The sequence below is a fragment of the Pseudomonas sp. CJQ_9 genome (genome assembly GCF_043106615.1).
Lineage (GTDB): Bacteria > Pseudomonadota > Gammaproteobacteria > Pseudomonadales > Pseudomonadaceae > Aquipseudomonas > Aquipseudomonas juntendi.
This window is the reverse complement of sequence record NZ_JBICMS010000077.1, coordinates 1-50982: the sequence shown is the minus strand read 5'-3', so window position 1 is coordinate 50982 and position 50982 is coordinate 1. Positions and strand designations below refer to the sequence as shown.

The 50982-nt window shown below is 63.5% G+C and carries 39 protein-coding genes and 2 pseudogenes; 30 read left to right on the top strand and 11 right to left on the bottom strand.

The window, feature by feature from the left end; translation table 11 throughout:
* The first annotated feature begins 812 nt into the window (after window positions 1–812).
* The 13 genes from ACF8SD_RS15450 (at window position 813) to nuoN (ending at window position 15775) form a co-directional block, all read left to right on the top strand.
* On the top strand, window positions 813–1226 hold the full coding sequence (locus tag ACF8SD_RS15450; protein ID WP_003251427.1) for an NADH-quinone oxidoreductase subunit A: 414 nt from the start codon (window positions 813–815) through the stop codon (window positions 1224–1226).
* 9 nt (window positions 1227–1235) lie between these two features.
* Entirely contained in the window at window positions 1236–1913 is a 678-nt protein-coding gene (locus tag ACF8SD_RS15445; RefSeq protein WP_003251429.1) for an NADH-quinone oxidoreductase subunit B family protein, read from the top strand.
* A gap of 79 nt (window positions 1914–1992) precedes the next feature.
* On the top strand, window positions 1993–3774 hold the full coding sequence (gene nuoC, locus ACF8SD_RS15440) for an NADH-quinone oxidoreductase subunit C/D (protein ID WP_009686425.1): 1782 nt from the start codon (window positions 1993–1995) through the stop codon (window positions 3772–3774).
* A gap of 2 nt (window positions 3775–3776) precedes the next feature.
* The gene (gene nuoE / locus ACF8SD_RS15435) at window positions 3777–4274 is read left to right on the top strand and encodes an NADH-quinone oxidoreductase subunit NuoE (RefSeq protein WP_003251433.1); all 498 of its coding nucleotides are present in this window, start codon (window positions 3777–3779) and stop codon (window positions 4272–4274) included.
* Window positions 4271–5632, top strand: coding sequence for an NADH-quinone oxidoreductase subunit NuoF (gene nuoF / locus ACF8SD_RS15430; RefSeq protein WP_009686424.1), 1362 nt, complete (start codon window positions 4271–4273; stop codon window positions 5630–5632). Before nuoE ends, nuoF begins: the two co-directional genes overlap by 4 nt.
* 132 nt (window positions 5633–5764) lie before the next feature.
* A complete protein-coding gene (gene nuoG, locus ACF8SD_RS15425) occupies window positions 5765–8479 on the top strand; it encodes an NADH-quinone oxidoreductase subunit NuoG (protein ID WP_392484676.1) in 2715 nt (904 codons plus the stop codon).
* Complete coding sequence (nuoH, locus tag ACF8SD_RS15420; protein ID WP_029886631.1) at window positions 8476–9483, top strand: NADH-quinone oxidoreductase subunit NuoH; 1008 nt, start codon at window positions 8476–8478, stop codon at window positions 9481–9483. Before nuoG ends, nuoH begins: the two co-directional genes overlap by 4 nt.
* Window positions 9484–9494: 11 nt before the next feature.
* Window positions 9495–10043, top strand: a complete 549-nt coding sequence (nuoI, locus tag ACF8SD_RS15415; RefSeq protein ID WP_016488223.1) for an NADH-quinone oxidoreductase subunit NuoI — start codon at window positions 9495–9497, stop codon at window positions 10041–10043.
* Between the two features lie 10 nt (window positions 10044–10053).
* Window positions 10054–10554: an NADH-quinone oxidoreductase subunit J gene (gene nuoJ / locus ACF8SD_RS15410; protein ID WP_054913411.1), complete on the top strand. Its 501-nt coding sequence runs from the start codon at window positions 10054–10056 to the stop codon at window positions 10552–10554.
* Window positions 10555–10557: 3 nt separating this feature from the next.
* Window positions 10558–10866, top strand: coding sequence for an NADH-quinone oxidoreductase subunit NuoK (gene nuoK / locus ACF8SD_RS15405; protein ID WP_003251446.1), 309 nt, complete (start codon window positions 10558–10560; stop codon window positions 10864–10866).
* Window positions 10863–12716, top strand: a complete 1854-nt coding sequence (gene nuoL, locus ACF8SD_RS15400) for an NADH-quinone oxidoreductase subunit L (protein WP_009686419.1) — start codon at window positions 10863–10865, stop codon at window positions 12714–12716. Before nuoK ends, nuoL begins: the two co-directional genes overlap by 4 nt.
* A gap of 49 nt (window positions 12717–12765) precedes the next feature.
* Window positions 12766–14298, top strand: coding sequence for an NADH-quinone oxidoreductase subunit M (nuoM, locus tag ACF8SD_RS15395; protein ID WP_029886633.1), 1533 nt, complete (start codon window positions 12766–12768; stop codon window positions 14296–14298).
* 7 nt (window positions 14299–14305) lie between these two features.
* Window positions 14306–15775, top strand: coding sequence for an NADH-quinone oxidoreductase subunit NuoN (nuoN, locus tag ACF8SD_RS15390; protein WP_009686417.1), 1470 nt, complete (start codon window positions 14306–14308; stop codon window positions 15773–15775).
* Between the two features lie 78 nt (window positions 15776–15853).
* On the opposite strand, the gene ACF8SD_RS15385 is transcribed toward nuoN, so the two are convergent.
* Window positions 15854–16117, bottom strand: coding sequence for an ogr/Delta-like zinc finger family protein (locus ACF8SD_RS15385; protein WP_110676793.1), 264 nt, complete (start codon window positions 16115–16117; stop codon window positions 15854–15856).
* A gap of 200 nt (window positions 16118–16317) precedes the next feature.
* On the opposite strand from ACF8SD_RS15385, the gene ACF8SD_RS15380 reads away from it, so the two are divergent.
* Window positions 16318–16686: a helix-turn-helix domain-containing protein gene (locus tag ACF8SD_RS15380; RefSeq protein WP_173890209.1), complete on the top strand. Its 369-nt coding sequence runs from the start codon at window positions 16318–16320 to the stop codon at window positions 16684–16686.
* Here ACF8SD_RS15380 and ACF8SD_RS15375 read toward each other — a convergent pair.
* Genes ACF8SD_RS15375 through ACF8SD_RS15365 form a run of 3 tightly spaced genes read right to left on the bottom strand, consistent with a single transcriptional unit; the run spans window position 16683 to window position 17642 of the window.
* Entirely contained in the window at window positions 16683–17045 is a 363-nt protein-coding gene (locus ACF8SD_RS15375; RefSeq protein ID WP_173890211.1) for a hypothetical protein, read from the bottom strand. The genes ACF8SD_RS15380 and ACF8SD_RS15375 overlap by 4 nt on opposite strands.
* Window positions 17038–17382, bottom strand: coding sequence for a head completion/stabilization protein (locus ACF8SD_RS15370; RefSeq protein ID WP_392484675.1), 345 nt, complete (start codon window positions 17380–17382; stop codon window positions 17038–17040). Before ACF8SD_RS15370 ends, ACF8SD_RS15375 begins: the two co-directional genes overlap by 8 nt.
* Window positions 17383–17393: 11 nt before the next feature.
* A complete protein-coding gene (locus ACF8SD_RS15365) occupies window positions 17394–17642 on the bottom strand; it encodes a LuxR C-terminal-related transcriptional regulator (protein ID WP_392484674.1) in 249 nt (82 codons plus the stop codon).
* A gap of 219 nt (window positions 17643–17861) precedes the next feature.
* On the opposite strand from ACF8SD_RS15365, the gene ACF8SD_RS15360 reads away from it, so the two are divergent.
* A complete protein-coding gene (locus ACF8SD_RS15360) occupies window positions 17862–19934 on the top strand; it encodes a TonB-dependent receptor family protein (RefSeq protein ID WP_392484673.1) in 2073 nt (690 codons plus the stop codon).
* Window positions 19935–20005: 71 nt separating this feature from the next.
* Here ACF8SD_RS15360 and ACF8SD_RS15355 read toward each other — a convergent pair whose 3' ends face one another.
* A complete protein-coding gene (locus ACF8SD_RS15355; protein ID WP_173890218.1) occupies window positions 20006–20566 on the bottom strand; it encodes an NADPH-dependent FMN reductase in 561 nt (186 codons plus the stop codon).
* Between the two features lie 156 nt (window positions 20567–20722).
* On the opposite strand from ACF8SD_RS15355, the gene ACF8SD_RS15350 reads away from it, so the two are divergent.
* Complete coding sequence (locus tag ACF8SD_RS15350) at window positions 20723–20941, top strand: hypothetical protein (RefSeq protein ID WP_009686408.1); 219 nt, start codon at window positions 20723–20725, stop codon at window positions 20939–20941.
* A 61-nt stretch (window positions 20942–21002) separates the two neighbouring features.
* Here the strand turns inward: ACF8SD_RS15350 and dnaQ are convergent, their stop codons facing one another.
* The 3 genes from dnaQ to ACF8SD_RS15335 are packed head-to-tail and all read right to left on the bottom strand — an operon-like array spanning window position 21003 to window position 23047.
* Window positions 21003–21761, bottom strand: coding sequence for a DNA polymerase III subunit epsilon (gene dnaQ / locus ACF8SD_RS15345; protein WP_173890220.1), 759 nt, complete (start codon window positions 21759–21761; stop codon window positions 21003–21005).
* Between the two features lie 50 nt (window positions 21762–21811).
* Window positions 21812–22258 carry a ribonuclease HI gene (gene rnhA / locus ACF8SD_RS15340; protein ID WP_029886642.1) on the bottom strand — a complete coding sequence of 149 codons (447 nt, stop codon included), beginning with the start codon at window positions 22256–22258 and terminating at the stop codon, window positions 21812–21814.
* Between the two features lie 15 nt (window positions 22259–22273).
* Complete coding sequence (locus ACF8SD_RS15335) at window positions 22274–23047, bottom strand: class I SAM-dependent methyltransferase (RefSeq protein ID WP_173890222.1); 774 nt, start codon at window positions 23045–23047, stop codon at window positions 22274–22276.
* A gap of 85 nt (window positions 23048–23132) precedes the next feature.
* On the opposite strand from ACF8SD_RS15335, the gene gloB reads away from it, so the two are divergent.
* From gloB to ACF8SD_RS15300, 7 genes are all read left to right on the top strand, one after another.
* The gene (gloB, locus tag ACF8SD_RS15330) at window positions 23133–23912 is read left to right on the top strand and encodes a hydroxyacylglutathione hydrolase (protein WP_392484672.1); all 780 of its coding nucleotides are present in this window, start codon (window positions 23133–23135) and stop codon (window positions 23910–23912) included.
* A gap of 100 nt (window positions 23913–24012) precedes the next feature.
* Window positions 24013–25443, top strand: a complete 1431-nt coding sequence (locus ACF8SD_RS15325; RefSeq protein WP_173890226.1) for a lytic transglycosylase domain-containing protein — start codon at window positions 24013–24015, stop codon at window positions 25441–25443.
* A gap of 279 nt (window positions 25444–25722) precedes the next feature.
* Entirely contained in the window at window positions 25723–27552 is a 1830-nt protein-coding gene (locus ACF8SD_RS15320) for an extracellular solute-binding protein (RefSeq protein ID WP_392484671.1), read from the top strand.
* Window positions 27549–29384, top strand: coding sequence for an extracellular solute-binding protein (locus ACF8SD_RS15315; RefSeq protein ID WP_173890228.1), 1836 nt, complete (start codon window positions 27549–27551; stop codon window positions 29382–29384). Before ACF8SD_RS15320 ends, ACF8SD_RS15315 begins: the two co-directional genes overlap by 4 nt.
* Before the next feature lies 1 nt (window position 29385).
* Window positions 29386–30459, top strand: a complete 1074-nt coding sequence (locus ACF8SD_RS15310; protein WP_009686399.1) for a microcin C ABC transporter permease YejB — start codon at window positions 29386–29388, stop codon at window positions 30457–30459.
* Between the two features lies 1 nt (window position 30460).
* Window positions 30461–31480, top strand: a complete 1020-nt coding sequence (locus ACF8SD_RS15305) for an ABC transporter permease (RefSeq protein WP_392484670.1) — start codon at window positions 30461–30463, stop codon at window positions 31478–31480.
* A gap of 1 nt (window position 31481) precedes the next feature.
* Complete coding sequence (locus tag ACF8SD_RS15300; protein WP_173890230.1) at window positions 31482–33089, top strand: ABC transporter ATP-binding protein; 1608 nt, start codon at window positions 31482–31484, stop codon at window positions 33087–33089.
* Between the two features lie 50 nt (window positions 33090–33139).
* On the opposite strand, the pseudogene ACF8SD_RS15295 reads toward ACF8SD_RS15300, so the two are convergent.
* The 3 genes and pseudogenes from ACF8SD_RS15295 to ACF8SD_RS15285 all read right to left on the bottom strand — a co-directional run.
* A pseudogene (locus ACF8SD_RS15295) lies at window positions 33140–33574 on the bottom strand (methyl-accepting chemotaxis protein); the annotation flags it as partial.
* A 99-nt stretch (window positions 33575–33673) separates the two neighbouring features.
* Window positions 33674–34066 (bottom strand): annotated as a pseudogene (locus ACF8SD_RS15290) (PAS domain-containing protein); the annotation flags it as partial.
* A 220-nt stretch (window positions 34067–34286) separates the two neighbouring features.
* Entirely contained in the window at window positions 34287–36068 is a 1782-nt protein-coding gene (locus tag ACF8SD_RS15285) for a sensor domain-containing phosphodiesterase (RefSeq protein ID WP_173890234.1), read from the bottom strand.
* Window positions 36069–36381: 313 nt separating this feature from the next.
* On the opposite strand from ACF8SD_RS15285, the gene ACF8SD_RS15280 reads away from it, so the two are divergent.
* The 7 genes from ACF8SD_RS15280 to glgX all read left to right on the top strand — a co-directional run bounded on the left by ACF8SD_RS15280 (window position 36382) and on the right by glgX (window position 50641).
* A complete protein-coding gene (locus ACF8SD_RS15280) occupies window positions 36382–39309 on the top strand; it encodes an aminotransferase (protein WP_392484669.1) in 2928 nt (975 codons plus the stop codon).
* 559 nt (window positions 39310–39868) lie between these two features.
* A complete protein-coding gene (glgA, locus tag ACF8SD_RS15275) occupies window positions 39869–41428 on the top strand; it encodes a glycogen synthase GlgA (protein WP_392484668.1) in 1560 nt (519 codons plus the stop codon).
* Between the two features lie 14 nt (window positions 41429–41442).
* Entirely contained in the window at window positions 41443–43185 is a 1743-nt protein-coding gene (treZ, locus tag ACF8SD_RS15270) for a malto-oligosyltrehalose trehalohydrolase (RefSeq protein WP_392484667.1), read from the top strand.
* Complete coding sequence (malQ, locus tag ACF8SD_RS15265) at window positions 43182–45263, top strand: 4-alpha-glucanotransferase (RefSeq protein ID WP_392484666.1); 2082 nt, start codon at window positions 43182–43184, stop codon at window positions 45261–45263. The genes treZ and malQ overlap by 4 nt, the downstream gene beginning before the upstream one ends.
* A complete protein-coding gene (locus tag ACF8SD_RS15260) occupies window positions 45260–48034 on the top strand; it encodes a malto-oligosyltrehalose synthase (protein ID WP_392484665.1) in 2775 nt (924 codons plus the stop codon). Before malQ ends, ACF8SD_RS15260 begins: the two co-directional genes overlap by 4 nt.
* Window positions 48035–48051: 17 nt before the next feature.
* A complete protein-coding gene (locus ACF8SD_RS15255) occupies window positions 48052–48333 on the top strand; it encodes a DUF2934 domain-containing protein (protein WP_173890246.1) in 282 nt (93 codons plus the stop codon).
* 154 nt (window positions 48334–48487) lie between these two features.
* Complete coding sequence (glgX, locus tag ACF8SD_RS15250; protein WP_173890248.1) at window positions 48488–50641, top strand: glycogen debranching protein GlgX; 2154 nt, start codon at window positions 48488–48490, stop codon at window positions 50639–50641.
* The last annotated feature ends 341 nt before the right edge of the window (window positions 50642–50982 follow it).

Sequence of the window (50982 nt, the reverse complement as noted above, 5' to 3'; positions counted from 1 at the left end):
TTGCGCAGATCGAGCGCCGCCCGCGCGGCGCTTCGCGGCTAAAGCCGCTCCTACGCTTGTTTCGGGCCAGTTATGCCTGTGGGATTTGCGCGCGAACGCTTTGGCGCACGCCTCGATATCGCGACGTACAAACAAGGCGGTCGCGCGCGCCTGGCACAGGATGGACTGGCCGGAAACAAACGTAGGAGCGGCTTTAGCCGCGAAGCGCCGCGCGGGCGGCGCTCGATCTCACAGGCGCTGCATTCCTTTCGCCATGCAAATGGCCGCCCTCACGCGACCCACGCCAGCCCAACAAACCCCACAATCACGTCTATGCTTGTGGCAGCACCGCACCCACGGCAGCGTTGGCCGGCCGCTTCATCAGCCAGTCATGACCCAACCACTAAAGTATTGACCCAGAGCGGTGCAACCGCTGCGCAAAGCTGCTAGAACACGGCCCTTTCGCATTTACAAGTGAGGCGACTCGCCAGATGAACTTTACAAGGCTCAGAGCAGCCGAATTAAATGGCATCAGGCCAAATGATATCAATTATCATTCCGAAACTAGTAATTCGTTACCACTCGCAAGAAACATAATTAACAAAAGCTCACCCAATGCCCGAATTTCAAGGCTTTCAGCCATTTACACGCTGCTGTTGTACTAAATCCTACGGATAAATTTGCTACAGAAATTTTACTTGCACCAGGTTTACCCATAAAATCAGCGCGATTGATTCAGCTGCGACATTTGGTCACTGCATGTGCGACACCAGGTCGCCGCTCTACACTTATTTCAGACTGCAGAGCTGGGTCTCTGTATAAGGATTTCTAGCATGTCCGATTCGGCAGGACTCATCGCCCACAACTGGGGCTTTGCCATCTTCCTCCTGGGTGTCGTCGGCCTGTGCGCCTTCATGCTCGGCCTGTCCAGCCTGCTCGGTAGCAAGGCATGGGGCCGCGCCAAGAACGAACCCTTCGAATCCGGCATGCTGCCCGTCGGCAGCGCCCGCCTGCGCCTGTCTGCCAAATTCTATCTGGTCGCGATGCTGTTCGTGATCTTCGATATCGAAGCCCTCTTTCTCTTTGCATGGTCTGTGTCCGTCCGCGAAAGCGGCTGGACCGGGTTCGTCGAAGCACTCGTTTTCATAGCAATTCTGTTGGCAGGTCTTGTCTACCTATGGCGCGTCGGGGCACTTGATTGGGCTCCCGAAGGTCGCCGCAAGCGGCAAGCGAAGCTGAAACAATGAGGCTTTGGCATGCAATACAATCTAACCAGAATCGATCCGGATGCGCCTAACGAGCAGTACCCGGTCGGTGAACGGGAAACCGTCACCGATCAACTGCTGGAGGACCAGGTCCACAAGAACATCTTCATGGGCAAGCTCGAAGATGTGCTGCGTGGCGCGGTCAACTGGGGTCGCAAGAACTCACTGTGGCCGTACAACTTCGGCCTGTCCTGCTGCTACGTGGAAATGACCACGGCCTTCACGGCCCCCCACGACATCGCCCGCTTCGGCGCCGAAGTCATTCGGGCCTCGCCGCGTCAGGCCGACTTCATGGTCATCGCCGGTACCTGCTTCGTGAAAATGGCGCCGATCATCCAGCGCCTGTACGAGCAGATGCTCGAGCCCAAGTGGGTGATCTCCATGGGGTCGTGCGCCAATTCCGGTGGCATGTACGACATCTACTCGGTCGTTCAGGGGGTCGACAAGTTCCTCCCCGTGGACGTCTATGTGCCTGGCTGCCCGCCACGCCCTGAGGCTTTCCTGCAAGGCTTGATGCTGCTGCAGGAGTCGATCGGCCAAGAACGACGCCCGCTTTCCTGGGTTGTTGGTGATCAAGGTATTTACCGTGCCGAGATGCCAGCCCAGAAAGACTTGCGTCGCGAGCAGCGCATTGCCGTAACCAACCTGCGCAGCCCCGACGAAGTCTGATCCAGCGACCTGCCGCCCGCTCCCCATGGAGCCGGCGGCCTGGCTTCATTCTTAACGTTGACCCAAAGCGACCGAGACCATGACAGCGGACAACGCTATTTTCATTCCGCCCTACAAGGCTGACGACCAGGATGTGGTCGTCGAACTGCACAACCGTTTTGGCGCCGAAGCATTCGTCGCCCAGGAAACCCGCACCGGCATGCCCGTGCTGTGGGTAAAGCGCGCCCAACTCAAGGAAGTGTTGAGCTTCCTGCGTGGCGTGGCCAAGCCGTACAGCATGCTGTACGACCTGCACGGCGTCGACGAACGCCTGCGTACCCAGCGCCGCGGCCTGCCAGCCGCCGACTTCAGCGTGTTCTACCACCTGCTGTCGATCGAGCGTAACAGCGACGTGATGATCAAGGTGTCGCTCAGCGAAGGCGACCTCAACCTGCCATCGGTGACCAGCATCTGGCCGAACGCCAACTGGTACGAGCGCGAAGTCTGGGACATGTTTGGCATCGACTTTGCCGGCCACCCGCACCTCAGCCGCATCATGATGCCCCCCACCTGGGAAGGCCACCCGCTGCGCAAGGACTACCCGGCCCGTGCCACCGAGTTCGACCCGTACAGCCTGACCCTGGCCAAGCAGCAGCTCGAAGAGGAATCGGCGCGCTTCAACCCCGAAGCCTGGGGCATGAAGCGTCAGGGCGCCAACGAGGACTACATGTTCCTCAACCTCGGCCCCAACCACCCTTCGGCGCACGGTGCATTCCGTATCGTGCTGCAGCTGGACGGTGAAGAGATCGTCGACTGCGTACCGGACATCGGCTACCACCACCGTGGCGCCGAGAAAATGGCCGAGCGCCAGTCCTGGCACAGCTTCATCCCCTACACCGACCGTATCGACTACCTCGGCGGGGTGATGAACAACCTGCCGTACGTGCTCGCGGTGGAGAAGCTGGCCGGCATCCAGGTGCCGCAGAAGGTCGACGTGATCCGCATCATGCTCGCCGAGTTCTTCCGCATCACCAGCCACCTGCTGTTCCTGGGCACCTATATTCAGGACGTGGGTGCCATGACCCCGGTGTTCTTCACCTTCACCGACCGCCAGCGGGCCTACACCGTGATCGAGGCGATCACCGGTTTCCGCCTGCACCCGGCCTGGTACCGCATCGGTGGCGTCGCCCACGACCTGCCGCGCGGCTGGGACAAACTGGTGAAAGACTTCGTCGAATGGCTGCCAAAGCGCCTCGACGAGTACACCAAAGCGGCCTTGCAGAACAGCATCCTCAAGGGCCGTACCATCGGCGTCGCTGCCTACAACACCAAGGAAGCACTGGCCTGGGGCACCACCGGTGCCGGCCTGCGCGCCACCGGTTGCGACTTCGACCTGCGCAAAGCCCGCCCTTACTCCGGCTACGAGAACTTCGAGTTCGAAGTACCGCTGGCCCACAACGGCGATGCCTACGATCGCTGCATGGTCCGTGTCGAGGAGATGCGCCAGAGTATCCGCATCATCGACCAGTGCCTGCGCAACATGCCGGAAGGTCCGTACAAGGCGGATCACCCGCTGACCACGCCCCCGCCGAAAGAGCGCACCCTGCAGCACATCGAAACCCTGATCACGCACTTCCTGCAAGTCTCGTGGGGCCCGGTGATGCCGGCCAACGAGTCGTTCCAGATGATCGAGGCGACCAAGGGCATCAACAGTTACTACCTGACGAGCGATGGCGGCACCATGAGCTACCGCACCCGGATCCGTACCCCGAGCTACCCGCACCTGCAGCAGATCCCTTCGGTGATCAAAGGCAGCATGGTCGCCGACCTCATTGCGTACCTGGGCAGTATCGACTTCGTTATGGCTGACGTGGACCGCTAAGCATGAACAGCACGCTTATCCAGACAGACCGTTTCGCCCTGAGCGAAACCGAGCGCTCGGCCATCGAGCACGAAATGCACCACTACGAGGACCCGCGCGCGGCGTCCATCGAAGCCCTGAAGATCGTTCAGAAGGAACGCGGCTGGGTGCCGGACGGCGCCATCCACGCCATCGGCGAAGTGCTGGGCATTCCGGCCAGCGACGTCGAAGGTGTAGCCACCTTCTACAGCCAGATTTTCCGCCAGCCAGTCGGCCGCCACATCATCCGCGTGTGCGACAGCATGGTCTGCTACATCGGCGGCCACGAATCGGTGGTCAGCCAGATCCAGAGCGAACTGGGCATCGGCCTTGGCCAGACTACCGCAGACGGCCGCTTCACCCTGCTGCCGGTATGCTGCCTGGGCAACTGCGACAAAGCCCCGGCGCTGATGATCGACGACGACACCTTCGGTGACGTGCAGCCGGCTGGCGTTTCCAAACTGCTGGAGGGTTACGTATGACCATTACTTCCTTCGGCCCGGCCAACCGCATCGCGCGCACGGCCGAAACCCACCCGCTGACCTGGCGCCTGCGTGATGACGGCGAACCGGTATGGCTGGCCGAGTATGAATCGAAGAACGGCTACGCCGCCGCGCGCAAGGCGCTGGCAGACATGTCCGCCGACGATATCGTGCAAAGCGTCAAGGACTCGGGCCTCAAGGGCCGTGGTGGCGCCGGCTTCCCCACCGGGGTGAAGTGGGGCCTGATGCCCAAAGACGAATCCATGAACATCCGCTACCTGCTGTGCAACGCGGACGAAATGGAGCCCAACACCTGGAAGGACCGCATGCTGATGGAGCAACAGCCCCATCTGCTGGTGGAGGGCATGCTGATCAGCGCCCGCGCCCTGAAGGCCTACCGCGGCTACATCTTCCTGCGCGGCGAATACACCACCGCCGCGAAAAACCTCAACCGCGCCATCGATGAAGCGAAGGCCGCAGGCCTTTTGGGCAAGAACATCTTGGGCAGCGGTTTCGATTTCGAGCTGTTCGTGCACACCGGTGCCGGGCGCTACATCTGCGGTGAAGAAACCGCGCTGATCAACTCGCTGGAAGGCCGCCGCGCCAACCCGCGCTCCAAGCCGCCCTTCCCTGCTGCGGTGGGTGTATGGGGCAAACCGACCTGCGTGAACAACGTCGAAACCCTGTGCAACGTGCCCGCCATCGTTGCCAACGGCAACGACTGGTACAAGTCGCTGGCCCGTGAAGGCAGTGAAGACCACGGCACCAAGCTGATGGGCTTCTCCGGCAAGGTCAAGAACCCGGGCCTGTGGGAACTGCCGTTCGGCGTTACCGCCCGCGAGCTGTTCGAGGACTACGCCGGTGGCATGCGTGACGGCTTCAAGCTCAAGTGCTGGCAGCCAGGCGGCGCCGGTACCGGCTTCCTGCTGCCCGAGCACCTCGATGCGCAGATGTACGCCGGTGGCATCGCCAAGGTCGGCACCCGCATGGGTACGGGCCTGGCCATGGCGGTCGACGACAGCGTCAACATGGTGTCGCTGCTGCGCAACATGGAAGAGTTCTTCGCCCGCGAGTCGTGCGGCTGGTGCACCCCTTGCCGTGACGGGCTGCCGTGGAGCGTGAAAATGCTGCGCGCACTGGAAAACGGCCAGGGCCGCGCCGAAGACATCGAGACGCTGCTGGGGCTGGTCAACTTCCTTGGCCCAGGCCGTACCTTCTGTGCTCACGCACCAGGTGCCGTCGAGCCATTGGGCAGTGCCATCAAATACTTCCGCTCGGAGTTCGAGGCCGGTGTGGCGCCTGAAAGCGCTGGCACCCTGCGCCCGAACCTGGCGAAGCCGATTGTGGTCGGCGCATAAAAAGATAGAACGCGGGTGGTCCGTGCCACCCGCCAGCCCGCCGGCAGGCCCGAATGACTCGTGGCGTGCCGCAGGCTCACCGATTTCCATTAGCCACGCCCGCTCACGCGGGCCAACGAAGAACTTTGAACAATGGCCACTATCCACGTAGACGGCAAAGCGCTCGAAGTCAACGGTGCTGACAACCTGTTACAGGCGTGTCTGTCACTCGGCCTCGACATCCCTTATTTCTGCTGGCACCCCGCGCTTGGTAGCGTGGGTGCCTGCCGGCAGTGCGCGGTCAAGCAGTACACCGACGAGAACGACACCCGTGGTCGTATCGTCATGTCCTGCATGACCCCTGCTTCCGACGGCACCTGGATCTCCATCGATGATGAAGAGTCCAAGGCGTTCCGCGCCAGCGTCGTCGAATGGCTGATGACCAACCACCCGCACGACTGCCCGGTGTGCGAGGAAGGCGGTCACTGCCACCTGCAGGACATGACGGTAATGACCGGCCACAATGAGCGCCGCTACCGTTTCACCAAGCGTACCCACCAGAACCAGGACCTCGGCCCGTTCATCGCCCATGAGATGAACCGCTGCATCGCCTGCTACCGTTGCGTGCGCTACTACAAGGACTATGCCGGCGGGACCGACTTGGGTGTCTACGGCGCCCACGACAACGTGTACTTTGGTCGCGTCGAAGACGGCGTGCTGGAAAGCGAGTTCTCCGGCAACCTGACCGAAGTCTGCCCAACGGGCGTGTTCACCGACAAGACCCACTCCGAGCGCTACAACCGCAAGTGGGACATGCAGTTTGCCCCGAGCATCTGCCATGGCTGCTCCAGCGGCTGCAACATCAGCCCGGGCGAGCGCTACGGCGAGCTGCGCCGTATCGAAAACCGCTTCAACGGTTCGGTGAACCAGTACTTCCTGTGCGACCGCGGCCGCTTTGGCTACGGTTACGTCAACCGCACGGACCGCCCGCGCCAGCCAAAACTGGCCGACGGCACCAAGCTGGGCCTGGACGCCGCCCTGGACAAGGCCGCCGACCTGCTGCGCGGCCGCACCATCGTCGGTATCGGGTCGCCACGCGCCAGCCTCGAAAGCAACTACGGCCTGCGTGAGCTGGTCGGTGCCGAGTACTTCTACTCGGGCATGGAAGCTGGCGAGCTGGCCCGGGTGCGCCTGGCCCTGGACGTGCTGAACAACAGCCCGCTGCCGGTGCCGACCCTGCGCGACATCGAAGACCACGACGCCGTGTTCGTGCTGGGTGAAGACCTGACCCAGACCGCTGCCCGCGTCGCGCTGGCTGTGCGCCAGGCGACCAAGGGCAAGGCCGAGGCCATGGCCGAAGCGATGAAGGTGCAGCCTTGGCTCGACGCTGCCGTGAAGAACATCGGCCAGCACGCGCTGTACCCGCTGTTCATCGCTTCGCTGGCTGAAACCAAGCTGGACGACGTGGCGCAAGAGTGTGTGCACGCAGCCCCCGCCGACCTGGCCCGCCTCGGCTTCGCCGTGGCCCACGCCATCGACCCGAGCGCCCCGGCCGTCGAAGGCCTGGACGCCGAAGCCAAAGCCCTGGCCCAGCGCATCGCCGACGCCCTGGTGGCCGCCAAGCGCCCCTTGGTGGTAGCGGGCACTTCGCTGGCCGACCCGGCCCTGATCGAAGCCGCCGCCAACATCGCCAAGGCCCTGAAGCTGCGCGAGAAAAGCGGCTCCCTGAGCCTGGTGGTGCCAGAGGCCAACAGCATCGGCCTGGCCATGCTCGGTGGCGAGTCGGTAGATGCTGCGCTGGACGCCGTCATCAGCGGCAAAGCCGATGCGATCGTGGTGCTGGAAAACGACCTGTACGCCCGGGTAGCGGCTGCCAAGGTCGACGCAGCACTGGCGGCCGCCAAAGTGGTGATCGTCGCCGACCACTCGAAAACCCCGACGGTCGACCGCGCCCACCTGGTGTTGCCGGCCGCCTCGTTCGCCGAAGGCGACGGTACCCTGGTCAGCCAGGAAGGCCGTGCCCAGCGCTTCTTCCAGGTGTTCGACCCGCAGTACCTGGACAGCAGCATCCAGATCCACGAAGGCTGGCGCTGGATGCACGCCCTGCGTGCCACCCTGCTGAACAAGCCGGTCGACTGGACGCAACTGGACCACGTGACCAGCGCCTGTGCTGCTGCCGCGCCGCAACTGGCCGGCATCGTCAATGCGGCGCCAAGCGCCGCGTTCCGCATCAAGGGCATGAAGCTGGCCCGCGAGCCGCTGCGCTACTCCGGCCGTACCGCCATGCGCGCCAACATCAGCGTGCACGAGCCACGTACCCCGCAAGACAAGGACACCGCGTTCGCCTTCTCCATGGAAGGCTACTCGGGTTCGGCCGAACCGCGCCAGCAGGTGCCGTTCGCCTGGTCCCCGGGCTGGAACTCGCCGCAAGCCTGGAACAAGTTCCAGGACGAGGTCGGTGGCCACCTGCGTGCTGGTGACCCGGGCGTGCGCCTGATCGAGTCGCAAGGCGACCGCCTGAACTGGTTCAGCGCCATTCCGGGCGCCTTCAACCCGGCCCGTGGCACCTGGATGGCGGTGCCGTTCTTCCACCTGTTCGGCAGTGAAGAAAGCTCCTCGCGCGCCGCCCCGGTGCAACAGCGTATTCCGGCGGCCTACGTGGCCCTGGCCAAGTCCGAGGCCGACCGCCTGGGCGTCAACGAAGGTGCCCTGCTGAGCCTGACCGTTGCCGGTGTGGCCCTGCGCCTGCCGCTGCGTATCAATGAAGAGCTGGGCGCTGGCCTGGTCGCGCTGCCGAAAGGCCTGGCCGGCATTCCGCCTGCCATCTTCGGTGCCCCCGTCGAAGGTCTGCAGGAGGCAGCACAATGAGCTGGTTCACCCCCGAAGTGATCGATGTGATCATCCAGGTCGTCAAGGCTATCGTGGTGCTGTTGGCCGTGGTGGTCTGCGGCGCCCTGCTCAGCTTCGTCGAACGCCGCTTGCTGGGCTGGTGGCAGGACCGCTACGGTCCGAACCGTGTCGGCCCGTTCGGCATGTTCCAGATCGCAGCCGACATGCTGAAGATGTTCTTCAAGGAAGACTGGAACCCGCCCTTCGTCGACAAGATGATCTTCACCCTGGCGCCAGTCGTGGCCATGAGCGCCCTGCTGATCGGCTTCTCGATCATCCCGATCACCCCGGGCTGGGGCGTCGCCGACCTGAACATCGGCCTGCTGTTCTTCTTCGCCATGGCCGGCCTGTCGGTCTACGCAGTGCTGTTTGCCGGCTGGTCGTCGAACAACAAGTACGCCCTGCTGGGCAGCTTGCGGGCGTCGGCGCAGACCGTGTCGTACGAAGTGTTCCTGGGCCTGGCGCTGATGGGCGTGGTGGTGCAGGTGGGCTCGTTCAACATGCGCGACATCGTCGAGTACCAGGCGCAGAACCTGTGGTTCATCATTCCGCAGTTCTTCGGCTTCTGCACCTTCTTCATCGCTGGCGTGGCCGTGACTCACCGTCACCCGTTCGACCAGCCGGAAGCGGAACAGGAACTGGCCGACGGCTACCACATCGAGTATGCCGGCATGAAGTGGGGCATGTTCTTCGTCGGTGAGTACATCGGCATCATCCTCATCTCGGCGCTGCTAGTAACCCTGTTCTTCGGCGGCTGGCACGGCCCGTTCGGCATCCTGCCGCAACTGCCGTTCCTGTGGTTCGCATTGAAGACCGCGTTCTTCATCATGCTGTTCATCCTGCTGCGCGCCTCGATCCCGCGCCCACGCTATGACCAGGTGATGGACTTCAGCTGGAAGTTCTGCCTGCCGCTGACCCTGATCAATTTGCTGGTGACCGCTGCGCTCGTGCTCTACAACACGCCAGCCGTCGCGGCCCAGTGAGGATTTGACCCATGTTCAAGTATATCGGCGACATCGTTAAAGGCACCGGCACCCAGCTGCGCAGCCTGGCCATGGTGTTCTCCCACGGGTTTCGCAAACGCGACACCCTGCAGTACCCCGAAGAGCCCGTGTACCTGCCGCCGCGCTACCGCGGCCGCATCGTGCTCACCCGCGACCCCGACGGCGAGGAGCGCTGCGTAGCGTGCAACCTCTGCGCGGTGGCCTGCCCGGTCGGCTGCATCTCGCTGCAGAAAGCCGAAACCGAGGACGGCCGCTGGTACCCGGAGTTCTTCCGCATCAACTTCTCGCGCTGCATCTTCTGCGGCCTGTGTGAAGAAGCGTGCCCGACCACCGCGATCCAGCTGACTCCGGATTTCGAAATGGCCGAGTTCAAGCGTCAGGACCTGGTGTACGAGAAAGAAGATCTGCTGATCTCCGGCCCCGGCAAGAACCCTGACTACAACTTCTACCGTGTTGCGGGCATGGCCATCGCTGGCAAGCCGAAAGGCGCTGCACAGAACGAAGCCGAGCCGATCAACGTGAAGAGCTTGCTCCCATAAGGACAGAAAGATGGAATTCGCTTTCTACTTCGCATCCGGGATCGCCGTGGTGTCCACCCTTCGGGTGGTGACCGGCACCAACCCCGTGCACGCCTTGCTTTACCTGATCATTTCGCTGATTTCCGTGGCCATGATCTTCTTCTCCCTGGGTGCACCGTTCGCCGGTGCCCTGGAAGTGATCGCCTACGCCGGCGCCATCATGGTGCTGTTCGTGTTCGTGGTGATGATGCTCAACCTAGGGCCGGCCTCGGTCGCCCAGGAGCGCGGCTGGCTCAAGCCAGGCATCTGGGCCGGGCCGGTCATCCTTGGCGCCCTGTTGCTGGCAGAGCTGCTGTATGTGCTGTTCGTCAGCCCGAGCGGCGCTGGCATCAGCGGTACCACCGTGGGCCCGAAAGCCGTGGGGGTCAGCCTGTTCGGCCCCTACCTGCTGGTGGTCGAACTGGCGTCGATGCTGCTGCTGGCGGCAGCTGTGACCGCCTTCCACCTGGGCCGCAACGAGGCGAAGGAGTAAATCATGGGTGCTATCCCTCTCGAACATGGCCTGGCAGTCGCCGGCATCCTGTTCTGCTTAGGTCTGGTTGGCCTGATGGTCCGCCGCAACATCCTCTTCGTGCTCATGAGCCTGGAAGTCATGATGAACGCCTCTGCCCTGGCGTTCGTCGTCGCCGGGGCCCGTTGGGTCCAGCCCGACGGCCAGGTGATGTTCATTCTGGTGATCAGCCTGGCAGCTGCCGAGGCCAGCATTGGCCTGGCCATCCTGCTGCAGCTGTACCGCCGGTTCCACACTCTCGACATCGATGCTGCCAGTGAGATGCGCGGATGAACCTTCTCTTCCTGACTTTCGTCTTTCCCCTCATCGGCTTCCTGCTGCTGTCGTTCTCGCGCGGACGGTTCTCGGAGAACCTGTCCGCGCTGATCGGCGTCGGCTCGGTAGGCCTGTCGGCGGCCACGGCCGCCTACGTCATCTGGCAATTCAACGTCGCCCCACCTGAAGGCGGCGCTTACAGCCAGTTGCTGTGGCAGTGGATGTCGGTGGACGGCTTCGCGCCGAACTTCACCCTGTACCTGGACGGCCTGTCGGTCACCATGCTCGGCGTGGTCACCGGTGTTGGCTTCCTGATCCACCTGTTCGCCTCCTGGTACATGCGTGGCGAAGCCGGCTACTCGCGCTTCTTCTCGTACACCAACCTGTTCATCGCCAGCATGCTGTTCCTGATCCTTGGCGATAACCTGCTGTTCATCTACTTCGGCTGGGAAGGCGTGGGCCTGTGCTCGTACCTGTTGATCGGCTTCTACTACAGCAACCGCAACAACGGTAATGCCGCGCTCAAGGCATTCATCGTCACCCGCATCGGCGACGTGTTCATGGCCATCGGCCTGTTCATCCTGTTCGCCCAGCTGGGTACCTTGAACGTGCAGGAGCTGCTGGTGCTGGCACCACAGAAATTCCAGGCGGGCGACACCTGGATGGTGCTGGCAACGCTGATGCTGCTGGGCGGTGCGGTGGGTAAATCGGCCCAGCTGCCACTGCAGACCTGGCTGGCGGACGCGATGGCCGGCCCGACCCCGGTTTCGGCGCTGATCCACGCCGCGACCATGGTGACTGCGGGCGTGTACCTGATCGCCCGTACCAACGGCCTGTTCCTGCTGGCACCCGACATCCTGCACCTGGTAGGCGTAGTCGGTGGCGTGACCCTGGTACTGGCCGGCTTCGCTGCGCTGGTGCAAACCGACATCAAGCGTATCCTCGCCTACTCGACCATGAGCCAGATCGGCTACATGTTCCTGGCCCTGGGCGTCGGTGCCTGGGACGCGGCGATCTTCCACCTGATGACCCACGCGTTCTTCAAGGCACTGCTGTTCCTGGCCTCCGGTGCGGTGATCGTTGCCTGCCACCACGAGCAGAACATCTTCAAGATGGGCGGCCTGTGGAAGAAACTGCCCCTGGCCTATGCCAGCTTCGTGGTCGGTGGCGCGGCCCTGGCCGCCCTGCCGATCGTGACGGTCGGCTTCTACTCCAAGGACGAGATCCTCTGGGAAGCCTTCGCCAGTGGCAACACCGGCCTGCTGTACGCCGGCCTGGTGGGCGCGTTCATGACCTCGCTGTACACCTTCCGCCTGATCTTCATCGCCTTCCACGGCGAAGCCAAGACCGAAGCGCATGCCGGCCACGGCATCAGCCACTGGCTGCCGCTGGGCGTACTGATCGTGCTGTCGACCTTCATCGGTGCCTGGATCACCCCACCGCTGGCCGGCGTGCTGCCTGAAAGCGCCGGCCATGCCGGTGGCGCAGCCAAGCACGCGCTGGAAATCACCTCGGGGTCGATCGCCATTGCCGGTATCCTGCTGGCAGCCCTGCTGTTCCTGGGCAAGCGCAGCTTCGTCAGTGCGGTGGCCAACAGCAGCATCGGCCGCGTGCTTTCGGCCTGGTGGTTCGCTGCCTGGGGCTTCGACTGGATCTACGACAAGCTGTTCGTCAAACCTTACCTGCTGATCAGCCACATGCTGCGCAAGGATCCGGTTGACCGCGGCATTGGCCTCATCCCTCGCCTGGCTCGCGGCGGCCACGTCGCCATGAGCAAGACCGAGACTGGCCAACTGCGCTGGTACACCGCCTCGATCGCCGTTGGCGCAGTGCTGGTACTCGGCGCTGTGGTAGTGGCTGCGGTATGACCATGAACTTTGCGAACCTTGCGACCCTGCAAAAGGAAACGAACCCGTCATGATTTTGCCTTGGCTGATCCTGATCCCCTTCATCGGCGGCTTCCTGTGCTGGCTGGGTGAGCGCTTCGGCGCCACCCTGCCGCGCTGGATCGCGCTGCTGACCATGTCCCTGCTGCTAGGCATCGGCCTGTGGCTGTGGGCTCACGGCGATTACACCCTCGCCCCCGCACCTGGCGCCGAACCGGCCTGGGCCCTGGAATACAAAGTCCAGTGGATCCAGCGCTTTGGCATCAGCATCCACCTGGCCCTCGATGGCCTGTCGCTGCTGATGATCCTGCTTACCGGCCTGCTTGGCGTACTGTCGGTCCTGTGCTCGTGGAAAGAAATCCAGCGTCACGTCGGCTTCTTCCACCTCAACCTGATGTGGATCCTGGGCGGCGTGGTCGGTGTGTTCCTGGCACTGGACCTGTTCCTGTTCTTCTTCTTCTGGGAAATGATGCTGGTGCCGATGTACTTCCTCATCGCGCTCTGGGGTCACAGCTCGGCAGATGGCAAGAAGACCCGGATCTACGCGGCGACCAAGTTCTTCATCTTCACCCAGGCCAGCGGCCTGATCATGCTGGTGGCGATCCTTGGCCTGGTCCTGGTCAACTACAACACCACCGGCGTGCTCACCTTCAACTACAGCGACCTGCTCAAGGCCCAGTTGCCTGCGGGCGTGGAATACCTGCTGATGCTGGGCTTCTTCATCGCCTTTGCGGTGAAGCTGCCGGTGGTGCCGTTCCACTCCTGGTTGCCTGACGCTCACGCCCAGGCGCCCACTGCAGGTTCCGTGGACCTGGCCGGTATCCTGCTGAAGACTGCGGCCTATGGCCTGCTGCGCTTCGCCCTGCCGCTGTTCCCGAACGCCTCGGCCGAGTTCGCGCCGATTGCCATGACCCTGGGCCTGATCGGCATCTTCTACGGTGCGTTCCTGGCTTTCGCGCAAACCGACATCAAGCGCCTGATCGCCTTCTCCAGCGTCTCGCACATGGGCTTCGTGCTGATCGGTATCTACTCCGGCAGCCAGCAGGCCCTGCAAGGCGCGGTAATCCAGATGCTGGCCCACGGCCTGTCGGCTGCCGCGCTGTTCATCCTGTCGGGCCAGCTGTACGAGCGCCTGCACACCCGTGACATGCGCCAGATGGGCGGCCTGTGGCACCGTATCGCCTACCTCCCCGCCATCAGCCTGTTCTTCGCCGCCGCCTCGCTGGGCCTGCCCGGCACCGGCAACTTCGTCGGCGAGTTCCTGATCCTGCTCGGCAGCTTCGTGCATGTACCGTGGATCACCGTGATCGCCACCACCGGCCTGGTATTTGGCTCGGTGTACTCGCTGATCATGATCCACCGCGCCTACTTCGGCCCGGCCAAGAGCGACACCGTACTGGCCGGCATGGACGGTCGCGAGCTGATCATGGTGCTGGGCCTGGCGGTCCTGCTGATCCTGCTGGGCGTGTATCCGCAGCCATTCCTCGACACCTCTGCCGCCACCATGAGTGGTGTGCAGCAGTGGCTCGGCTCCGCTTTCACTCAACTCGCTTCGGCCCGGTAAGAGCGCTATGGAATTCACCACTCAACACTTCATCGCATTGGCGCCGATGCTGATCACCACCATCACCACGGTGGTGGTGATGCTGGCGATCGCCTGGAAGCGCAACCACTCGCAAACCTTCCTGCTGTCCACCGTGGGCCTGAACCTGGCGCTGCTGTCGATCCTGCCGGTGCTGAAGGTGGCACCGTTGGCGGTCACCCCGCTGCTGACCATCGACAAGTTCGCCTGCCTGTACATGGCGATCATCCTGGTGGCCACGCTGGCTTGCGTCACCCTGGCCCACGCCTACCTGGGCGAAGGCTCCAAAGGCTTCCCGGGCAACCGTGAAGAGCTCTACCTGCTGCTGCTGATGTCGGCACTCGGTGGCCTGGTGTTGGTCAGCGCCAACCACCTGGCGGGGCTGTTCATCGGCCTGGAGCTGCTGTCGGTGCCGGTCTACGGCCTGGTGGCCTATGCGTTCTTCAACAAGCGCTCGCTGGAAGCCGGTATCAAGTACATGGTACTGTCGGCCGCCGGGTCAGCGTTCCTGCTGTTTGGCATGGCCCTGCTGTACGCCGACGCCGGCAGCCTGAGCTTCGACCAGATCGGCAAGGCCCTGGCGGCTACCAGCATGCCAAGCCTGGTGGCCCAACTGGGCCTGGGCATGATGCTGGTCGGCCTGGCCTTCAAGCTGTCGCTGGTACCTTTCCACCTGTGGACCCCGGACGTGTACGAAGGCGCCCCGGCGCCGGTTGCCGCGTTCCTGGCAACCGCCAGCAAGGTCGCGGTGTTCGCCGTGGTCGTGCGCCTGTTCATGCTCTCCCCTGCTGCCAGCAGCGGCGTGCTGAGCACCGTACTGGCGGTCATCGCCGTTGCCTCCATCCTGGTCGGTAACCTGCTGGCGCTGACCCAGAGCAACCTCAAGCGCCTGCTCGGTTATTCGTCCATCGCCCACTTCGGTTACCTGCTCATCGCCCTGATCGCAAGCAAGGGCCTGGCCCTGGAAGCCATGGGTGTGTACCTGGTTACCTACGTGATCACCAGCCTGGGCGCCTTCGGGGTCATCACCCTGATGTCCTCGCCCTATGGTGGCCGTGACGCCGATGCCCTGTACGAATACCGCGGCCTGTTCTGGCGCCGCCCGTACCTGACCGCAGTGCTGACCGTGATGATGCTGTCACTGGCGGGCATCCCGCTGACCGCCGGTTTCATCGGCAAGTTCTACATCATCGCCACTGGCGTCGAGTCGCACCTGTGGTGGCTGGTTGGGGCGCTGGTGATCGGCAGCGCCATCGGCGTGTACTACTACCTGCGTGTCATGGTCACCCTGTACCTGGTCGAGCCGAACCTGCGTCGCCACGACGCACCGCTGAAGTGGGAGCAGCGCACCGGTGGCGTCATGCTGCTGGCCATCGCCATTCTTGCTTTCGTACTGGGTGTGTACCCGCAACCCCTGCTGGAAATGGTCCAGCAAGCCGGCCTGCAATTGATCGGCTGATTGCCCTGGCAATGAAAACACCCCGCTGATGCGGGGTGTTTTTTTATGTGCGCGTTTTAGGTCGCTGAGCATGCCAGCTCATTCACCAGGGCTACCCAGCCCTGCGCCCGGCAGGGCCGCCTTGCGCAAATCACCATTGGCTGAAGGCAGGTAGACTTCCGGGTTGGGCATGCCGCTGGGCGACAGTTCATGGGTCATTTCGAATTCGGCACGCACCGACCAGCCACAGGCCTCGGTTGTGCATTGCAAATAAGCGATGCGCAGGAAAATATGGCGACCTTCACTGGTGCGTATGCGCATCCGGCTGTGGCAGTGCGGGCAGACAAGCTTGTAAGTACTCACGGCAAATACCTGCAAGCACTGTTCAGGTTCAACTTCAGTGAGAATGCTCGCCGGAGTGTGTCAGTATTGGCCACAAAATCGGGACTATTCTTCAGGTTGGTGTTTCTCATTGCAGAAATGCTCCTTAAAACGCAGGGCTGTATTCATAACGAGTAGTTTAAGCCCATGGAATATCATTAAACCAGTCATGGATATTTGTTATGAGTACTCACGTACTGGCTGCGGTGCTCACGCGGCTCAAGCTTCTAACTGGCGCGCAGTCCGACGCCGAGCTTTCGCGCGCACTGTCGGTGAGCCCGCAGACGCTCAGCAGTTGGAAGGTGCGCGATAGCATTCCCTATTCCCTTTGCATCGAGATCGCCAGGCAACACGCCTGCTCGCTGGACTGGCTTCTGCTAGGCCATGGCGAGCAGGCCCCGGCAAGCCGAGGGTTGGGAGGTTGGGAAGCCGATGTGCTTGAGCGCCTGCGCACCTTGTCGCCCAGCGACCGCCAAGCCATCTTGCTGTTCATCGAAGACAAGCAGCGTATCCGGCAACTGGAACAGCAGTTGAGCGAGCTGACGGGCTAACCCCGTTTTCGCCAGCGCTGGATCAGTTCACGCGGGTCGAGGGTGTCGACCAGCACCATGACCTTCAGGCTCACCGGAATGACGATTACCGCTGCCACAAAACCGGCCATGCCACGTGACAGCAAAGGCACCGACTCCGAAATCAGCGGCTCGAACAAATGGCCCACGCCTACGGTGACGAACACCAGCAACAGTTTCTTGGCCAGTGTCAGGCGCTTGGCGGTGTTGGTGATCAACCGGTCGCGCGCAGCGCTGACCAGCAACGCCCCCAGCAGCGCGGCGAACAACACGTTGCCTTCCACCCCCAGCATCTGTGCCAAGGTTGAACCCAAGGGGTCGCAGAACCATTGTTCAGGCATGTTCAAGCCCTCGTCGCGATTTAGCCCGGCAAGGCGTGCAACCGAAGGTGTGCAGGATCGCGGCTTCGACAAAACGGGTGTAACACACGCGCAAGGCGCGCCCATGGTCATGCCCGGCCACGTCCTCGAGGCGTTGGTAGCCCCGCTCACGCAGCGCCGCTCGCCAGCGGGCGAACTCGCTTGCCGCGGCAATCACGGCACAGCGCGCGGCGAGCTCCAGCGCCGCATCACTGACTGGCTGCTGCAGCTTCAGGCGTTCATGCAACCTGCCCAAGTCCACCCGTGGCCAGAACGGGTCGTGGCTATCGGCAATGCGCGGTAGGCGATCGGTACTCATGTGTCACCTCCTCATTGCTCGGCCAGCATGCCGTAACGAATAGCCTTGATCACTGCAGCTACCCGGGTGGGCACATCGAATTTGCGCAGGATGTTGGACACGTGGAAATTCACGGTCGACTCCTTGCACGCCAGAATCTGCCCGATTTCCCAGGAACTCTTGCCATAGGCGCACCACAGCAGCACCTGCTGTTCACGTGGTGTCAGGCGCACCGGGGCGTGCGCCGGAGGGTGCTGCGAATGTCGAGCGTTGTCGGTCATGTTTGAACTCCACGGGTGAATGAGCACGGCACGCTTGCCGATCTGCATTCACCTTACGAAGCCCGGGCGGCAGCCTCCATCGCCGCCGTTTGTAAAGAACTTTCGTACAACAGCGTCTGATGAAAGCAGCGGAAAAATGAGTGCTTTTCTTCGTGCTCCCGGCGGCATTTCGCTCGTCTCAACGCCGTTGTCCATTCGCCTTTCGCCTGGAGTCGTACAATGCGTCGCGTTTTGCCCCTGTCATCCTGCCTGGGCCTGCTGGCTGCCATAGGCGCCACCCAGCCCGCCGTGGCGGCACCCTCGGTCGAGCTCGACCAGGTCCTGATCACCGACGAGGAGCAGACCGAACTGACGTCGGCAACCCAGCGCCTGCGCGAAATACCGGGCGCCAGCAACCTGGTGGACATGCAACACGTCGGCCAAGGCCGGGTGGCCAGCAACCAGGACGTGCTGGCCTACCAGCCCGGTGTGTTCGCACAATCGGCAGGCAACGACGGGATCAAGTTGTCGATCCGCGGCTCAGGCCTCAATCGTGCCCCGGGGGCACATGGCTCTGGCGTCTACACGATGTTCGACGGGCTGCCATTGACCGGCCCGGGGGGCACCCCCTACGAGCTGTTCGAACCCTTGTGGCTAAGCCGCGCCGACGTGTTGCGCGGCGCCAACGGCTTCGATCTGGGCGCGCTGGCACTGGGTGGCGCGATCAACTACGTCACCCACACCGGCTATGACGCTGCACCGCTGCAGGTACGCTACGAGGTGGGCAGCCGCGGCTACCAGCATCGGCATATCAGCTCGGGCCAGGTGCTGGGCAACCTCGACTACTACGTCGCGTTGACCGATGCCGAATACGACGGTTACCAGGCTCACAGCAGCGGCAGTGCCAAGGGCGTGGCTGCCAATGTCGGCTACCGCTTCAACCCCAACCTCGAAACGCGCTTCTATTTGCGCTACCGGGAAACCGAGAACGAACTGGCCGGGCGCCTGACCAAGGACCAGATCAAACACCACCCCCGGGCGGCCAACCCGGCCTACCTGGCCCGTGACGATAGCCGCCCGCAACCGGGGAGCACCTGGGTAGGCAACAAGACTACCTTCTACCTCGACGATGACGCGCGGGTGGAAGCCGGCCTGGTTTACCACGACTACCCCATGGACCTGCGCGAAGGGCCGATGCGCTTGAAGGTGGCCTATACCGACGTCAGCGGCACGCTCAACTATTCGCGCCGCGCCAGCCTGTACGGCCACGAGAGCAAGACCACCCTCGGCTGGCGCACCACCAAACACCTGCCAAACAGCGGCGCGTCGCAGTTCGCCCGCACTGGCGACGTGTTCGGTGCAAGAACGCGGGACTTCACGTACCAGGGCTCCGATACCGTGCTGCATGCCGGCAATGACCTGGAACTGGTGCCCAACCTGTGGCTGACCACCGGCCTGGCGATGATCTACACCCGGCGTGAAAGCGACGTCACCTACCCTGCCGAGGGCGGCAAAGTGAGCATGCATGACTGGGATTACGCCCCCCGTGTGGGCTTGCGCTACGACCTCCGGCCGGACCTGCAGGTGTATGGCAACCTCAGCCGTTCGGTCGAGCCGCCACACCCCTGGTCGCTGATCTGGAGCGCACCGAGTACTGGCGGCAAACAGATCCAGCCGATCGAAATGCAGAACCAGACTGCAACTACCCTGGAGCTGGGCGCACGTGGCGATTCGGCCATCGGCCGCTGGGACCTGGCCTGGTACTATGCACAGGTGCGCCACGAACTGCTCGCCGTGGAAGTGGTGCCGAACTTCACCTCCGAGTTCAATGCCAGCGCCACGGTGCACCAAGGTGTGGAAGCCGGCCTTGTCAGTACGTTGTGGGAACGCTCAGGCACGGGCAAATTGAGCCTGCGCCAGGCCTATACATTCAGTGACTTCCACTACCGCGATGACGAGGCGTTCGGTGACAATCGCATGCCCGGCATCCCCATGCACTATTACCAGGCCGAGCTGCGCTACGACTGGCCAAGCGGTTTCCATGCCGGGGTGAATACCCAGCTGGCGTCCAAGGTGCAGGTGGACTATGCCAACAGCTACCACGCTGATGAATATGCCCTGCTCGGCGCGCGCATCGGTTGGGATTCACCCCGCCAGGACTGGCAGACCTGGCTGGACCTGCGCAACCTCACCAACCAGCGTTATGCAGCGACGGTGACGCCCGCCTACAACGATGCCGGTAATGACAATGCGCGCTCCACACCGGGCGAAGGCTTCAGCGTATACGCCGGGGTTTCCTACAGCTTCCGCTGACGCATGAGTGCCCCTTGCAGCAGCGGGCCAGGCCACTGCGGCAAGAGGCATCGCAATAGTGGGTTGGCGGTTCAGACCGACCGGTTCAGCTTCACCCATGAAGCAAACTTGTCGATGAAGGCCTGCAGGAATGGCCGGGTCTTGTCGTTGAGCTTGCCCGACTCTTCGAACAGGTTGGCGGCACCGCCAATGTAGGCTTCGGGCATCTGCATGCACGGCATGTCCAGGAATACCAGCGCCTGGCGCACGGCATGGTTGGCACCAAAGCCGCCGATAGCCCCTGGCGAAACGCTTACCACTGCGGTGGGCTTGCCGCTCCAGGCACTTTGCCCGTAAGGCCGCGAGCCAACGTCAATGGCGTTCTTCAGGCAGCCGGGGACCGAGCGGTTGTATTCAGGGGTGACGAACAGCACGGCATCGCTGCGGCGGATCTCCTCGCGAAACCGTGTCCAGGACTGAGGAGCGCCTTCGGCCTCGACATCCTCGTTGTACAGCGGCAGATCGCCAATTTCGACGATTTTCAGGGCTAGACTGGACGACGCCAGCTCCGCAAGCGCGCGGGCGACCTTACGGTTGTAGGACTCCTTGCGCAAGCTACCGACGACAACCGCAACCGAATACACCTGGCTCATGGCAATTTCCTACCTATACGGGTTAAAGGACGTTGTAGTTATAGATGACCGTTTCTCGCCGCTTTGGTTTTTTTTCATCGACGCGAAAACTTCCAGCCCTCCTGCACGGTCTATGACTACAGACATTTCCTACGTATTTCAGAGGTTTCCACCCAAATGGCAGCAGTAATGGTCGGCCAATTCCACGCCCGTGACGCCGAAGGCCGCATCTACCCCGTGCACGAGTTTCAGGAGTCGACCCTGCAACTTGACGGCAGCACACTGGGCGCCCCCATCACCACCTACCGCCTGGCCATCGGCGACAAGGTCAATTACCTGGGCGAAAACCGCTTCGAACTGGCCCGCAGCGGTGTCGAGCTCATCCGCATTCCGTGAAGCAAGCCGTGGCGCATGGCCGGTGATGGATAACCGGCAGCAGCAAGACAGATCGCCACAATCAGCCGGCAGCTGATTCGGTCAGCACCTGCCACATCGAAGGCCCGCCTGCCGATTTGGCTATGGCTGCCAACCGCTCGGCATGCGCTTCCAGCTCTTCGGCATTGGCCATGATCACGCGCCCCGGCGCTCGCCCGGTGATCCGGCGGATTTCGCTGCCGCCGCCAGCCTGCCCGTCACCCTCGGCATCCGCCCCATGGCCGGCCAGCGACAGGCTGGTCTGGCCACCGGTCATCGCCAGGTAGACGTCGGCCAGCAGTTCCGAGTCGAGCAGTGCGCCGTGCAGCTCACGGCCCGAGTTGTCGATATCGTAGCGTTTGCACAGGGCATCGAGGCTGTTGCGCTGCCCCGGGTGGCGCGAACGCGCCAGCAGCAAGGTATCGAGAATGGTGCAGTACTGCGAAACGTCCGCGCGATCCTGCTGGCCCAGCAAGGCGAATTCGTTGTTGATGAAGCCTACGTCGAACGCCGCGTTATGGATGACCAGGGTAGCGCCCTGGATGAACTCGAAGAATTCATCGGCCACATCGGCAAAGCGCGGCTTGCCGACCAGAAACGCATCAGTGATGCCGTGGACGTTGATCGCCCCCTCGTCACTCTCGCGGTCCGGCTGCAGGTAGACATGGAAATGCCGCCCGGTCAGCCGCCGGCCGATCACCTCGACACAGCCGATTTCGATGATCCGGTGACCTTCGCCAACCGGCATACCCGTGGTCTCGGTATCGAGAATCACGTACCGTTTATCTTGCTGCTGCTCCACGCCGGGCGCTCCAACTTGCATCAGTTACAAAGCGGCGATTGTACCCCAGCTCAACGCTGGGCGCGCACCTCATCGACCCCACGGTTGGCCAACTGGTCGGCCCGTTCGTTGCCGGGGTGGCCGATGTGCCCGCGCACCCACTTCCAGGTGACCTTGTGGCGGTTGACCTGCTCATCGAGCAGTTGCCACAGGTCGGCATTTTTAACCGGCTCCTTGGCCGCGGTTTTCCAGCCGCGCTTCTTCCAGTTGACCATCCACTCGTTGATGCCTTTCATCACATACTGCGAGTCGGTGGTCAGCACGACTTCGCATTCACGCTTGAGCGACATCAGCCCCTGGATCGCCGCCATCAGCTCCATGCGGTTGTTGGTGGTTTCACGTTCGCCGCCCCACAGTTCCTTCTCGACGCCCTTGTAGATCATCAGCACCCCCCAGCCACCCGGGCCAGGGTTGCCCTTGCAGGCACCATCGGTAAACATTTCGACGCTATCGCTCATGTACCACTCTTGAATTCAGTGCTTGTCAGTTTCAGGGTTGGCTGCCGTGCGATTGACCTTGGCCAGCGGCAGCGGCAGCAGCTTGCCCATGGGTTCGCGGCGCTGCTGACGCAATGGCCGCAGCCCGACCACCATCTTGCGCGCCACCAGCAGGTATACCCCACCACCGGAGCCTTGCCAGCCGCCGGCCAGCCGCTCCCAGCCTTGCAGGCGCTGCTGCCAGGCGGGTGAGGCAAGCGGCGGACGATAGCACCCGAAGCGGCGTTTCTCCAGCGCGAAGCCCAGCAGGTTGAGCCAGTCGCCAACCCGCGACGGCGAGATGCAGCGCGCCTTGCGCAAGGCGCCATGGCTGAAGAAATGACGCATGCCCCAACTGCTCCACGGGTTGATGCCCACGATCAGCAAGTGCCCACCCGGGCGCACGGCACTGGCTGCCTCGCGCAGCAGGCCATGCGGCGACAGGCAGAAGTCCAGGCCATGCTGCAGCACCACCACGTCGGCAGCATGCTCGCTGAGCGGCCAGGCCTGTTCCTCGCAGACAATTTCAACCCCCGGCAACGGCGCACCCAGGCGCACATTGCGCTGCACCTGGGGTGCCTTGGGCGGTGCTTCGGCGCAGGGCCCGTAATGCACCAGGTAACCGCCAAAAAAGCGCCCCAGCTCTTCTTCCAGCAGTTGGTCTTCTTCCTTGAGCATCAGTTGGCCGAGTGGGCCATTGAACCACTCACGGGCCAGGCTGATCAGCTCGACCCAGTCCGGATCGGCCTGGGCAAAGGCTTGGTCGGTCATTGCGCTCTCCCTCGAAGGTTCTCCCACCGCGCCATCGCGGCTAAGATGCCTTCATGTGCCACGCTAGGTGAATCGGATCCGCACCATGATACAGATCGATGCTCTTCCCGCTTTCTCCGACAACTACATCTGGTTGTTACAGGATACTGCCAAACGCCGTTGTGCGGTGGTCGACCCCGGCGACGCCGGCCCGGTGGAGCGTTGGCTGGCCGCCAACCCCGGCTGGGCGCTGAGCGACATCCTCATTACCCACCACCACAACGACCACGTCGGCGGCGTGGCACGGCTCAAGCAACTGACCGGCGCACGGGTCTGTGGCCCGGCCAACGAACAGATTCCCTGCCTCGACCTGGCGCTGGACGAGGGCGCCGAGGTTAAAGTGCTGGGCGTGGTGTTCCAGGTGCTGGCGGTGCCCGGCCACACCCTGGGCCATATCGCTTTCTTCAGTGAGCAGCCGGCAACCCCGCTCCTGTTCAGCGGCGATACCCTGTTCGCGGCCGGTTGCGGGCGCATGTTCGAGGGCACTCCCGAGCAGATGCAACCCGCCCTGGCCCGCCTGGCGGCTCTGCCCGCGCACACGCAGGTGTACTGCGCCCATGAATACACGCTTGCCAACCTGCGCTTCGCCAGGGCCGTCGAGCCTGACAACCCGCATGTGCAGCAGCGCTTCGATGAGGTGACCCGGTTGCGCGCCGAGAAGCGCATCACCTTGCCGTCAACGATTGGCCTGGAGCGCCTGACCAACCCTTTTTTGCGCACCTCTGAAACATTAGTTAAACAAAAAGCAGACGAATGGAAGGGACATTCAAACGCTACGCATGTCGCTGTTTTTGCTGCCTTGAGGTCTTGGAAAGACACCTTCTGATAACCGCAAGATATATCGCAATGTGTGTTCAACGGTTGACCCGGCCCGGAGCGGTTTCTAGAATCGCCGAAATTTTTTGCCCGGATACCTGTCTCAGCCGATGTCTTCCCGTAGCCGCAGAACCTCTCATTCAGTCGCCCTGACGCGCCTGGCCCAAATCAGTGCGCTGGCTCTGGCCGCCACTCTGGTGGGTTGCCAGAGCACCCGTCAGCTCGACGAATCCGATAGCGTTCGCGCGCACAACTACCAGGCGCGGATCAAGCACAAGCCCGCGCCGCTGCTGGTCAAGCCGGCCGAGCAGGCGCCACAGGACGTGTGGGAGCGCATGCGCCAGGGCTTTGCCCTGCAGGACAGCATCGACGTCAACCCGCGCATCGAGCAGCAGCGCCTGTGGTTCGCCAGCAACCCCACCTTCATCGAAAGCGCCGGCGAGCGCGGCAGCCTGTACCTGCACTACATCGTCGAGCGTCTCGAGGAGCGTGACATGCCCCTGGAGCTGGCGCTGCTGCCAGCCATCGAAAGCGCCTACAACCCGATGGCGTATTCGCGGGCCAGCGCCGCAGGCATGTGGCAGTTCATGCCGGCAACCGGTCGCCACTTCAACCTGCGGCAGACCAATTTCTATGACGGCCGCCGCGACATCACCGCCTCGACCAATGCTGCGCTGGACTACCTGACCCGCCTGCATGACATGTTCAACGGCGACTGGCTGCTGGCCCTGGCCGCCTACAACGCCGGCGAAGGCACGGTCAGCCGCGCCATCGAGCGCAACGAGAAGCTTGGCCTGCCGACCGACTACTGGAACCTGCCACTGCCGCAGGAAACCCGTGACTACGTACCCAAGTTGCTGGCGCTGTCGCAGGTGGTGTCCACGCCTGAAGCCTATGGCGTCAATCTCACCCCGATCGCCAACGAACCGTACTTCGAAGCAGTGGCGATCAACGAACGCTTGGACCTGACCCGGGTCGCCGCCTTCGCCAACATCGACGAGGACGAGCTGATCCAGCTCAACCCTGCGTTCAAGAAACGCATGACCGTCGATGGCCCGAAACAGCTGCTGGTGCCGACCGCCAAAGCACAGCTGCTCAGTGCCAGCCTGTCCAACCTCAACCCCGAGCAACTGGTCAGCCTGCAACCGCCAAAAGCCGCATTCGCCCGCGCCGTGGCAGAAGCCAAGGCACCGATGGCCACACGTAGCTACCGGGTCAAGCGGGGTGACAACCTCGGTGCCATCGCCAAGGCCAACCGCGTTTCGGTCAAGGACATCAAGCGCTGGAACCGTCTGTCTGGCAACAACCTGCGTGCCGGCCAGGTACTGGCGCTGCGCGGTGGCAATGCACCAAGCGCTGCTGGCAACCGGGTAGCCGCCTCTGCAAAGCGCTCCACCCAGTACAAGGTTCGCAAAGGTGATTCGCTGTACCTGGTGGCCAAGCGCTTCAACGTGGAAATGAAGCACCTCAAGCGCTGGAACCCGCGCAGTGGTCATGCCCTCAAGCCCGGGCAGACCCTGACCGTCTACGTCGGGCATTGAAAGTCGCAAGCTGCAAGCAGCAAGAAAAAAGCAATTCGCGTACACCGCCGCTTTTTCTTGCAGCTTGAAGCTTGAAGCTTGAAGCTTGCCGCTCTCTTTTCCCCGGGCATTGAAAGCCTCAAGCTGAAAGCTACAAGCAGCAAGAAAAAAAGCAATTCGCGTACACCGCCGCTTTTTCTTGCAGCTTGAAGCTTGAAGCTTGCCGCTCTCTTTTTCCCACCCCCCCAAGCTGTTACTGTACGCCGACAAAAGCCCAACGCCTCTGGATCGGATGCCGACTTGATACGTCCCCTCCTGCTGTCAATCAGCCTGGCCTTGAGCTTTCCCGCAGTCGCGATGGTGAGCGAAAGCCACGGATACGCGCAGTTCGGCACGCTCAAGTACCCAGCCACGTTCACCCACTTCGACTGGGTCAACCCGCAAGCGCCCAAAGGCGGTACATTGCGGGCGATGGCCTTTGGCACCTTCGACACCCTCAACCCCTATACCTTCAAGGGGTCGAGCCCGGTTACCACGCCCAACTTCCAGCAGTACGGCATCAGCGAGCTCAACGAGCCGCTGATGATCGGTACCGGCCAATACGACCCGTCCGGCGACGAGCCCACCTCCAGCTACGGCCTGATTGCCCGCTCGGTGGAATACAGCGAGGACCGTAGCTGGGTGGTGTTCAACCTGCGCCCGGAAGCCCGCTGGCATGACGGCAAGCCGATCACCTCGGCAGACGTGGCCTTCTCCTACCGCACGTTGCTCAAGGACGGCCACCCGATCTACCGCACCAACCTCCAGGAGGTGCAGCGGGTCGACATCCTCGGCCCGCTGCGCATCCGCTTCGTGTTCAAGCGCGCTGGCAACCCATTGCTAATCCTGCGCCTGGGCGAGATGCCAGTGCTGCCCAAGCACTACTGGCAGCACCGTGACTTCAAGGCCACTACCTTCGAGCCGCCATTGGGCAGTGGCCCGTACCGCATCACCGAGGTGCAGCCAGGGCGCCGGCTGGTGTTCGAGCGCGTCAAGCGTTACTGGGGCAAGGACCTGGCCGTCAACCGAGGCAAGTACAACTTCGATCGCGTGGAGTACGAATTCTACCGTGATGCCACGGTGGCCTTTGAAGCGTTCAAAGCCGGTGAATTCGACATCTATATCGAACACCAGGCGAAAAACTGGGCCAACGGCTACAACTTCCCGGCCGTGCGCCGTGGCGAGGTGATCAAGGCGCAGATCCCGCACCGCATCCCCACGCAAACCCAGGGCCTGTTCATGAACAGCCGCCGGGCGACCTTCAGCGACCCGCGGGTACGCCAGGCACTGGGGCTGATGCTCGACTTCGAGTGGACCAACCGCGCACTGTTCAGCAACGCCTACCGGCGCTCGACCAGCTACTACCCCAACAGTGAGTTCGCCGCCAGCGGTGTGCCCACCGGCAAGGAATGGCTGCTGCTGGCGCCATTGCGTGGCCAGTTACCCGCCAAACTGTTCAGCGAACCGTACCAGGTCAGCCACACCGCCGGCCGTGGCGTCAGCCGCGAAACCTTGCGCCAGGCACTGGCCCTGCTCGCCGAGGCGGGGTGGAAGCTGAACGGCCAGCGCCTGGTCGACAGCAAAGGCCAGCAGTTGCGCATGGAGCTGTTGCTGGTAAACCCCAACCTTGAACGCATCCTGCAACCTTATGTCGAAAATCTGTCCAGCATCGGTATCGATGCGCGCTTGCGCACCGTGGACCGTGCCCAGTACAAACAACGCCTGGACCAGTTCGATTTCGACATGATTCTGATGACCCTCAATCAGACCCTGAGCCCCGGCCTGGAACAGTGGTTGTACTTCCATTCGAGCCAGGCCGGCACCAAGGGCAGCAAGAACTATGCGGGGGTCAAGGACCCAGTGGTCGACCACCTGCTCGATACCCTGTTGGCCGCACGCACCCGCGACGACCAGGTGGCTGCCGCCCGCGCCCTGGACCGTGTCCTCTCATGGCAGTACTACATGATCCCCAATTGGTACCTGGACAACCATCGCCTGGCCTACCGCAACCGGTTCGCCTTCGTCACCACACCGCCCTATACCCTTGGGCTGAACAGCTGGTGGATAAAGACTTCGGAGAAAGCCCAATGATGCCAACGCACCGCCTGCGCCGGCTGGCTGGCAGCCTGTTGCTCGCCTGCCTGAGCCTTCCCGCCCTGGCCGCACCGCAACATGCGCTCACCCTGTACGACGAGCCGCCCAAATACCCTGCCGACTTCAAGCACTTCGACTACGTGAACCCCGAGGCGCCCAAGGGTGGCACCTTCCGCCAGTCCAGTTTCGGCGGGTTCGACAGCCTCAACCCGTTCATCAACAAGGGCGTGCCGGCCGAAAACATCAGCATCATCTACGACACCCTGATGCGCCAGAGCCAGGACGAACCCTTCACCGAATATGGTCTGGTCGCCGGCAAGATCGAGAAAGCCCCGGACAACAGCTGGGTGCGCTTCTACCTGCGCCCGGAGGCACGTTTCCACGATGGCCACCCCATGCGTGCCGACGACGTGGTGTTTACCTTCAACGCCCTGATCAAGGATGGTGCGCCGCTGTATCGCCAGTACTACGCCGACGTCGCCGAGGTGGTCGCCGAAGACCCGTTGAAAGTGCTGTTCAAGTTCAAGCACCAGAACAACCGTGAGCTGCCGCTGATCCTCGGCCAGTTGCCGGTGCTGCCCAAGCACTGGTACGAAAACCGCGACTTCAACCGCGGCAACCTGGAAATTCCACTGGGCAGCGGCCCGTACAAGGTGGCCGAGGTCAAGGCCGGGCGCTCGGTGCGCTACGAGCGGGTCAAGGACTACTGGGCCAAGGACCTGCCGATCAACCGCGGGTTCTACAACTTTGATGTCATGACCTTCGACTCCTACCGAGACACTACCGTAGCCCTGCAAGCGCTCAAGGCCGGGGCGTTCGACTATGGCCTGGAAGTCAGCGCGAAAAACTGGGCCACCGCCTACGACGTGCCCGCCGTGCGCGAGGGCCGGCTGATCAAGGAAGAGCTGCCCAACGGCAACCCCACTGGCATGCAGGGCTTCATTTTCAACATCCGCCGGCCGGTATTCCAGGATGTGCGCGTACGCCACGCCTTGAGCCTGCTGCTGGACTACGAATGGACCAACAAGCAACTGTTCAACGGTGCCTACACCCGTACCGGCAGTTACTTCGAAAACTCGGAAATGGCCGCCCGTGGCTTGCCCAGCGCCAGCGAACTGAAGATCCTTGAGCCGCTGCGCGGCAAAGTACCCGACCAAGTGTTCACCGAGGCCTTCCACAACCCGGTCAGCGACGGCAGCGGCATGATCCGCGAGCAGCAGCGTCAGGCCTACAAGCTGCTGCAGGAGGCCGGCTGGAAGATCGTCGACGACAAGATGGTCGATGCCCAGGGCAAGCCGGTAAGCATCGAGTTCCTGCTGGCGCAGACCGAGTTCGAACGCATCCTGCTGCCGTTCAAGCGCAACCTGGCTGACCTGGGTATCGAGCTGAACATCCGCCGGGTCGATGTTTCGCAGTACATCACCCGCCTGCGCTCGCGCGATTTCGACATGATCGTCGGCGGCTATCCGCAGTCCAACTCGCCCGGCAACGAGCAGCGCGAATTCTGGTCCAGTGCCGCCGCCGACAACCCCGGCAGCCGCAACTTCATTGGCCTGCGCGACCCGGCCATCGACCAACTGGTCGACCAGCTGATCAATGCCGACTCGCGTCAGAGCCTGATCGACCATTGCCGCGCCCTCGACCGGGTATTGCTGTGGGGCTACTACGTGATTCCCAACTGGCACATCAAGACCTGGCGGGTAGCCTACTGGAACCACATCGGGCACCCGAAAGTGTCGCCCAAGTACGACATCGGCATCGACACCTGGTGGATCAAGCCCGGGGTAAGCCCGGCCGTCAGCGCAACCCCTGCGGACGAGGCCAACTGAGATGCTGGCCTACATCCTGCGCCGCCTGCTGCTGATCATCCCGACCCTGTTCGGCATCCTCATCATCAACTTCATCATCGTCCAGGCTGCCCCCGGTGGCCCGGTCGAACAGATGATCGCCAAGCTCGAAGGCTTCGAGGGCGCCACCAGCCGCATCGCCGGCGGCGGCGCCGAGGTGTCCGTGGCGGGCTCCAACTACCGTGGAGCCCAAGGCCTGGACCCGGCGCTGATCGCCGAAATCGAGCGCATGTACGGGTTCGACAAATCGCCGCCCGAGCGCCTGTGGATCATGATCAAGAACTACGCCCGACTGGACTTCGGCGACAGCTTCTTCCGCGATGCCAAGGTCATCGACCTGATCATCGAAAAGATGCCGGTGTCGATCTCGCTGGGGCTGTGGAGCACCCTGATCATGTACCTGGTGTCGATCCCGCTGGGCATCGCCAAGGCGGTACGCCATGGTAGCCACTTCGACGTGTGGACCAGCTCGGCGATCATCGTCGGCTATGCGATCCCCGCCTTCCTGTTCGCCATCCTGCTGATCGTGCTGTTCGCCGGCGGCAGCTACTTCGACTGGTTCCCGCTGCGCGGCCTCACCTCCAACAACTTCGACGAGCTGAGCACCACCGGCAAGGTGCTGGACTACTTCTGGCACCTGGTGCTGCCGATCACCGCGCTGGTCATCGGCAACTTCGCCACCATGACCTTGTTGACCAAGAACAGCTTCCTCGACGAAATCAACAAACAATACGTGGTGACCGCCAAGGCCAAAGGCCTGAGCCGGCCACGGGTGCTGTATGGCCATGTGTTCCGCAACGCCATGCTGCTGGTGATTGCCGGCTTCCCTTCGGCGTTCATCGGTATCTTCTTCACCGGCTCCCTGCTGATCGAGGTGATCTTCAGCCTCGACGGCCTGGGCCTGATGAGCTTCGAGGCGGCCATCAACCGCGACTACCCGGTGGTCTTCGGCACCCTGTTCATCTTCACCCTGCTGGGGCTGGTGGTGAAACTGATCGGCGACCTGACCTACACCCTGGTCGATCCACGCATCGACTTTGCCAGCCGGGAGCACTGACATGGCCTTGTCCCCCCTCAACCGACGACGCTTCGAGCGCTTCAAGGCCAACCGCCGTGGCTGGTGGTCGCTGTGGCTGTTCCTGAGCCTGTTCGGCCTCAGCCTAGGTGCCGAACTGATCGCCAACGACAAACCGATTGCCGTGCGCTACGACGGCCAGTGGTACTTCCCCGCCTTCAAGCGCTACCCGGAAACCACGTTCGGCGGCGAATTCCCGCTGGAAGCCAACTACAAGAGCCCCTACATCCGCGAGCTACTGGCCAAGAAAGACAGCTTCGTGCTGTGGGCGCCGATCCCGTTCAGCTACCAGAGCATCAACTACGACCTGCGCGTTCCGGCCCCGGCACCGCCCTCGGCGGACAACTGGCTAGGCACCGACGACCAAGGCCGCGATGTGCTGGCGCGGGTGATCTACGGCTTCCGCATATCGGTGCTGTTCGCCCTGACCCTGACCGTGGCCAGCTCCATCATCGGCGTCCTCGCCGGCGCCTTGCAGGGCTTTTATGGCGGTTGGGTCGACCTGGCCGGGCAACGCTTTCTGGAAATCTGGTCGGGGCTGCCGGTGCTGTACCTGCTGATCATTCTTGCCAGCTTCGTGCAGCCGAACTTCTGGTGGCTGCTGGGCATCATGCTGTTGTTTTCCTGGATGAGCCTGGTCGACGTGGTACGCGCCGAGTTCCTGCGCGGCCGCAACCTGGAGTACGTGCGTGCCGCCCGAGCCCTGGGCATGCGCAATGGCGCAATCATGTACCGGCACATCCTGCCCAACGCCATGATCTCGACCATGACCTTCATGCCGTTCATTCTCACCGGCGCCATCGGTACCCTCACGGCCCTGGACTTCCTCGGCTTCGGCCTGCCCGCCGGTTCGCCCTCGCTGGGCGAGCTGGTGGCCCAGGGCAAGTCCAACCTGCAGGCACCCTGGCTGGGCATCAGCGCCTTTGCGGTGCTGGCGCTGATGCTGAGCCTGCTGGTATTCATCGGCGAATCCGCCCGCGACGCCTTCGACCCGAGGAAGTGACATGAGTGAACAGAACCTGATCGAAGTGCGCGACCTGGTCGTCGAGTTTGTAACCGGCGACCAAGTCAACCGGGTGGTCGATGGCATCAGTTTCGACATCCGCAAAGGCGAGACGCTGGCGCTGGTCGGTGAAAGCGGCTCGGGCAAGTCGGTGACAGCGCACTCGATCCTGCGCCTGCTGCCCTACCCCTTGGCCCAGCACCCCCGCGGCAGCATCCACCATGAAGGCAAGGACTTGCTGCAGCAGAACGAAAAAACCCTGCAGCGCATTCGCGGCAACCGCATTGCGATGATCTTCCAGGAGCCGATGACGTCGCTGAACCCGCTGCACTGCATCGAAAAGCAGATCAACGAAATCCTTCTGCTGCACAAGGGCCTGACCGGCAAGCAAGCCACTGCGCGCACCCTGGAGCTGCTGGAAATGGTCGGCATCCCGGAGCCACGCAAACGCCTCAAGGCCCTGCCCCACGAGCTGTCCGGCGGGCAACGCCAGCGGGTGATGATCGCCATGGCCTTGGCCAACGAGCCGGAACTGCTGATTGCCGACGAACCGACCACGGCGCTGGATGTGACCGTGCAGCTGAAAATTCTCGACCTGCTCAAGGAACTGCAGGCACGCCTGGGCATGGCGCTGCTGCTGATCAGCCATGACCTGAACCTGGTGCGGCGCATTGCCCACCGCGTGTGCGTGATGCAGCGCGGGCAGATTGTCGAGCAGGCTGACTGCGCGACCCTGTTCAGCGCGCCGCAACACCCCTACACGCAGATGCTGATCAATGCCGAGCCCAGCGGGCTGCCGGCGCATAACCCGGTAGGCGCGCCGCTGCTGCAAGTCGATGAGCTCAAGGTCTGGTTCCCGATCAAGAAGGGCCTGCTGCGGCGTACCGTCGACCATGTCAAGGCAGTGAACGGGGTCAACTTCAGTTTGCCGCAGGGGCAAACGCTGGGCATCGTCGGGGAGTCCGGGTCGGGCAAGTCGACATTGGGCCTGGCGATCCTGCGGCTGATTGCCAGCCAGGGGGGTATCCGCTTCCATGGGCAAGACCTGCAGGGGATGAACCAGAAAGCCGTGCGCCCGTTACGGCGCGAGATGCAGGTGGTCTTCCAGGACCCCTTCGGCAGCCTCAGCCCGCGCATGTGCGTGGCAGACATCGTTGGGGAAGGCTTGCGCATTCACGGTATCGGCAATGCCCAGGAGCAGGAAGCGGCCATCATTGCGGCGCTGGAGGAGGTTGGGCTCGACCCGGGTACCCGGCACCGCTATCCGCATGAGTTTTCGGGTGGGCAGCGCCAGCGCATTGCCATCGCCCGGGCACTGGTGCTCAAGCCGGCGCTGATTCTACTGGATGAGCCAACCTCGGCGCTGGACCGCACGGTGCAGCGCCAGGTGGTGGAGTTGCTGCGTAATCTGCAGCAAAAATACAACCTCACTTACCTGTTCATCAGCCATGACCTGGCGGTGGTCAGGGCACTGAGCCATCAGTTGATGGTGATCAAGCATGGGCAGGTGGTTGAACAAGGGGATGCCCAGGCAATCTTCCATGCACCGCAGCATCCGTATACCCGGCAGCTATTGGAGGCGGCGTTTCTGGAGGTGGAGCCTTCGTGAAGCCGCCCTGGGGTGATGCGAGCCTGGGCGGCGAGTTGCCCGCTGCCTGGCTACAGGTCTTCGCTCACCCGCCCAACGGCCGCCACCACTTGCCTGGCACCGGTCTGAATACCGCCTATGGCCGTACTCACCTGGGTAACAAAATCCACCGCGTTGGCCGCTTCCTGGCGGCTGCGCTCAACCTCGCTGACCGCCTGGTTAGCCAGCAGGTGATTGTGCGCGACCACCGCATCGATCTCGGCCGTGGCGGTGCTGGTGCGCCCGGCCAGCTTGCGCACTTCATCGGCCACCACGGCGAAGCCGCGCCCCTGGTCGCCGGCGCGCGCAGCTTCGATCGCGGCATTCAGGGCCAGCAGGTTGGTCTGCGACGCAATGGCCCCAATGGTCTGCACGATCGTACTGATGACCGTCGACTGTTGACCCAGGGCAGCGATGGTATCGCCGGCGCAGTGTAATTGGCTCGCCACGTTTTGCATGGCCTGCTGCATGCCCTGCATCACCGTGACACCATCGCTGGCGCTGGCGTCCGTGCGCCGGGAAATGTCCAGCGCCATGTTGGCCGCCTGCCTTACCGCCTGTTCACGCTCGACCTGGGCGGTCACGACCGTGGCGAACTTGACCACTTTCACCAGCTTGCCGCTGGCATCATGGACCGGGTTGTAGCTGGCCTCCAGCCAGATCTCGCGCCCTTGGCTGTCAATACGCCGGAATCGCCCGGTCACGTACCGGCCAGCATTGAGCGTGCGCCAAAACGCCGTATATTCGGCACTGGCGGTTTCCTTGGCATCACAGAAGATTCGATGATGTTGGCCGACCAGCTGCTCCAGGCGGTAGCCCATGGCGGCGAGAAACATCGGGTTGGCAGCCTGCACCCTGCCGTCCAGGCCGAACTGGATCATCGCCGTGGAACGCAGCAAGGCCTCGAGCAACGCCTGGCTTTCCAGCCCAGGCGCGGCCAGCCACTGTTGCAGGGGCATGCCCACGACATCGCCCGGCGCGGCGCCGAGTGCCTGGGCAAAACCCGCGGTGCACTCCGCGATACGGTTCTGCGCGTCCAGGCGCAGCATGGGACCCTGCTCGAGTTCGGCCAGGCGCTGACGCAGTTGCACGAGCTCGGCCTGTTGCGCTGCCAGTGCAGTTTTGAGGTGGCGATTAAACATCAATAAGACCTGCGATGTTATGCATCATGAATGGAAATCAGGCGACAGACACTTTCTGTTGAGTGTCGTGAAACCACGCCTTGAAAACGGCTACAGGCATCGGTCTGGCGATGAAATAGCCCTGCGCTTCAACGCAGCCCCAGGCACAGGCCTGGACCAGCTGTTCGGCGGTCTCGATCCCCTCGGCGGCCACCTGATAGCCCAGTTCGTTGGCCAGCCCTGCCACCGACTGGACCAACAATGCTTCACGCGTGCCCGAAGCGGCGCGGTGTACCAGCGACCTGTCGAGCTTGACGATGCTGGCGGGGATTTGCGTCAGGTAAACCCAGTTGCTGTAGCCCGTGCCGAAGTCATCGATGGCAATGACGATGCCTGCCTGGTGCGCGCGCAGCAGTTGCTGCAGCACTTCTTCGGGCTGTTCGATCAAGACACTCTCGGTGAACTCGAGCTGTACCCGCTGCGGCTCGATGGCCTGGGCCTGCAAGCTGTGCAGCAGTGCATCCATGAACCCTGCGCTTTCCAGGTCGCGCGCGGTGACGTTGAAGCTGAGACTGAAATCCAGGTCCCGGGTACAGGCCAGCACGCGCAAGGCTGCGCGCATCACCCAAAGGCTGAGGCTGGTCATGAGCGCGGTTTTTTCAGCCAAAGGAATGAACTCTGCCGGGGCCACCTCGCCCAGCAACGGGTGGCGCCAGCGCAGCAAGGCTTCGGCAGAACAGCATCGGCCCGAAGGCAGCTCGATCCGCGGTTGCAGGTGCAGGCTCAGTTCATCGTCGCTCTGCAGCGCCTGGGTCAACGACGCCAGCAACAGGAACGCCCGGCGTTGCGCAGCGTCCACTTCCGGCTCGTACCACCCATGCCGGCCAGGCCTGCGCCGCGCGGTATCTGCTGCCGCAACTGCCCGGCGCATCCACTCCATGCCGTCACGGTCTTCGCCCTGCTGCGTGATAGGGGCAATGCCGATACCGGCGTCCAGCAACACCGGAATCTGGTGGCATTGCGCAGGCGCCTGAAGGGCGTCGACAATCCGTTCGCACAACGGCTCTACGTCGTCTGCGTCTTCCAGCAGCACACCGAAGCGGGTGGGGCTGATCTTGTACAACGACAGGCCGTTATCCAACTGGCTGGCGATGCGCGCCTTGGCCTGCAACGTCAGGTCGTGGGCGAAGTTGTAACCCAGGCCGCGGATGATATCGCTGAGGGCCTCGGCGGCCATGATGTCCACCGCCAGCAGGGTCAGCGACTTGCCGCGGTCCAGGCCCGCTACCACATCACATTCGAGCTTTAGGCGGTTGAACAGGCCGGTGGCCTGGTCGTGAAAATTGTTGCGACGCATGCCGGCGATGATGTGCATGGCCATTTCGCTGAAGGATGTCAGCATCGACCGTTGCGCCTCATCGAGGGCGGGCCGAGGGGCGGTATCAATGATGCAGAAACTGCCGATGGCCACCCGGCTGTCGACCAGCAGCGGGGCCCCGCAATAATAGCGAATGCCGGGCTCACCCGTGACCAGAGGGTTGTCGGCAAAACGCGGATCCAGGGCAGCGTCCAGCACTTCCAGTGGCTGCGCCTGCAAAATGGTGTGTGCACAGAACGAAACATCCCGTGGGGTGGCATCGGCGGCCAGCCCGGCCTTGGCCGTGAACCATTGCTCACACTCCCCTACGATCGAAACCAGGCAGATCGGCATGGAAAAGTAGCGGCGGGCCATCTCGACCAGCGCAGTAAGTTCGCAGCTCTGCGGCTGGTGCAATACGCACCATTCTGCGATCTTCGCCAAACGGTCGGGTTCATTGGTCGGAACGGGGGCAACTTTCATGACATCTCACCTGTCCCACGCGGACCCAAGCATAGAGTAATAGCACTACGCTACATCAATACTTGTACAGAGAGAAATTTTTGTACAACTATTCGTATTATATTTCGACAAACGGTGCGGCAGCAGCACCTGTTTCCTAAGAGATCAGGCCATCAGGGAAGTTCACCACTCCCGTTTCACGGGCTGGAATACCCGCGCTCAGGTTGTACAAGCCACGCTGAGGATCATCAGAAAAATTGACGACGATCGTCTTTAGTCATCAGCCAGCTAGCGCATAAAGTCGCTCCGTCCACCCGCCTCAACGGTAGAGCCCATGTCCAGTCACCACCCAACTGCCTCCCCTGCCCTCCACCTGCTGGTTCAGCGCTCCAGCTTGCCAGGCCCCGTGCTCGGCACCACCCAGGCGCAAAGCCTGCTACAGGCCCATTACGGCCTGACGGGCGAGTTGTCGGCCCTTGGCAGCCAACAGGACCTGAACTTGCGCGTGGTCGCGCCGCAAGGCAGCTTCGTGCTCAAGGCGTGCCATGGCAGCTATGCCCAGGTCGAACTGGAGGCCCAGCATGCGGCCCTCGCCTACCTGCGCGAGCATGGCCTGCCTGTGCCAGGCGTGCGCCGGGCACTCAGCGGCGAAGCCTTGCTGGCCCTGGACGTCGAAGCGCAACCACTGCGGGTAAGGCTGCTGGAATACATCGAGGGGCAACCGCTGACGCGCCTTGCCCACCTCCCGGCGCAACTGATGGCCGAACTGGGCGGCCTCTGCGCAAAGCTTGACCAGGCCTTGGCCGGTTTTGACCACCCTGGCCTTGAGCGCACCCTGCAATGGGATCCCAAGCATGCGCAAACGCTGATAGAGCACTTGCTTCCCGTGCTGAACGATGCCGACCAGCGCCGCCGTATCGCACAGGCCACCGCCGTGGCTGCCGAACACCTGGCCCCCCTGATCGGCAGCCTGCCAAGCCAAGCCGTGCACCTGGACATCACCGACGACAACACCGTGTGGGCGCGCGACGACCAGCGCCAGTGGCAACTGCGAGGGCTGATCGACTTCGGCGACCTGCTACGTACCTGGCGCATCGCCGACCTGTCGGTAACCTGTGCGGCGCTGCTGCACCACGCCGAAGGCGACCCGCTGCGGATCCTCCCGGCGGTCAGTGCCTACCAGGCCCTCAACCCACTGACCCATGCCGAGTTGCACGCCCTGTGGCCATTGGTACTGAACCGCGCCGCCGTACTGGTGCTGAGCAGCGCACAGCAGTTGGCAGTGGACCCAGACAACCAGTACACCCGCGACAATGTCGCCCATGAGTGGGAAATTTTCGACACCGCCACCGCCGTGCCCTTCGCCCTGATGCAGGCAGCGATCCTGCGGGCTGCCGGGTTGCCGGTCGCCACGCCAGACATGAGCGGCTGCGCGCCGCTGCTTCCCGAACTGCAAGGGCAGGCGGTGCACCGGCTCGACCTCGGCGTGCTCAGTGCGCACTATGAGGCGGGCAACTGGGAGCAACCTGGCTTCGACCAGCACCTGCTCACCCGGCAACCTGCCCCGGCCTGCACCCTCTACGGGCAATATCGCCTGTCGCAAACCCATATCGACCGCGCCGCAGAACCGGCCACTTGCGCCCTGGGCGTAGAACTGCATGTGCCCCACGCCAGCCTGCTCCAGGCACCGGCGGCCGGCACCTGGCAGCGCCATGGCGATACTGGCGGCTGCCTGCGTACTGCGCGCTGGGCCTTGTGGCTGCAAGGCCTGCAAGATGCGCCAGCCGCTGGCCAGGCCGTGGCCCAGGGCCAGGCGCTGGGCCGTAGTTGCGGCGTGCTTCGCGTGCAAGTGTGCCTGGGCACCGACACCCAGCCACCTTTCTTCGCCACCCCGTCCCATGCCGATGCCTGGCTGGCCCTGTGCCCTTCCCCCGCGCCGCTGCTGGGCCTGGACTGCGATGCCGAGCCACTGCCTGACCCACAGGCCCTGCTGGCCCGTCGCGACGCCAGCTTCGCGCGCTCGCAGAAACACTACTACGCGCAGCCACCCCACATCGAACGTGGCTGGCGCAACTACCTGTTCGACATGCAAGGCCGCGCTTACCTCGACATGCTCAACAACGTTGCGGTATTGGGCCACGGCCACCCGCGCATGGTCGCCGAGTCGGCGCGGCAGTGGTCGTTGCTCAATACCAACTCGCGCTTTCACTACGCGGCCGTCACCGAATTTTCCGAACGTTTGCTGAAGCTGGTACCCGAAGGCTTCGACCGGGTTTTCATGGTCAACAGCGGCACCGAAGCCAACGACCTGGCGATACGGCTGGCCTGGGCCTACAGCGGCGGGCGCGACCTGCTCAGCGTGTTGGAGGCCTACCACGGCTGGTCGGTGGCCACCGATGCCATCTCCACGTCGATCGCCGACAACCCGCAGGCGTTGCACACCCGCCCGGACTGGGTGCACCCGGTCGAGGCGCCGAATACCTTCCGCGGCCGCTACCGTGGCGCCGACAGCGCAGCAGACTACCTGCGCGATGTCGACACCAAGCTGGCCGACCTCGATGCCCGTGGCCGACAGCTGGCCGGCATCATCTGCGAACCGGTGTACGGCAATGCCGGTGGCATCGCGCTGCCAGCGGGGTACCTGCGCGAGGCCTATGCCAAGGTCCGGGCCAGGGGCGGTGTGTGCATCGCCGACGAGGTCCAGGTCGGTTACGGCCGCCTGGGTGAATACTTCTGGGGCTTCGAGCAGCAAGGCGTGGTGCCCGACATCATCACCATGGCCAAGGGCATGGGTAACGGCCAGCCGCTGGGGGTGGTCATTACCCGCCGCGAAATTGCCGAAGCACTGGAGGCCGAGGGCTATTTCTTCTCCTCTGCCGGTGGCAGCCCGGTCAGTTGCCGCATTGGCATGGCAGTACTGGACGTGATGCAGGAAGAAGGCCTGTGGGACAACGCCCGCGACACCGGGCGCTATTTCAAGGCGCGCCTGCAGGCGCTGGTCGACAAGCATCCGCTGGCCGGCGCCGCGCATGGCTCGGGCCTCTACCTGGGCCTGGAACTGGTGCGCGACCGCGAAACACTGGAGCCGGCGACGCAAGAAACCCAGCTGCTCTGCGACAGGCTGCGGGAACTGGGTATCTTCATGCAACCCACAGGGGATTACCTGAACATTCTCAAGATCAAGCCGCCAATGTGCACCAGCCAGGCCAGCGTGGATTACTTCGTAGACAGTATCGACCGGGTTCTGACTGAAGGGCTGTAGCGGCTCACTCTCCGCGAGATCGAGCGCCGCGCCAGCGGCGCTTCGCAGGTAACCCCACGCCCACTTGGCCGGGCCGTTTTCGGGCGCGCAAAAGCGCACCACCATGGCGCACGTCCTCCATCGCGCCTCAAAAAAGCGCGGCAGCAGTACGCAATTACCCACCCCGCTTCATGCTCGTTGACATCCCCTCACAAACGCCAACGTTTGCGTCTAGCCTGCACGCCTTCTAATGTGACCAGCGGGTCACCTTTTCCGCCTTTTCTCTCCTACACTCGGGTTTCGGCCCGCGATTTGCTCAATGGAAGAGTGACGAAAATAAGTCGAACTTTACGGAACGCGGGCAGGTCAGGAACTAAGTAGGCCAAACGCAACGGGATCTCCCAGCTTCGGCCACCACCCCTACCCGCTCAAACGCCTTCGGCCGGAACGCCGAGAGCGCGGTGCCTGCGCGCACGACCTTGGGGCATGGAAAGCAGTACGTATTCAGCAAGCAGAGAGAACCAGTACGAAACAACGCCACGGGTGCCAGCACCCGGCAAGCATAGGGACGGAGAGAAGTATGATCAGTGCCGCTGTCGAGCCACACGTAAACACCTTCACCACCGATAAGCGCGAACCGCTCACCCCGGATTTCGCCACGACAGCCAAGGCACCCGGCGCCCAGCGCCAGCACAACCCCAACAAGCGCAAGATTCTGTTCGTGACCTCGGAAATCGCCGACCTGGTCAAGACAGGCGGCCTGGGTGACGTGTCTGCAGCGCTGCCGCGCGCCCTGGCGCACCTGCACGATGTTCGGGTATTGATCCCGGGCTACCCGCAGGTGGTCGAAAGCGACAACCCGATCCATATCGTCGGCGAACTGGGCGGCCACGCAGCCTTGCCGCCATGCAAGATCGGCCGCATGGACATGCCCGACGGCCTGGTCATCTATGTGCTCATCTGCCCCGAACTGTACCAGCGCGACGGCACCCCCTATGGCGCCAACAACGGTCGCGACTGGCCAGACAACCACATCCGTTTCGCTCGCCTTGGCCTGGCTGCTGCGGAAATCGCAGCCGGCGAAGGCATGATCCACTGGAAGCCTGAAGTGGTGCATGCGCATGACTGGCCTGCCGGCCTGGCGCCAGCCTACATGCACTGGCGCGGCCTCAACACGCCAACCCTGTTCACCATCCACAACCTGGCCTACCAAGGCGTGTACAGCCGTGGGTGCAGCCCCGAACTGGCCATCCCGGAACATGCCATGCAGCAGGAAGGGATGGAGTTCTACGGCAAGCTGTCGTTCCTCAAGGCTGGCCTTGCCTACTCCAGCCACATCACCACGGTCAGCGCCACCTATGCGCGGGAAATCACCACCCCGGAATTCGGCTGCGGCCTGGATGGCTTCCTCGCCAGCAAAGCCCAGCAAGGCCTGCTTGGCGGCATCCCCAACGGTATCGACGAAAGCTGGGATTCGGCCACCGACAAGCACTTGCAGCACAACTTCAGCATCAATGACTGGGAAGGCAAGGCACGCAACACCCAGGAAGTGCGCCAACTGTTCGGCCTGGACGACTCCGAAGGCCCACTGTTCGCAGTGGTTTCGCGCCTGGTTTACCAGAAAGGCCTGGACCTGACCTTGGGCGTGGCCGACTACATCGTCGAACAGGGCGGGCAGATTGCGATCATCGGCCGTGGCGAGCCGGAGGAAGAACAGGCCATGCGCGAGCTTGCGCTGCGCCACCCAGGCCGTATCGGGGTACGCATCGGCTTCAACGAAACCGACGCCCGGCGCATGTTCGCCGGCAGTGATTTCCTGCTGATGCCCTCACGCTACGAGCCCTGCGGGCTCAGCCAGATGTATGCCCAGCGCTTTGGCTCGCTGCCAGTGGCGCGCAACACCGGCGGCCTGGCCGACACCATCGAGTGCGGGGTCACGGGCTTCCTGTTCAACGAGTCGACCGTCGACAGCTACCGCGAAGCGCTTGCCCGCGCCTTCTATGTATATGGCAAGAAGGACCTGCTCAACGCCATGCGCTGCCTGTCGATGACCCAGCCGTTCAACTGGTGCCAGGCGGTAGAACCCTACGCCCGGCTGTACGAAGACCTGGTCAAGCAAGCACAACTGAGCCACTACTGAGCGAGGGCAGGAAGATGCACAGGCATGGCGCACACTTGCTGGACGCCACGTCGGCGCGCTTCGCCCTCTGGGCACCCGATGCGCGCAGCGTGAGCGTGGAACTGGAGCAGCAGCCGGCTATCGCCCTGCTGCTCGATGAACACGGTTGGTTCAGCGGCGTGGCGCCCTGCCAGGCCGGCGACCGTTACCACTTTCGAATTGATGATGAACTGCAGGTGGCCGACCCGGCGTCGCGCTACCAGCCTACTGGCGTGCACGGCCCCAGCCAGGTGGTGGATGTGGCCAGCTACCCCTGGCAGCACCCGTGGCTAGGCCGCCCCTGGCACGAGGCGGTCATTCAGGAACTGCATGTGGGGCTGCTCGATGGCTACCAAGGCGTAGCCCGGCAACTGCCGAAGCTGGCCGCGCTGGGTATCAGCGCAATAGAGCTGATGCCCCTGGGGCAGTTCCCCGGCGAGCGCAACTGGGGCTACGACGGTGTATTGCCCTATGCCCCGCAGCACACCTACGGCAGCCCAGAGCAACTGTGCGCGTTGGTCGACCAGGCCCATGGTGAAAAACTGATGGTGCTGGTGGACGTGGTGTACAACCACTTCGGCCCCGACGGCAATTACCTGCACAAGTATGCCAGCCCGTTCTTCCGGGAAGACCGGCAGACGCCTTGGGGCGCGGCCATCGACTTTCGCCGCCCGCAGGTGCGCGAATACTTTATCCAGAACGCACTGATGTGGCTGTGCGACTACCGCTGCGACGGCCTGCGCCTGGATGCCGTACATGCCATCGACCAACCCGATTTTCTGGTGGAACTGGCCGACCGCGTGCGTGCCGCAGTGGAGCCCGGCCGCCACGTGTGGCTGGTGCTGGAGAACGAGCACAACCAGGCCACCCTGTTGCAACAGGGCTTCGACGCGCAGTGGAACGATGACGGCCACAACGCCCTGCATGTGCTGCTCACCGGCGAGACCGAAGGGTATTATGCCGACTACAAGGACCGCCCCATCGACCAGTTGGCACGCTGCCTGGCCGAAGGCTTCGTGTTCCAGGGCCAGGCCAACCGCCACGGTACGCCGCGCGGCGAACCCAGCGCGCATCTGCCACCCAGTGCCTTCGTACTGTTCTTGCAGAACCACGATCAGGTTGGCAACCGCGCACTGGGCGAGCGCCTGACCCGCCTGTGCCCACCGCCGGCGCTGCGCGCTGCCACCACCTTGCTCCTGATGGCACCGATGATCCCCCTGCTGTTCATGGGTGACGAAGAAGGCAGTTGCCAGCCCTTCCTGTTCTTTACCGACTTCCACGACGAACTGGCCGATGCAGTGCGCGAAGGCCGCCGTGGCGAGTTCGCCCATTTCAAGGCCTTCGCTGACCCCGAGCAGCGCGAGCACATCCCCGACCCCAACGCCGAACAGACCTATGCCGCATCGCGCCCTTACAGCAAGCAGGTGCTGGCCGGCTGGCATGGCCTGTATCAGCAGTTGCTGGACCTGCGCCGCCACCATGTGATCCCGTACCTGCCTGGCAGCTGCGCGCTGGGCGCCGAGGTGCACGGTGACAAGGCAGTGACCGCACGCTGGCGACTGGGCAATGGCAACACCTTGCGCATCGACCTGAACCTGGCCGACAGCCCGCAGCTGGTCGAGCTGCCGCCACCGCCTTTGCGGTTGTTCGACAGCGGCGATGCTCGCCACCCCGACAGCCAACTGGCGGCGTACAGTTGCGTGGTCAGCCTGCTTCCCCCTACCCAGGAGCGCCCATGAGCGAAACCGCCCTGCACCGCTTGGCGAACCGCGTCGGGCTTAGCCGTGACTGGATCGACGCCAATGACCGCCTTCAGCGCGTGAGCGACCACGTGCTGCGCAACCTGCTCGAAAACCTGGGCCACCCGGCCGGCGACGATGCGGCAATCGCCGCAAGCCTACAGACCCTGGAAGCCGCCGACGACAGTGAACACCTGCCGCCCTTGCTGACGGCCGACCATGGCCAGCCGCTGGACCTGTCGCGCTATTTCAGCGCGGCCAGCGTCGCCCGCTGCACCCTCGAGGACAGCGCCACGCTTGTGCTGGAACTTGACCGGCAGGCGCGCCTGCCCGGTGAACTGCCTGTCGGTTACCACCAGGTCGAGATCGACAGCCGCCGCTTCACGGTGGCCGTAGCGCCGCCCCGTTGCCATAGCCTTGACGACAGCCTTGAGCACAGCGCGCAGCAACCACCCGCGCGCTGCTGGGGGCTGGCGGTTCAGCTGTACAGCCTGCGCCGCCCTGGCGACGGTGGTTATGGCGACTGCCTGGCCCTTGAACAACTGGCCCGCTCGGCCGCAGAGCGCGGCGCCGATGCCCTGGCCATCAGCCCTATCCATGCCCTGTCGGCCATTGACCAAGAACATTACAGCCCCTACTCGCCCTCCAGCCGCCTGCTGCTCAATACCTTGTACGCCAGCCCCGCCGCCCTGCTGGGCGAACGGGAAGTGCGCATGGCCATCGAAGCCTGCGGCCTGGAACAACTGCTGGAAGAGCTGCAGCAGCGCCCGCTGGTCGACTGGCCCCGGGCCGCCAGCGCCCAGCTGCGTGTGCTGGAGGCGCTGTACCAAGGGTTCAGCCAAGGCAGCCACCCGCTGCGCGAGGACTTCGACAGCTTCCGCAAAGCCGCCGGTGAAGCGCTGGAGCATCATTGCCGCTTCGAAGTGCTGCAAGCCCATGCCGTGGAGCATGGCCTGGGCGCCGACTGGCGGCATTGGCCCGCGCCCTGGCAAGACCCCTGTCACCCGCAAGTCCAGGCCATCGCCGAGGCCTACCCGGCCAAGGTGGAGTTCCACGCGTTCTGCCAATGGCTCACCGAGCGTGGCCTGCAACGCGCCCACGAGGCCGCCCGCGGCAACGGCATGAGGGTGGGCCTGATCGCCGACCTGGCAGTTGGCGCCGACGGTGCCGGCAGCCAGGCCTGGAGCCGCCAGGACGAATTGCTGTCGGGCCTGAATGTGGGCGCACCGCCCGACATTCTCAACCGGGCCGGACAGAACTGGGGTATTTGCGCCTTTTCGCCCGAAGGCCTCAAGCGCAACGGCTACCGCGCGTTCATCGAAATGTTGCGGGCCAACCTGGCGCATGCCGGCGGCCTGCGCATCGACCACGTCATGGGCCTGCGTCGGCTGTGGCTGATACCGCAAGGCGCCGAGCCCAGCGAAGGCGCCTACCTCAACTACCCGCTGGAGGACCTGCTGCGGCTACTGGCGCTGGAATCGCTACGCCACCAGGCCATCATCCTTGGTGAAGACCTGGGCACGGTGCCCGCCGGCCTGCGCGAAGCCCTGGCCGAGAAAGCCGTGCTGGGCATGCGCGTGCTGCCTTTCGAGCAGCGCCAGCCTGGGCAGTTCACGCCCATACTCGACTGGCCCGACAACGCCCTGGCCACTACCGGTACACACGACCTGGCGCCCCTGGCCGGCTGGCTGAAAAACCGCGATATCGACTGGAGCCACCGCTTGCAACTCATTGACGCTGCCACCGAACTGCACTGGCGCCACGACCGCCAGAAACAACACGACGGCCTGCGCCGCACCTTGCAGGCCAACTATGGCGTGCTCAAGGACGATGACGCCGTGATCGATGCCGCCATCCGTTATGTGGGCCATACCCGGGCGCCCTTGGTGCTAATACCGCTGGAAGACCTGTTGGGCTGCGACGAGCAACCCAACCTGCCAGGCACCACCGCCGGCCACCCCAACTGGCGCCGGCGCTTCGCCCGCCCGGTGCATGAACTGCTGAATGACGACGATGCCGCGCGGCGCCTGGAGCTGCTTGCCCAAGCCCGCGAACAAGCCTGGGAGCGTGACCGATGAAGCCCTTGAGCGCCACCTTGCGCCTGCAGTTCCACAGTGACTTCACCCTCGACCACGCCGTGCCGCTGGTGCCCTACTTCGCTCAACTGGGCATCAGCCACCTATATGCCTCACCCATCCTCAAGGCCCGTGCCGGTTCACGCCACGGCTACGACGTGGTCGACCCGACCCAGGTCAACCCCGAGCTGGGCGGCGAGGCGGCGTTGCAGCGCCTGGTCGCGGCCTTGCGCCAGCATGGCATGGGGCTGATCCTCGACACCGTGTCCAACCATATGGCGGTAGGCGGTGCGGACAACCCGTGGTGGCAATGCCTGCTGGCCTGGGGCCGGCGTAGCCCGTACGCAGAATTCTTCGACATCCAGTGGCATTCCAGCGATCCGCTGCTGGCCGGGCAATTGCTGTTGCCGTTCCTGGGCAACGACTATGGCGTGTGCTTGAAAAACGGCGAACTCCCGCTGGAGTTCGACAAGGACCGGGGGGTGCTGCAAGTCGCCCACTACCAGCACCGTTTCCCGATTTGCCCGATCGACTACGGCTGGATCCTGGCGCTGAGCCCGGACCCCGCCTTGCAGGCCCTGGCGGAGCACTTCACCGCGCTGGGCGAGGCTGCCACGCCACTGGCTGACGCCCTGCCGTTGCACGCCGAACTGGCGCGCCTGGTACAGCAAGGTGCCGACCTAGAGTCGGCGCTGGTGGCGTTCGACAGCCGTGCCGAAAGCGGCTTTAAACGCCTGCACCTGCTGCTGGAGCGCCAGACTTACCGGCTGGCCAGCTGGCGCACCGCCGCCGACGACATCAACTGGCGGCGCTTCTTCGACATCAACGAATTGGGTGGCCTGCGGGTTGAGCGCGCGGTGGTGTTCGAGGCGACCCACGCCAAGCTCTTCGAGCTGATCGAACGCGGGTTGGTAGACGGCCTGCGCATTGACCATATCGACGGCCTGGCCGACCCGCGCGGCTATTGCCGCAAACTGCGCCGGCGCGTCGACGGCCTGCTGGCCAGTCGGCCGCTGAACGCGGCGGTCGAACACTTCCCGATCTACGTGGAAAAGATTCTCGGCAGCGGCGAACACCTGCACCTCGACTGGCACACCGACGGCACCACTGGCTACGAGTTCATGAACCAGGTGTCGCTGCTGCAGCACGACCCGGCCGGTGAGGCACCGCTGACCGAGTTGTGGGCCAACATCAGCGAGCGCCCGGCCTTTGCTGAAGAAGTGCGCCAGGCGCGCCACCTGGTGCTCAACGCCAGCCTGGCAGGCGACTGCGAGTCGGTAGCCCAGGCGCTGTTGCAGGTCGCCCGCAACGACCTGATGACCCGCGACCTGACCTTGGGCGCGATCCGCCGTGCCTTGCAGGCGCTGGTGGCGCACTATCCGGTGTACCGCACCTACTTCAATGCTTGCGGGCGCCCGGCTGAAGACGAAGTGTTTTTCCAGCAAGCCCTGACCAATGCCCGCCAGGACCTGGCCGAAGCCGACTGGCCGTTGCTCGACCACCTGGAACAATGGCTGGGTGGCCAAGGCTGGCGGCAATTGCCGCCGGGGCGCGCGCGCAAGCAGTTGCGCCATGCCTGCGTGCGCTTCCAGCAACTGACCGCGCCCAGTGCCGCCAAGGCGGTGGAAGACACGGCCTTCTACCGCAGCGCGCGGCTGCTGTCGCGCAACGATGTGGGCTTCGAGGCCGAGCGTTTCAGTGCCCCGATGGCGCACTTCCACAACGAAGCGCAACGGCGCCTGCGCGACTTCCCCGACAACCTGCTGGCCACCGCCACCCATGACCACAAGCGTGGCGAAGATACACGCGCCCGCCTGGCCGTGCTCAGCGAGCGTGGGCCGTGGCTGGCCAGCCGCGTGGAGCACTGGCGCGAGCTGGCGGCGCCGCTGCGTGCGCCGCTGGAGGACGGCCTGGCGCCCAGCCCTGGCGACGAGCTGATGCTGTTGCAGACGCTGCTCGGCAGTTGGCCGCTGGACCTTGACCTGCACGACGCCAACGCCCTGCGCCAATACGCCGACCGCGTGCGCCAGTGGCAGCAAAAGGCCCTGCGCGAGGCCAAGTTGCGCAGCAGCTGGAACGCACCGAACGAAGCCTACGAGGCGGCCTGTGCCCGCTACCTGGACGGTTTGCTGCTGGGCAGTGAAAACCAGCAGTTGCGTCAATCGGTGGCCGATGCCGCACAACTGCTCGCCTGCCCCGGCGCCCTCAATGGCCTGGTGCAGGCCCTGCTGCGCATGACCACCCCGGGCGTGCCCGACCTGTACCAGGGCAACGAATACTGGGACCTGAGCCTGGTCGACCCGGACAACCGCCGCGCCGTGGACTACGCTTTGCGGCGTGCCACCCTGGAAAGTGCCACACCCGTGGCCGAGCTGCTGTCGCACTGGCGCGACGGCCGCCTCAAGCAGGCCTTGGTCGCCCGTGTGCTGGACTGCCGCCAGGCGCACGCCGAGCTGTTCCGCCGCGGTGCCTACCTGCCGCTGACGGTACAGGGCCGGCATGCCGACAAGGTCGTCGCCTTCGCCCGGCTGGGTGAAGGCGAACGCGCCATCGTCGTGGCCCCACGCCTGGCCAACAGCCTGCTCGGCAGCGCGCCAACACCGTTGATCCCGGCACAGAACTGGGACGATACCCGGCTGGTTTTACCGTTTGCCGTATCACCTGCCAACTCGACGGGACTTTTCCCATGCGCGGCGGTCAGCTCATCAAGGGAGCTGATGTTGAGCGCCGTGCTGGCGGAGTTTCCGGTCAACCTGTTGATCCAACAATCTTGAGCATCAGGAGCGTTTCGATGAGTGTCGATGAAAAGCGTATTCGCGAATTTGCCTACCAGATCTGGGAGTCAGAAGGTAAACCCGCCGGCCAGGAAGACCGTCACTGGGAAATGGCCCGCAAGCTGGCCGAGGCCGAGGCCCTGGCGCCAAAAGCCGCACCGCGCAAGCGGGCCCCTGCCAAAGCCAAGCCAGCAGCCCAGCCCAAGCCGCCGGCCGAGCCCAAGGTAGCGGCACTGCCGGGGGTGAAACCCGCGGCGGCGAAGAAGCCACGGGCGGTGAAAAAGCCTACTGCCGGTTAAACCGGTTGCGGCCACTTCGCGGCCTGCCCGCTCCCCCACGATTGCCACACGGCTGGCGGTCATGGCTGACTAAGGGGAGCGGGCGCCACCAAGAGGGCACCAGGGCAGCACAGCATCACCCCATACCTTCCACCACGGCCATTTGAGGATTGCCATGAGCCCCCGTATCCCGAAGAAAACCCGCTCGGTTGCCCCAACCCGCATCCGCGAAGGCCAACCTTTTCCCCTGGGCGCCACCTGGGATGGGCTGGGCGTCAACTTTGCCCTGTTTTCGGCCAATGCCACCAAGGTCGAGCTGTGCCTGTTCGACTCCACCGGCGAGCATGAGCTCGAACGCATCGAGCTGCCTGAATACACTGACGAGATCTACCATGGCTACCTGCCCGATGCGCACCCGGGCCTGGTGTATGGCTACCGCGTCTATGGCCCGTACGAGCCGCAAAACGGTCACCGTTTCAACCCCAACAAACTGCTGATCGACCCTTATGCCAAGCAGCTGGTCGGCGAACTGAAGTGGTCCGAGGCGCTATTTGGCTACACCATCGGCCACCCCGACGACGACCTGTCGTTCGATGAACGTGACAGCGCCCCCTTCGTGCCCAAGTGCAAGGTGATCGACCCGGCCTTCACCTGGGGCCGTGACGAGCGGGTCCAGGTACCCTGGGAGCGCACCATCCTCTATGAGGCGCACACCCGCGGCATCAGCATGCGCCACCCCGCCGTGCCGGAGGAGCTGCGCGGTACCTTCGCCGGCTTGGCCAACGACGAATTGCTCAAGCACATCAAGGACCTGGGTGTTTCCAGTATCGAGTTGCTGCCGATTCACGCGTTCGTCAATGACCAGCACCTGCTGGACAAGGGGCTGAACAACTACTGGGGCTACAACAGCATTGCCTTTTTCGCCCCCCACCCGCGCTACCTGGCCAGCGGCAAGATCGCCGAGTTCAAGGAGATGGTCGCGCACCTGCACGACGCCGGGCTGGAGGTGATTCTCGATGTGGTCTACAACCACACCGCCGAGGGCAACGAGCGCGGTCCGACCCTGTCTATGCGCGGTATCGACAACGCCTCGTACTACCGCCTGATGCCGGATGACAAGCGCTACTACATCAACGACTCCGGCACCGGCAACACCCTGGACCTGAGCCACCCCTGCGTGCTGCAACTGGTCACCGACTCGCTGCGCTACTGGGCCGGCGAAATGCACGTGGACGGCTTCCGCTTCGACTTGGCGACCATCCTTGGCCGGTACCATGACGGCTATAGCGAGCGCCACGGCTTCCTCGTGGCCTGCCGCCAAGACCCGATGCTGAGCCAGGTCAAACTGATTGCCGAGCCGTGGGACTGCGGGCCAGGCGGCTACCAGGTGGGCAACTTCGCCCCCGGCTGGGCCGAATGGAACGACCGCTTCCGCGACACCGTGCGCGCCTTCTGGAAAGGCGATGAAGGCCAGCTGGCCGACTTTGCCGCGCGCATGACGGCCTCGGGCGACATGTTCAACAACCGCGGCCGCCGGCCGTACTCCTCGGTGAACTTCATCACCGCCCATGACGGTTTTACCTTGCGCGACCTGGTGTCGTACAACCACAAGCACAACGAGGACAACGACGAGAACAACCAGGACGGTACCGACAACAACCTGTCGTGGAACTGCGGCGCCGAAGGGCCGACCGAAGACCCGGCCGTGAACGCCCTGCGCATGCGCCAGATGCGCAACTTCTTCGCCACTTTGCTGCTGGCCCAGGGCACGCCGATGATCGTGGCGGGCGACGAGTTTAGCCGCACCCAGCACGGCAACAACAATGCCTACTGCCAGGACAGTGAGATCGGCTGGATCAACTGGGACCTCGACGAGGAAGGCAAAGAGCTGCTGGCCTTCGTCAAGCGCCTTACTCGCCTGCGCCTCACCTACCCGGTACTGCGCCGCTCGCGGTTCCTGGTTGGCGATTACAACGAAGCGATCGGGGTCAAGGACGTGACCTGGCTGGCGCCGGATGGCGGCGAGATGACCGTGGAGCAGTGGGAAGACCCGCACGGCCGCTGCCTGGGCATGCTGATCGATGGCCGCGCGCAGGTCAGCGGTATTGCCCGGCCCGGCGCCGAGGCAACCGTGCTGCTGATCGTCAACTCGCACCATGATGTGGTGCCGTTCAAGCTGCCGACAGTGCCGGATGGCGATCACTGGAACTGCCTGATCGACACTGACCGGCCCGAACTGCGCAAGGGCCAGCACCTGCAGTTCGACAGCACCTTCGAGGTGAAGGGGCGCTCCATGGTGTTGATGGTGTTGCAACGCGAAGACGAGTGAACCGGGTAGGCGCGGTGGGCAGTGCCCGCCGCGGCCTCTTCAGTGCATGTGAGATCGAGCGCCGCCCACGCGGCGCATCGTGATGCTTTGCTCGCTCCGTTTGTTTCGGGCCAGTTATGCCTGTGGAATTTGTGCGCGAACGCCCTGGCGCCCACCACGATATCGCGTCGTAAAAACAAGGCGGTCGCGCGCGTCTGGCACAGGCAATACTGGCCCGAAACAAACGAGCGGGTTCACCCGCGAAGGGGCCGGGCCTGCTGGCCAATATCTCCTGGGTATTCACCGTTGCCGCCACCACCGTATTCGTGGCTAAAGCCACTCCTACATTGGGCGGTGGTGCC

Bases quoted from the DNA above. Each gene is read 5' to 3' on its own strand.
- ACF8SD_RS15370 (WP_392484675.1), bottom strand. From the start codon at position 17,382: ATGAGTACCGATCGCCTACCGCGCATTGCCGATAGCCACGACCCGTTC.
- ACF8SD_RS15325 (WP_173890226.1), top strand. From the start codon at position 24,013: ATGTCTTCCCGTAGCCGCAGAACCTCTCATTCAGTCGCCCTGACGCGC.
- nuoG (WP_392484676.1), top strand. From the start codon at position 5,765: ATGGCCACTATCCACGTAGACGGCAAAGCGCTCGAAGTCAACGGTGCT.
- nuoE (WP_003251433.1), top strand. From the start codon at position 3,777: ATGAACAGCACGCTTATCCAGACAGACCGTTTCGCCCTGAGCGAAACC.
- nuoJ (WP_054913411.1), top strand. From the start codon at position 10,054: ATGGAATTCGCTTTCTACTTCGCATCCGGGATCGCCGTGGTGTCCACC.
- ACF8SD_RS15315 (WP_173890228.1), top strand. From the start codon at position 27,549: ATGATGCCAACGCACCGCCTGCGCCGGCTGGCTGGCAGCCTGTTGCTC.
- nuoL (WP_009686419.1), top strand. From the start codon at position 10,863: ATGAACCTTCTCTTCCTGACTTTCGTCTTTCCCCTCATCGGCTTCCTG.
- ACF8SD_RS15280 (WP_392484669.1), top strand. From the start codon at position 36,382: ATGTCCAGTCACCACCCAACTGCCTCCCCTGCCCTCCACCTGCTGGTT.
- ACF8SD_RS15375 (WP_173890211.1), bottom strand. From the start codon at position 17,045: ATGCCTGAACAATGGTTCTGCGACCCCTTGGGTTCAACCTTGGCACAG.
- nuoN (WP_009686417.1), top strand. From the start codon at position 14,306: ATGGAATTCACCACTCAACACTTCATCGCATTGGCGCCGATGCTGATC.
- ACF8SD_RS15380 (WP_173890209.1), top strand. From the start codon at position 16,318: ATGAGTACTCACGTACTGGCTGCGGTGCTCACGCGGCTCAAGCTTCTA.
- ACF8SD_RS15305 (WP_392484670.1), top strand. From the start codon at position 30,461: ATGGCCTTGTCCCCCCTCAACCGACGACGCTTCGAGCGCTTCAAGGCC.
- ACF8SD_RS15300 (WP_173890230.1), top strand. From the start codon at position 31,482: ATGAGTGAACAGAACCTGATCGAAGTGCGCGACCTGGTCGTCGAGTTT.
- ACF8SD_RS15355 (WP_173890218.1), bottom strand. From the start codon at position 20,566: ATGAGCCAGGTGTATTCGGTTGCGGTTGTCGTCGGTAGCTTGCGCAAG.
- glgX (WP_173890248.1), top strand. From the start codon at position 48,488: ATGAGCCCCCGTATCCCGAAGAAAACCCGCTCGGTTGCCCCAACCCGC.
- ACF8SD_RS15335 (WP_173890222.1), bottom strand. From the start codon at position 23,047: ATGACCGACCAAGCCTTTGCCCAGGCCGATCCGGACTGGGTCGAGCTG.
- nuoH (WP_029886631.1), top strand. From the start codon at position 8,476: ATGAGCTGGTTCACCCCCGAAGTGATCGATGTGATCATCCAGGTCGTC.
- rnhA (WP_029886642.1), bottom strand. From the start codon at position 22,258: ATGAGCGATAGCGTCGAAATGTTTACCGATGGTGCCTGCAAGGGCAAC.
- nuoM (WP_029886633.1), top strand. From the start codon at position 12,766: ATGATTTTGCCTTGGCTGATCCTGATCCCCTTCATCGGCGGCTTCCTG.
- nuoK (WP_003251446.1), top strand. From the start codon at position 10,558: ATGGGTGCTATCCCTCTCGAACATGGCCTGGCAGTCGCCGGCATCCTG.
- ACF8SD_RS15350 (WP_009686408.1), top strand. From the start codon at position 20,723: ATGGCAGCAGTAATGGTCGGCCAATTCCACGCCCGTGACGCCGAAGGC.
- ACF8SD_RS15260 (WP_392484665.1), top strand. From the start codon at position 45,260: ATGAAGCCCTTGAGCGCCACCTTGCGCCTGCAGTTCCACAGTGACTTC.
- nuoF (WP_009686424.1), top strand. From the start codon at position 4,271: ATGACCATTACTTCCTTCGGCCCGGCCAACCGCATCGCGCGCACGGCC.
- ACF8SD_RS15445 (WP_003251429.1), top strand. From the start codon at position 1,236: ATGCAATACAATCTAACCAGAATCGATCCGGATGCGCCTAACGAGCAG.
- nuoC (WP_009686425.1), top strand. From the start codon at position 1,993: ATGACAGCGGACAACGCTATTTTCATTCCGCCCTACAAGGCTGACGAC.
- nuoI (WP_016488223.1), top strand. From the start codon at position 9,495: ATGTTCAAGTATATCGGCGACATCGTTAAAGGCACCGGCACCCAGCTG.
- ACF8SD_RS15310 (WP_009686399.1), top strand. From the start codon at position 29,386: ATGCTGGCCTACATCCTGCGCCGCCTGCTGCTGATCATCCCGACCCTG.
- ACF8SD_RS15365 (WP_392484674.1), bottom strand. From the start codon at position 17,642: ATGACCGACAACGCTCGACATTCGCAGCACCCTCCGGCGCACGCCCCG.
- glgA (WP_392484668.1), top strand. From the start codon at position 39,869: ATGATCAGTGCCGCTGTCGAGCCACACGTAAACACCTTCACCACCGAT.
- ACF8SD_RS15450 (WP_003251427.1), top strand. From the start codon at position 813: ATGTCCGATTCGGCAGGACTCATCGCCCACAACTGGGGCTTTGCCATC.
- ACF8SD_RS15360 (WP_392484673.1), top strand. From the start codon at position 17,862: ATGCGTCGCGTTTTGCCCCTGTCATCCTGCCTGGGCCTGCTGGCTGCC.
- gloB (WP_392484672.1), top strand. From the start codon at position 23,133: ATGATACAGATCGATGCTCTTCCCGCTTTCTCCGACAACTACATCTGG.
- malQ (WP_392484666.1), top strand. From the start codon at position 43,182: ATGAGCGAAACCGCCCTGCACCGCTTGGCGAACCGCGTCGGGCTTAGC.
- treZ (WP_392484667.1), top strand. From the start codon at position 41,443: ATGCACAGGCATGGCGCACACTTGCTGGACGCCACGTCGGCGCGCTTC.
- ACF8SD_RS15255 (WP_173890246.1), top strand. From the start codon at position 48,052: ATGAGTGTCGATGAAAAGCGTATTCGCGAATTTGCCTACCAGATCTGG.
- ACF8SD_RS15285 (WP_173890234.1), bottom strand. From the start codon at position 36,068: ATGAAAGTTGCCCCCGTTCCGACCAATGAACCCGACCGTTTGGCGAAG.